This window comes from Streptomyces sp. SID12501 (assembly GCF_010550245.1).
Lineage (GTDB): Bacteria > Actinomycetota > Actinomycetes > Streptomycetales > Streptomycetaceae > Streptomyces.
Genome location: NZ_JAAGLU010000042.1, coordinates 56355 through 96912, shown reverse-complemented (window position 1 = coordinate 96912; position 40558 = coordinate 56355). Strand labels below are relative to the sequence as shown.

Genomic DNA, 40558 nt, shown 5'->3' with positions numbered 1-40558 from the left:
CGCGGGGCTCCGGGCGGCCATGTTCCTTAAGCCATTTCATCGGCTCAACCATGACAGCCATACCCGGAGCCCCTGAGCCCCACCGATCTTACGAATGACCAGTTCGAACCCACCAAGAAGGTAGGACACCCATGAGGTCAAGCACTCTCGCCAAGAGAAGGGCCGTGGTGGCCGCGGCCGCCGTTCTGCCGCTCGTGCTGAGCGCGTGCAGCGCCGGTTCTCTCGGCTCGTCCAGCGAGGACGGGTCCGCGACATCGATCAAGCTGCTCGTCGACAACGCGCCCGACAACCTTCAGTCCGCCCAGCAGCTGGCCAAGGCCTTCGAGGCGAAGAACCCGAAGATCAAGGTGAGCGTGGAGACGCGTCCCGGCGGGACAGAGGGCGACAACCTCATCAAGACACGGCTGCAGACGGACAGCATGGACGACCTCTTCGTCTACAACGTGGGTTCCCTGTTCCAGCAGATCGACCCGACGAAGACGCTTACACCGATCACGAACGACCCGTACGTCAAGAATCTCGACGAGTCCTTCGTCCCGCAGGTCACGGTCGGCGGCCAGACCTACGGCGTCCCCTTGGGCTCGGCTCTCGGCGGCGGCGTCCTCTACAACAAGAAGGTCTACGACAGGCTCGGCCTGACGGTGCCCAAGACCTGGGCGGACTTCATCACCAACAGCGAGAAGATCAAGACCGCCGGCATCACCCCGGTCATCCAGACCTACCAGGACACCTGGACCTCCCAGCTCCTCGTCCTGGGCGACTTCCACAACGTGGCGGCGGCGGAACCGGGCTTCGTCAAGGACTACACGGAGAACAAGGCGAAGTACGCCTCCGACCCGAACGCGGTGAAGGGCTTCCAGCACCTCCAGCAGATCCACGACCTGAAACTGCAGAACTCGGACTACGCGTCGGCCACCCTCGTCAAGGGCCTCCAGATGCTGGCCACCGGCAAGGGCGCCCAGTACCCGATGCTCTCCACCGTCATCAGCGGGATCAAGACAAGCAACCCGGACCAGCTCAACGACATCGGCTTCTTCGCGCTGCCGGGTGACGACGCCGCCACCAACGGCCTGACGGCGTGGTTCCCGAACGCCCTCTACGTCCCCAAGACCACCACGGGAGACAAGCTCGCCGCGGTCAGGAAGCTCCTCGCATTCGCCGCGAGCCCGGCCGGCTGCACGGCCCAGGCGAAGGCGTCGACGCCGACCGGGCCCTACCTGGTCAAGGGCTGCACCCTGCCGACGGACGTGCCGACGATCACCAAGGACGTCGCCGCGTACTTCACCGACGGCGCCCAGAGCCCGGCACTGGAGTTCCTGTCCCCGGTGAAGGGCCCGAGCCTCGACCAGATCAGCGTCCAGGTCGGCTCCGGCATCACCGACGCGAAGACGGGCGCGACCCAGTACGACAAGGACACGAAGAAGCAGGCTCAGCAACTCGGCCTGTCGGGCTGGTAGAAACGCACGTCAGTGCCTCCCCGCCTTCGCAGAGCGGTGCGGGGAGGCACCCGAGAGAGGTCGAACGATGACCACAGTTGCACCGACCCCGCCGAAGACGACCGAGCGGACACCAACGCCGGTCCGGGCGCGCCGGTCCCCCGGAACGCACAGTTCCTATCCCACCTGGTTCTACCTGCCCGCGGCGGCCGTCTATGGAGCGTTGTTCCTGGTCCCCACCCTCGCGTCGTTCTACTTCAGCCTGACCAGATGGACGATCTTCAAGTCGACCTTCATCGGCCTGGCCAACTACACCGAGTTCTTCCAGGAGCCCGCGCTCGTCAAGGGCTTCGTCAACACGTTCCTCTACGCCGTCGTCACCTCGGGCCTCACGGTCGTCCTCGGCCTCTTCCTCGGGATCCTGCTGACCAGCCAGATCCGCGCCCGGGGCTATCTGCGCTCGGCGGTGTTCTTCCCCGTACTGGTCAGCACCGTGGGCGTCGGCATCACCTTCACCGCCTTCATGGACCCCTCCACCGGCGCGATCAACAAGGCCCTGTCGGCGATCGGCATCGACGGTCCGGGATGGCTGACCGAGCCGTCGCTCGCGCTGTTCTCGGTGGCCCTCGTCGACGTGTGGAAGGGCGTCGGCCTGGCGACCGTCATCTACATCGCCGGCATCGTGTCCATCCCGCAGGACTACTACGAGGCGGCGAGACTCGACGGCGCGAACGCCTGGCAGCTGCTGCGCAACGTCGTCCTGCCCCTGAGCTGGCCGGCGACCTCCACCGTCATCATCCTGTCGCTCATCGGCGGCCTGCGCTCCTTCGATCTCATCTGGGCGATGACACGCGGCGGACCGGGCTTCAGCTCCGACGTGGTCGCCTCCGTCATCTACAAGCAGTACCAGGCGGGCTTCTACGGCCTGTCGACCGCCGGGAACGTCATCCTCTTCCTCGTCGTGACGGCGGTCGTCGTCCCGCTGTCCCGCTTCCTGGCCCGCAAGGAGGTGCAGCGATGAGGAACTCCACCCGTACCTGGCTGGGCGCGCTGTCGGTCATCGTCAGCATCGTCGTCTTCGTCGTCCCGTTCGCGTTCATCGTGCTGACGGCCGTCAAGGATCCGCAGCAGGCCGCTCAGCTCGACTTCTCCTGGCCACGGCACTTCCGGCTGGTCGACAACCTGGTCGAGGTGGTGCAGGCGCGGGACTACATCCTCGTCATCGCGTTCGTCAACAGCGTCATCCTGACCGTCGCCAGTGTGACGGCGATGGTCGTCCTCGGCGCGATGGTCGCCTTCGTGCTGCAGCGCCGGGTCACCCGGTGGACGGGCCTGATCAACTTCCTGGTCCTGTCCGGGCTGATCATCCCCCCGGCGGTCGTGCCGACGATCTGGGTCCTGCAGAAGGCCGGGCTGTTCGGCACGCTCCCCGGACTGATCCTGGTGGAGATCGCCTTCGGCCTCTCCTTCTCCATCCTCCTCTTCCGCGCCTTCATCGCCACCATCCCGCGCGAACTCGACGAGGCCGCGATCATCGACGGCGCCTCCCCGCTCCGGCTCTTCTTCCGGGTCGTCCTCCCGATGCTCCGCTCGGTCGTCGTGACCGTGATCGTGGTCCAGTCGGTGGCCGTCTTCAACGACTTCACCAACCCGCTGTACTTCCTGCCGGGCGAGCAGAACGCCACCGTCCAGCTGACCCTGTTCAACTTCCAGAGCCAGTACAGCACCAGCTACAACCTGCTCTTCATGGACATCCTGCTCATCACGATCCCGCCGCTGATCATGTTCCTGTTCTTCAACCGGCAGATCGTCGCGGGCATGACCGCGGGAGCCGTCAAGGGCTGAGCCCTGCCCGTACCAGCACCACCATCAACACCTCACCGATACAAGGGAGTTTCGTGTGACCAGCCCACATACCGAAGGCATCCTCCTGCGGATACACAGACGCCGTCGTCGTCCCGTCCTAGCCGCTCTGCTCGCCGCCACCCTGGCCGTTCTCGGTCTGGTCGCGACCGGCCGGGCGCAGGCGCTCAGCGGTGACGTCCGCATGCACGACCCGTCAGTCATCAAGGTCGGCAGCTGCTACTACGGATTCTCCACGGGGTTCGAGAACGACTCGCTCAATCCCAGCGGGTCCATCACCGAGCGCAGGACGTGCGACGCCACGGCGGCGACCGGCTGGGCCAAGATCGGCAATGTCTGGGAGTCGACGCCGTCCTGGATCACCGCCAAGTTGGGTGCGACGCCGCCGAACATCTGGGCGCCCGACATCAAGTACTTCAACGGCAAGTACCACCTGTACTACGCAGGTTCACGCTGGGGCACCTCGTACGCGGTGATGGGTCTCGCCACCGCCACCAGCATCGAGGGCCCCTGGACCGACCAGGGCATGGTCACCGACGTCAACTACCCCATCGACCCCAACGTCGACTGGGGATCCGACGGCCGGCTGTACGTCTCCTGGGGCTCCTGGACCGGATCCGGCACCTATATGCACGTCCTGGACGAGTCGACCGGCAAGCTGTCCACGAGCGACAACAACCTCTGGCACATCTCCGTCGACATCGAGAACCCGACGATCATCCTCAACGGCGGCTACTACTACCTCTTCGGTTCGAAGGGCCTCTGCTGCAGCGGAACCAACAGCACCTATTACACGGTCGTCGGACGGTCCACCAGCATCACCGGCCCCTACCTCGACCAGAGCGGCACGAACATGGCGTCCGGCGGCGGAACGCCGGTGCTCGCGGGCGCGTATCCCAAGGTGGCGGCCGGGGGCGCGGACGCCTTTGACGACGGCACGTCGAAGTTCCTCGCCTACCACTACTACGACGGCGACAACAACGGCCGGGAGTCCCTCGACATCCGCCAGGTCACCTTCGCCGGTGGCTGGCCCGTCCTCGCCGCCCCGCTGGGCTCCGCCAACAACCGCCTCCTGAACCGCAACAGCGCCAAGTGCGCGGACGTCTGGTTCGCGAGCAGCGCCGACGGGGCAGCCATCAACTCCGGGAACTGCAACGGCGGGACCAACCAGCAGTGGGTGCTGACCCCTTCCGGTTCGAACTACCGCCTGGTCAACGTCAACAGCGGCAAGTGCCTCGAAATCCCCGGTGGCTCCACTGCCGACGGTGCGACGGCCGACCAGTGGACCTGCGACGGCGGCACGCACCAGCTCTGGCGCAGAACGTCGGTGATCGGCGCCTATGTCACCTTCACCAACGTCAACAGCGGGCTGTGCCTGCAGGTCACCGGAGGGTCGACCGCCAACGGGGCCGCCCTGAACCAGTCGAGCTGCAACACCGGCACGAACCAGCAGTGGCTCGTGGTCTGATGCCGCGAACGTGTCTGTGGTGCCGGCCGGCACCACAGACACGTCCCCCGTGCTGTCAGCACAAGCCCATCAGCGCAGCCGGGCACTCACGCGGTACCGGCCGGACGCCAACCGACAGACATACACCCCTTCGGCGTAGCTGATGAAGCTCACGCCCTCCGCACGCGCCAGTGGCGTACGTCCTTCGCGGACCGCGTCGGCCGACACCGCGGGAAGCCGCAGGGTCGCCTCGCTGTTCGCGGGCACCACCACGTCGTACACGAGGCGCCTGCCGGCGTCCGCCACCTGCCACTCGCTCCTGATCTCCCCGTACGGCGACTCGTACACCCCCGAGACCCGGTTGATCCCGCCCGTGGGATCGATGTGGGGTTGCAGCAGGAAGTGCTTGAACCCGGGGCTCTCCGGATCGCGGGCGATGCCTGCCATGTAGGCGTACATCCACTCCATGATCGCGCCGTAGGCGTAGTGGTTGAAGGAGTTCATGCCGACCGGCCCGAACCCGTCCTCCTTCGAGTACGAGTTCCAGCGCTCCCAGACCGTGGTGGCACCGTTCTTCACCGAGAACAGCCAGGACGGCAGCGCGTCCTGGTGCAGCAGCTTGTACGCCAGGTCGGCGCGGCCCTCGTCGCTGAGGACGGGGGCGAGGACGTTGACCCCGAGGAAGCCGACGGACAGTGTGTTCTCGGCGTACCGGACCCGGATGCTGCCGGGGTGTGCGGCCTTGTAGGCGTCGTCGTTGCCGATGTTGGCGGCGAGATGACCGACGAGCGTGCGGCGCTGGGCCTGCGTCTCGTAGAAGCCGAGCTTGAGGACCCAGAGCAGCGCTGTCTGGCTGTTGTCCTCCGTCTTCTGGTCGGGATCGGAGCCCGGTTCGATCGGAGAGGCGTCGCCGAGACTGGACCTGACCGTGACCGTCCCGCCCGCCGTACTCAGGTACTTGGTGATGAACGCCTGCCTGATGTGTCCGAAGAGCCGGTCGTACGCCTCGCCCTCCGCCGTCCTGCCGATCGCGCGGGCCATCTGTGCCATCAGCCGGGTGCTGTAGCCGTAGTAGACGTCGCTCATCAGCTGGGCGCTGGTCTTCTGCGGCCCGAGCCAGTCGCCGGTGAGGGACCCCTGCCCGGCGTAGGTGTCGCCGGTCTGCTGCTGGATCCAGGTCAAGTAGCGGGTCATCGCGGGCCAGTTGTCCTCGACAACGGTCGCGTCGCCGGTCATCTGCCATACGGTCCACGGCACGATGACACCGGCGTCCGCCCAACCGCTGCCGCCACCCGGGAAGTTGAACCGTCCCGTAGGGGCGACCCCGGTGAACTGTGCCTTGCCCATGCCGTAGATGAGCGCGGAGTCGACGACGGTGTCCTGGAAGTGGCTGAGGAAGACACCGGCGTCCACGTTGTACAGACCGGTCGCGGAGAAGACCTGGGTGTCGCCGGTCCAGCCGAGGCGTTCGTCGCGCTGCGGACAGTCGGTGGGCACCCAGAGGTAGTTGCCGCGCTGGCCCCAACGGATGTTGCTCGCCAGCTGGTTGATATCGGGATCGTCGGTGGTGACGGTGCCGGTCTCACGGATCGCGGACGTGGCGACCTTGCCGGTCAGGCCGGTGATCGTGATCGTGTCCGTCGCGGTGACGGAGACATAGCGGAAGCCGTAGAAGGTCAGGGAGTCCTGGTGGGTCTCGCCGTGCCGGTCACCCTTCAGGACATACGTGCTGGTGGCCTTGGCACTGCGGAGGTTCGCCCGATAGAGGGAGCCCGCCGGACCGTCGGCGCCGGTGCTGTCGTCGTTGAGTATCTCGCCGAACCTGAACTCGGCTTTGGCTCCGGCGGGGCCACGCAGGCTGTAGCAGGCCACGCCGACCATGTTCTGACCGAGGTCGAAGACGACGGTCTCACCCGCGCCGATCGTGACCGGGGCTGAGTCCGCCTTCGCGGGATCGGTCACCGTCCGGGCGGGGTCCACGACGATCCGACCCCGGCCGTTACGACTGCCGTCCTGTCCGGTCACCCCGGTGGCGACGGTGATCGACTGCGGTCGGCGGTCCCAACGGTGCATGAAGCGTGCCGTCTCGCCCGGGTAGGCGATGAGACGCGAGTCCGGGAACCTGTCGTCGAAGGCGACTCGTTCCACGTCCGACCAGGCGGAGTCGTCGAATCCGTGCGCCGTCCAGCCCGGCAGCTCCTTGCGGGCGTCATAGGTCTGGCCGTCGTAGATGTCGTCGGCACGGTAGGGGCCGGTGTCCGTGGCCTTCCAGCCGCCGACCGGTGCGGTGACCACGGTCTGGGACGTACCGTCGGCGTACCGGATCAGCAGCTTGGCCTTGACGGCGAGGGCGTTGCCGTCCGCCGAGTAGTACGTACTGCCCTGGGAGATACGGCCGTTGTACCAGCCGTTGCCCAGGACGACCGCGAGGGTGACGTCCGGCTCCCGCGTCACGAGGTCGGTGACGTCGTACGTCATGTAGTTGACGCGCGCGTCGTAGTTCGTCGAACCCGGCGGCAGCAGTTCGATCGTGGTGCCGCCGTCCTGCTCCACGGTCACCTGCCGCCCGTTCACGTAGGCGTCGTACACGCCGAGGGCCGAGACATAGAGTCGCGCCTCACGAACACGCGGGCGGTTCTTTCCGGGGCCCGCGCTCCTGAGGGCTTCCTCCTTCCGCAGCATCGGCGCGCCGGGCGAGTTGGGGGTCCTGCCCTTCATCCCGATCCACCGGGCGCCCTCCCATCCGCCGACACCGTCGGTGCTCATCAGGCCGGTCTCGAAGAAGGAGGGGGACGCGGTACCCACCAGCCGGTCTTCGGCGTCCCACACGGTGACGGTCCAGTGATAGCGGGTCGAGGCGCGCAGCGACTTGCCCCCGTAGCGGACGGCCACCGAATCGGAGGTACGGACACGGCCGCTGTCCCAGACATCCGCCCGGGCGGACGTCAGCTTCTCCGGGGAACTCGCGACGAGGATCCGGTACGCCCCCTGGCTCCGCCCGCGCGCTGCCGATCGCATACGCCAGCCGAAGCGCGGCCGGGAAGCGTCGACGCCGAGCGGGTGTGCGCGGTGTTCCACGGTCAGTCCGAGCACTGCGCCGCCCTCCTCACCACGGGACGCCTGCGCAGCCGCGCTCGTCCCACCCCCGATGACACCGGCCCCCAGCGACACGGCGCCGGCTGTCACAGCGAGCACGGTGCGACGGCGCACTGCCGTCCTGTCCGCGCGGGCAGGGGACTCCGCGCCGGCCTCGCGGTCGGCGCCGTCCGTACTGCGTGCTTCCTGGCTCACGTCTTCGTCCTTCTTTCGGTTGTACGGGAGTCGGTCAGGGGAGCGCGCACGGTGAACGTGTGCCTCGCCGAGCCGACGGTGTGGGGGGTACGGCCGCCGGTGGGGAGAGTGTCGTCAGGCCCGCGGGATCGGCGATGATGGGTGCCGTGAAGTAGCCGTGGCTCGGCCGGGTGTCCTCCTGGAGGACACCCCGCAGGACGTCGCCGCGCCCGCCCGTCGGCCGACGGCGTGATGTCAGCTTCCGGCCTTGTAGTCGGCGTCCATCTCGGCGAGAAGCTTCCTGGGGGTGGACTGGTCGCTGAAGATCTCCTGGAGACCGCTGAGCATCGTCTGCTGGACCTTGGCGTTGGGCCAGAGCTGGTCCATGAACGGCACGGTCCTGCCGGCCTTGATGTACTCGGACAGCTCGGCCAGCGACGGGTTCGCGACGAAGCCCGTGTCGGACAGGCTGGGCAGGCCGCCCTGCTTCTTGACGAACAGGTTCATGCCCTCGGGGGACATGACGAAGTCCACGAACTTCAGGGCGAGTTCCTCGTTCTTCGCCTTGGCGTTGACGCCGTAGCCTGCACCCGCCGCAGCCGGTATGAGGGTCTTGGACGGATCGTCGGTGGCCGGCAGCGCCCGGAGCGTGAACGTGCCCTTCGGGTTCTTCTGCTCCAGGAGGGCGATCACCCAGTTGCCCTGGATGATGCCGAGCGTCTTGCCGGTGGCGGCGAGGCCCTGGCTGGCCTCGTAGTTGGTCCCCAGGGGGTTCTTCTGGAAGCAGCCCGTCTTCTCCATCGTCACGTACTTGTCCAGGGCCGTGAGCCATGGCGACTTGGCGAAGGTGGCCTGCCCCGCCTGCATCTCCTTGTCGAAGTCACGGTCGTCGCCGTAGACGGTCGTGGCGACCAGTGCGTACTGGACGAGTTGGGTCACCCAGTTGTCCTGGTTGCCCAGCGCGAAGGCGGGCGTTCCCTTGGCCTTCGCCGCCCGGCAGAAGTCGAGCAGCTTCGTCCAGGTGTCCGGCGGGGTGAGGCCGGCGTTCGCCAGGGCCTGCTCGTTGTAGACCGCGCCGATGCCGTTCTGCCCGAAGACCGCGGTGTAGGTCTTCCCCTCGTACTGGGCGACGCTCTTGATCGCCTCGGGCATCCTGGCCGCCCAGGGCCGGTCCGAAAGGTCGCGCAGGTAGCCGGGTCCGGCCAGGACGTAGGTGGCGCCCGGGTTGCCGTTGCCGGGCCAGACCGACATCACGTCGGGTGCGGTGCCCGAGGACAGCTGGGTGCGGATCTGCTGCTGGTACTGGTCGGCGCCGCTGGTGGTGTAGCGGACCTTGACGCCCGGGTTGGCCTTCTCGAACGCCTTGACGACGTCCTCGACCGAGCCCTGGTCGATGGAGGCGAGCGTCAGGGTTTTCGAGCCACCCGAACCGCCTCCGCCGGAGCCTGCCTCGGTGCCGCCACTGCACGCGGCCAGTACAGCCATGGAGGCCGCCGCGGCGATCAGGAGTGGGAGTGTGCGTGTCTTCATGATGTCCTTCTCGGGGAAGAGCCACCGGGCATGAGGGTGAGGATCGGTCGGGCGTCGGGGGTCATCCCTTCAGCCCTCCCGCGAAGCCGTTGATGATGCTGCGCTGCAGCACGAAGTAGACGAGCAGGACGGGCAGGATGCTGATCACCAGCGCGGCGAAGATGAGGTTCCAGTCGGTCACGTACTGGCCGACGAAGCCGGCGATCGCGACCGGCATGGTCTGCCGCGCGCTGCCGCTGAGGTACAGCAGCGGCGTGAAGAAGTCGTTCCACACCGCTACGGAGTTGAGCACCAGGGCAGTGACCGTGATGGGTTTGAGCATCGGCAGGACCACGTACCGGAAGCCCTGCAGCGGTGTGCAGCCGTCGATGAGTGCCGCGTCCTCGAAGTCGCGTGGCAGGGCGCGCAGAAAGCCGACGTAGAGGAAGACGGTGAACGGCACCTGCAGGCCGGAGTAGAAGAGGACCAGCGCCCACGGAGTGCCGAGCAGGCCCAGGTCGCGCATGGTCTGGTACAGCGGCAGCGAGGCGAGTTGGAAGGGCAGGACGAGGCCGAGCAGGAAGCCCAGGTAGGTGCCCCGGGACCAGCGGGCGGTGGCGCGTGCCAGGGGGTACGCCGCGAGCGAGGAGACGGCGAGCACGATCGCGACGCTGCACGCCGTCACCAGCACGCTGTTGGACAACGCCCCGCCGAGCGCGCCCTGTTGCCAGGCCTGGGTGAAGTTGTGCAGCGTGGGCGAGGTGGTCGGGCTGATCGGCGACGTGGTGTCCGACGGCGATCGCACGGCCAGGTTGACCAGGACGTACACCGGGAAGCCCACGACCAGGGCGATGGCGATCATCGTCAGTTCCAGCGCGAACGTGCGTCCGCGGTAGCGGTTCACGACGTGGCCCTCTCGTTGCGGGACAGCACGGCGTACTGTCCGGTCGAGACGACGGCCACGATGATCGTGAGGACGACCGCGAGCGCGATGCTGTAGCCGAACTCCCCCAGCGTGAAGGCGTCTTTGTAGATCAGCGTCGAGAGGGTGTCGGTCGCGTGCCCCGGCCCCCCGCCCGTCAACGCGTACACCTGATCGAAGAGTTTGATCCCGCCGATGATCGACAGCATCAGGTTGACGGTGAGGGCCGGGGCGAGCAGTGGCCGGGTGACCGACCAGAAGCGCCGGACGGGTCCCGCGCCGTCGATGGACGCGGCTTCGTGGACCTCCTTGGGCACGGACTGGAGTCCTGCGAGGAAGATGACCATCGAGTAGCCCGCGAACTGCCAGACGATCACTCCGACGACCGACCACAGGGCGACCGTCGGACTGCCCAGCCAGTCCTGCCGCAGGCTGTCGAGACCGACCGCGCCGAGCAGGCTGTTGACCGCGCCGTCGGGGCCGAGCAGGTTGCGCCAGAGGTAGGCGGTGACGATCGGGGTGATCACGGCCGGGGCGAACAGCAGGACCCTGAGCAGATTGCGGGACTTGATGGCCGAGTTGACCCCCAGGGCGAGCAGCAGGCCCAGCGCGTTCTGGATGACCGTGATCGACACGGCGATCAGCAGCGTGTGCCGGATGGCCTGCGTCGCGTCGGGATCACGGAACAGTTCGGAGAAGTTGTCGAGGCCCACGAAGGAGAAGTGGGGATCCAGGCCGTCCCAGTCGGTGAAGGCGTAGTAGACACCGCGAACGCTCGGCACCAGGACGACGAAGGCGAACAACAGCACCGCGGGCAGAGCGAACCACCAGGGCGGAGTGGTTCGCGCCCGCCCCCGGACACGGGAAACCGGTTCGGCGTCCGGAAGCCGGGCATGGTCCGGAAGCTGCTCGTGCGGGGCCGTGGTCACCGGCACACCTCCCCCTCGCGAATCCATCTTGAATCGATTCAATACGGTTGTCCGGTAGAGGCTGCGGTCAGCGGGACGCACGGAGAGCGGCCGTCGCCGCCGGCCGCGGGACGGTGAGGTCCGACGCCGGGCCGATGGCGCCTCAAGCCCGATGGGTAACGTTACCCATAGGGTGTGGCCAGACCCTAGAGAGCGTCTCGCGTGACGTCAAGATGCCGTGCACGCTGCACGATTGTTACGGCGGCGGCCCCGCGCAGCCGTCACGAGGCGTCCGCCGGGCCACGGGCCCGTCCGTAGACTCGGCGACAGCCGTCCCAGGGAAAAGGAATCGAATGGAGCCGCCAGCACGACGCCGTCGCGTCACGATCGTCGATGTCGCACACCACGCCCAGGTGTCCACCACCGCGGTGTCCAAGGTGCTGCGCAACGCGTACGGCGCCAGCCCCGAGATGCGCGCGAAGGTGCGCCGTGCGATGGACGAACTCGGCTACCGGCCGCACGCGGGAGCCAGAGGCCTCCGCGGGCAGACGTACACCATCGGCGTGATGCTGCCCGACATCCGGAATCCCTTCTTCCCCGACGTGCTCGACGGCATCACCGGCCGGCTGGGGGACACGGAGTACCAGGTGCTTCTGGGCCCCGGCTGCAACGGCGAGAAGGAGGAAGCGCGGGTCACCGAGGCGATGCTGGACCGCGGCATGGACGGCCTCATCCTGGTCGCGCCCGTCTCGCCCCGCGCCCACCTGGAACAGGTCGCCTCCTCCGTGCCGACCGTCGTCGTCGGCCGGCACGGATCGTCTCCGGTGTACGACACGGTGGTCGACGACGACGTCGAGGGCGCATCCCTGGCCGTCGGTCATCTCGCAGGTCTCGGGCATCGCCGTATCGCCCACATCGAGCATCACGAGACCGACCCGACACGCCTCGTGGAAATGCCCAACGCCCGCCGCGCCGACGGATACCGGCAGGCCATGCGGGCGCTCGGGCTCGGGGAGTGGATCGACGTGGTCTCCACCAGCTACACCCAGGAGGGCGGCTACCGGGGCGCACAGGAACTGCTGGCCCGCCCCAGGGTTCCCACGGCCGTATTCGCCGGCGCGGACATCGTGGCCATGGGTGTGCTGGCCGCGATCAGCGAAGCGGGCCTCGCCGTTCCCGGCGACATCTCGGTGGCCGGCTACGACAACACCACCTTCGCCGCGCTCGGCCCGATCTCGCTGACCAGCGTCGACCAGGCGGGCCACGAGATCGGCGGGAACGCCGCCCGCCTGCTCCTGGAACGGCTCGCCGACCGGCAGAAACCCACGGACCAGGTCAGCCTGTCCCCCACCCTGGTGCCGCGCCGGACCACGGACCGGCCACCGGAGTAGCGCGCCGGCCCGAGCCGCACGGGCATTCAACCGTTTGATTGAATGTGGGATTCCACCCGTGGAAAACGTTGCCCATCGATGGATGGCGGCGCAGGATGAAGGCCGCCCGACGCCTCTGCCCATCTCCGAGGTACCGGGCTGCTTCACCACGCCACCCCCCATCAGAGAGGCTTCCTCAGCATGTCCAGCTTCCTCAGCAGACGACATGTCCTCGCTACCGGAGCGGGCGCCGCCCTCGGTGTCGGCGCGGTCGCCGCGAACGCCACCCAGGCCGTCGCCTCCCCCGCCGCATCCCGCGGCACCACCCGGGGCGAGGAGACCAGGACCCTCGACGAGCTCTACCGGACCGCTCTGGCGGAGGGCGGCAAGCTCGTCGTCTACGCCGGCGGCGACACCCCCACCCAGCAGGACGGCACCAAGGCGGCTTTCAAGGCCCGCTTCCCGGACATCGACCTGACGCTGATCGTCGACTACAGCAAGTACCACGACGTCCGTGTCGACAACCAGTTCGCCACCGACACCCTCGTGCCGGACGTCGTGCAGTTCCAGACCCTTCAGGACTTCGACCGCTGGAAGGGGCAGGGCCGCCTGCTGCACTACAAGCCCGCCGGGTTCTCGAAGGTCTACGACAGGTTCAAGGACCCGCAGGGCGCGTGGGTGGCCACCGGCGCGATCGCCTTCAGCTTCATGTACGACACGGCGGCGGTCGGTTCGAAGACGCCGCTCACCCCGCGCGACCTGGTCGACCCGAAGTGGAAGGGCAAGATCGCCTCCGCCTTCCCGCACGACGACGACGCGGTGCTGTACCTCTTCACGCTGTACGCGCGGAAGTACGGCTGGGACTGGGTGGCGAGGTTCGCCGCCCAGGACGTGCGGTTCGCACGCGGCAGCAACTCCCCGGGCGAGGCCGTCTTCGGCGGGCAGAAGGTCATCGGTGTCGGCACCGCGGGGTCCGCGGTCAGCACTTCTCCCGTGACGTTCGCCATCGGCGCCGGGCATCCGTTCATGGCCTGGGGCCAGCGCATGGCCGTCCTCAAACAGGCGAAGAACTCCACGGCCGCCAAGCTGTTCCTCAACTGGCAGCTGTCGAAGGAGATGCAGAACGGCTCCTTCAACGGCTGGTCCGTCCGCACCGACGTCACTCCCCCGGCAGGTCTGAAGCCGATCTGGGAGTACCCCGACGCCCACGTGGACGGATTCCCCCGCTTCATGTCCGACCGCGCCGAGGTGGAGCGCTGGAAGCAGACCTTCGCCCTGTACTTCGGCGAGGTCAAGGGCGACCCGACGCCCGGTGTGCTCGGGCTGCATCCGGGGGCGTAGGGGTGGCGTGAGCGGGAGCGTCGGCCGATGCCGCGACAGCGGCCACGGGTGGACCGGCGCCCCGCTCTCCCGGGGGATCCGGCGCCCGCCTGCTCGGGGCAGCGTGCCCCGGCGATCCGGCACAGCATCTTACGAACCCCTTACGCCCCCGATTTCTCCCCCGATCCGGGGATCGTCACGTGCCTACGATCGCACCGTGCCGACCCTCCGAAAGATCGCCCTCGCCACCGCCGCGCCCCTTGCGCTCGCCACCGCGGGTATCGCACACCCTCACGGTCTCTCCAGGTCGACAGCGGCGGACTGGATACAGCTGCACGTTGTCCTGTTGCCGATTTTCCCACTGCTGACGATCGGCCTCATCATCCCCCTGTGGCACCGACCACGCCGCGACCTGGCGGGCGTCGCCACGGTGCTGGCCTGGGTGGGTGCCTTCGTCTACGCGGCCTTCTACACGGGCCTCGACGCGGTGGCCGGCATCGCGGCCGGAACCGCGGTCGAACACTCCGCCGAGACAGAGAGCCTGGGGGTGATCAAACACCCGCTCTACGACATGGGTGAGGCACTCGGGCAGGTCGGCGCGTACGCCCTCATCGTTGCCGTTCTGGCCACCGCCGTCGCGCTCTTCCCGAAGCACGGCGCACGGGTCGTCCCCGGCACGGTGGTACTCCTCGCGGCCGGCTGGTCATTCACGGACAGTCACATCTTCTGGCCCCGCGGAGTGTGGACGATGCTCGGATTCGCGCTGGGCTTCGCTCTGCTCATCCGGGGAACGGGCAGGACCGCACCCGCCGGCCGGTCTGCCCCACGTTCGTTCCTTCGCACCTGATCCCACGCACCGGTGGCCGACCGTGTCACGCGCCGGGCAGTCTCCCGCGTCGACTCCGGGTGCGTCTGCGGCCGACCTGAGCAGCCGGACAGTACTTTCCACAGCTGGCGGGTCCTCGGTCAGGCCTCGGCCAGGGGAAGAGTCACCTCGAAGCGACAGCCGCCGGGCACATTGCGTACGGCGGCCTGGCCGCGGTGTGCCTCGACGATGCCTCGGACGATGGCGAGACCGAGACCGGCACCGGCCGGAGGGGTGCGGGCGTGCGTGCCGCGCCAGCCGGTGTCGAAGACACGCGGCAGGTCCTCGTCCGGGATGCCACCGCAACCGTCGGTGACGGACACGACGACACCGTCGGGGGAACGCTCGGCGGCGACGGCGACCGTACCGTCCGAGGGTGTCCGGCGGATCGCGTTGACCAGCAGGTTGCTCAACACCCTGCTCATCTCCTTGCCGTCGACCTCGACCGGCACCGGTTCGATGCGATCGCCGATCAGCCACACACCGTGCTCCCGGGCGAGCGCGTCCGCTCCCGCGAGGGCGTCGCCGACAAGGTCGTACATGGAGATGCGCGAAGGAGACAGGGCGAGCGCCCCGGCGTGGATGCGGGAGAGCTCGAACAGGTCCCCCACCATGTCGTTGAGACGCTCGACCTCCGTGCGCATCTGGCGGAGGTAGCGCTCGGGTTCGGCGGCGACGCCGTCCTCCAGTGCCTCGGACATGGCGCGCAGCCCGGCGAGTGGGGTGCGCAGGTCGTGCGAGATCCACGCGACCAGTTCGCGTCTCGATGTCTCCAGGGCGCGCTCACGGTCGCGGGATGTGGCGAGCTTCGCACTGGTACTGGCCAACTCCCGGCTCAGGGCGGCGAGTTCGGCGGTGGACGACCCGTCGGGAGCCGCGAAATGGCCGCCGTCGCCGAAGGAGCGGGCAGCCGCGGTGAGCGCGTTGCTGCCGGCGACGACCCAGCGGCCGAGCAGCAGTGCGACGGCCAGGGAGACGACTGCCGCCATCGCGACGACCATGGTGACGACGGTCAGATCGTGCGTGGACAGGAACATGGCCCTCGCCACGGCCAGCGTGCCCGCGAGCATGGCCGTCACGGCCACGGCCGCGACCACGGCGAGGGAGGTGGTCAGCGAGCGTCGCCGGATCAACCACAGGACACCGGCCCCGAGCAGCCCGGCCGCGACGGCGCCGAGAAAGGCGAACAGGGCGATCAGCAGAAGGTCGCGGGTGGTCACACCGCCTCCTCGAACGGAGTGGCATCGAAGCGGTAGCCCACTCCCCATACCGTCTGGATGAGCTGCGGGCTGGCCGGGTCGTCCTCCACCTTGCCGCGCAGTCGACGGACATGGACGGTGACGGTGGACAGGTCGCCGAAGTCCCAGCCCCACACCTCACGCATCAGTTCTTCGCGGCTGTAGGCGCGGCCGTGGTTGCGCAGGAGGAAGACGAGGAGATCGAACTCACGCAGCGTGAGACTGAGTTCGACGCCGTTCTTGGTGGCGCGGCGGGCGGCCGGGTCGACGGTGATGCCTGCCCCGTGCACCGGGTGGGTCGCCGCGGTGGGCCGCGACCGGCGCAGTACCGACTCGACGCGCAGCACCAGCTCACGGGGGCTGAAGGGCTTCGTGACGTAGTCGTCGGCGCCCACTTCGAGGCCCAGGATCCGGTCGCCCTCGTCGCCGCGGGCGGTGAGCATGATGACCGGCACGGGTCCACGGGCCCGGATCCGGCGGCACACCTCCAGGCCGTCCATGCCGGGAAGCATCAGGTCGAGCACCACCAGGTCCGGTCGGTTCGCGGCGGCCCGCACAAGTGCGGAGGGCCCGTCACCGGCTCGTTCCACGTCGTACCCGGCTCGGTCGAGATAGCCGGAGACGACCTCGGCGACCGTTGGGTCGTCATCCACGACGAGGACGCGCATCGCGCCTCCCCGCCCACGGGGAGCAAGCTCGGAACCTGCGGATTCATGCGGCTGCTGCATGCACCCCAGCTTCCCACCAGCCTCACTTCGGTGCGGCGCGGCCGGCCCGACGTCCGCGTTTCGTAAGAACCTGGCACCGCTGTCCGTCCGTGGCGGCTCGAAGGGGAGCCCTGCCTTCGGTCGTCACCACCCCGTCAGCAGCAGGTGGTTGAGGAGCAGGGCGAGAGCGGCCTGCGCGGTGAGCCAGGCGCGGGGCCGGGTCAGGAACGCGCAGGCCGGGAGGAGCCACAGGGCGAACGGCAGCCAGATGCGCTCTGTCTCCGCCTTGCTCATGCCCGAGAGGTCGGCGGTGAGCAGGGCGAGCAGCGCGGCGAACACGAGCAGGGCGAGCCGGGATTCCGGGGCGTCGGCGATCGTGCGCAGGCGACCGCGGAAGCCCTCGCGGACCGGAGCCGCGCCGGCCCGCCGCAGGCCTGCGACCGTCGCCGGACCCACCACCAGAACCGTGCACGCGAGGTTCGCCCACACCCAGTAGCCGTACGGGCGGACACCGCCGGCTCCCTGGTAGTAGCGCGTGACGAGCAGGTGGTACGCCTCCCACCAGTTGAAACCGGCGAACGTGAACGCGGCCGGGACGACCACGAGTCCGGCGAGGGCGTACGCGAGTGGGCGCAGCCGTCGGGAGCCGAGCAGCACGACGACGCCGACGATCACCGCGAACAGTGTCAGCCCGTAGGAGAGATACGCGGTGAGCCCGAAGAGGAGCCCGGAGGCCAGGCCCGACGACCGTGGCCGGTGTCCGGTGACCGCGAGGGCGAGGGCGAGGAAGGCGACGGCCCAGGCGGCGACCGCCGCGAAGTACCCGTCCGCCGAGGTGCCCATCCACACGGCCGCCGGGGCCAGGACCAGGAAGGGCGCGGCCCGGCGGGCGAGCGCCTCCCCGCACAGCGCGCGCACGGTGACGAGGACCGCCACCGCCGCTGTCGCCCCGACGGTGATGCACCAGACGCCCGCCCAGGCCCCGCCGCCCAGCCCGATCCGGTCGAGGAGGACGAACGTGAGGGTGGCCCCGGGAGGATGCCCGGCGACGTGCGGGGGCCAGGCGTCGGGTGAGTGGAACAGGATGTGGTGGGTGAAGTCGCGCAGGACGGCGGGGATGTCGTGGAAGCGGTTGACGGGGTCGATGACCTGGAGGTACTCGTACCTGGTCGTCAGCCGCCGGACGATGCCGCGCTGCCATCCGTCGACCATGGCAAGCGAGAACGTCCACGCCGTGGCGGTGCCGCAAGCGGTGACCAGCAGTGCGCGCCAGGGCAGCCGGGCGGCAAGGAGCGGCCCGTACGCGACGACGGTGACGGCGACGACGATCGCGGCGGGGGTGCCGGGACCGACGTGCGGCTCCCAGTAACCGTACAGGGGTGGCCAACTGACATGAAGGGTTCCATGACGGTGCTCGATGGCGGTGCCGATCACAGCGGCCGTCGTGACGAGCAGCGCTGCGGTCAGGACCGCGGACAGGTCGCGGAGATGATCGCGGTTCACACCGGCACGCTAGGCCGGGGAGGGCCGGACAGGGTTCCGGCGAGCCAGGACGTCAGCGTTTCGTCATGAGTTGCGGGCCCTGCCCCCGGCCCGTCCCGGCCTACGGTCGGACCATGCCCGACCAACTCCTCCCCACCTCCCCCGGTTTCTGGCGCAGTCCGCTGCGCGGCCCATGGTTCACGTCCGTGCTCGGCATCGTGCTGCTCGGCGGGATCACGGTGCTCTTCGTGACGGGCCTGGTGTCGTACGCCGCCTACAACCCGGGCCTGTCGCCGGTGAACGACAAGACCCCGGACAAGGGTCTGCTGGGTTTCTACCTCTTCGCCTGGCCGACCGACCCGCCCTGGCTCTACCGGCTCACCCAGGGCGTCCACGTCACCCTCGGCATCGCTCTGATCCCCGTACTGCTGGCGAAGCTGTGGTCGGTCCTGCCCCGGCTGTTCGCCCTCCCGCCCGTGCGGTCGCTCGCACACGCGCTGGAGCGGATCTCGCTGCTTCTGCTGGTCGGGGGCGCGCTGTTCGAGTTGACCACAGGCGTGCTGAACGTCCAGCTCGACTACCTCTTCCCCGGCTCCTTCTATCCGTTGCACTTCTACGGGGCCTGGGTGTTCTTCGCGGCGTTCGTGACGCACGCGGTGCTGCGAGTGCCGGCGGCGCTGCGCAATCTGCGCCATCTGCGCGAGGAGGAGAGCGAACTCGTCTCCCCGACCCCGGCCCCGCCCACCTTCTCCCGTCGCGGCGCCCTCGGATTCGTCGGCGGCGGCTCCCTGCTCCTACTGGTCACGACGGCGGGCCGGAGCTTCGACGGACCACTGCGGGAAACCGCTCTGCTCGCGCCGCACGGTGGCCCCGAGCCGGGTTCGGGCACCGGCGGCTTCCAGATCAACAAGACGGCGGCGTCGCGTGGGATCAGTATTACGGAGACGAGTGACGAGGCATGGCGGCTGGTCGTCGAGGGGCACGGACGGACAGTCCGGCTGAGTCGGCCAGAACTGTTGCAACTCCCTTTGCACAGCGCCGCGTTGCCCATCGCCTGCGTGGAGGGCTGGTCGACCTCCGACCAGTCGTGGCGGGGCGTACGCCTACGGGATCTGGCGGCGCTCGTCGGCTACGAGAGCGACGCGCCGCCCGACGTACTGGTGGAGTCGCTCCAGCGGCACGGGGCGTTCCGGCGGGCCGCCCTGCGCGACAACCAGGTGCGCGACCCGCGTTCCCTGCTGGCTCTCTACGTCAACGGCGCGCCCCTGACCCCGGACCACGGCTACCCGGCGCGGATCATCGTCCCCGCGGCGCCCGGGGTGCTCAACACCAAGTGGGTGGCACGGATGACGTTCGGAGACCTGTGATGCGACGACCTGTGATGCGACGGCTTCCGGTGCGCCTGTACGTGGGGAGTCCCTTCCAACTCCTGCTTCTGGCCTGTTCGTTCGCGCTCGCCGGGTATGCGGGCGTGCGACTGTTCGCGGACGACTGGTTCTCGGTCGCGTTGTGGTTCGTGGGCGCGGCGCTGGTGCACGACCTGGTGCTGGTGCCTCTGTACGCAGGCGTGGACCGGGTCGTCACCCGGGCTCTGGGCGTGCTCGGCCGCCGGGAGTGGACCGTCTTCGTACGCGTCCCGGCGGCGTTCTCCGGCCTTCTGCTGCTGATCTGGTTTCCGCTGATCAGCGGGCAGGTGGCGGACCGCTACCGGTCTGCCACCACCCTGTCCGGCGACGGGTTCCTGTCCCGCTGGCTGCTGATCACGGCGGTGCTGTTCGGCGGCTCGGCGGTGGCCCTCGTGCTGCGGTCGGCGCGGTTGCGCAGGGCGACGAAGGACCGGCCGCCGGTCGTCCACTGACCCGCTGGGCGCCAGCCGGCGTGCGTCGCGGTCCGGAGCAGCGCCGGGGTGCCGAGGCGGGCCCAGGGGAAGGGCGGGCCGACGGACCCGCAAGCGTCGGCGGTGATGCGGACGACGTTGACGGTTACGCGTTCGTCGACCTCACTGTCGGGGACGGTCTCGGTGATCAGGAGGCCGCCCTGACGGAGGAGTTGGGACATCCGCCGCAGGAGGGCGCTCGGGTCGCCGCCGATGCCGATGTTGCCGTCGATGAGAAGGACGGTGTCCCAGCGCCCTTCGGCGGGGAGCGGTTCGAAGACCGAGCGTTGCAGCGCCTGGCCGCCGAGCCGCACGGTGCGGGCGACGGCAGCTTCGCTGACGTCGATGCCGAGCGCGGGCAGGCCCCGGGACGCGAGTTCGGCGACGAGCCGCCCAGGCCCGCATCCCACATCGAGTACGGCCCCTTCACAGTGCTCCAGGACGTTCATGTCCGCCGCGTCGGCCCTGGCGCACCAGCGTTCCACTTCCAGCGGCAGCAGCCATCCGTCGGCGCGACGGAGGAAGAGCGGCCCGCCACCGGTGGCCAGGGCCTCGGAGTACGGGTCGGCGGCCCAGGGGAGCGGAATGCCGGGGGACGCGACGGACGCGGGACGGTCCGAGCCGATCGTCCTCGGCGACGTGATCTCGTGCGCGGTGCTCATCGACCGGCGACCGCTCCGAGACGCCCCAGCTCAGCGGCGAACCGGCTTCCGGGGGCCGAGGCGGCGACGGCCTCCGCGTCGCGGGCGGTGTCCACGTCCCGGAGGCACGGCAGCACACGCACGCGCAGACCCGCCATGACGAGCCGCTCATGCTGCACGGCACCTGTCGTGGGCGTCGACATCGGCACACCGCGCAGCAGTTCGGGGTCGGGCCGGGCCAGACCCAACGCCCAGAAACCGCCGTCCTCGGCCGGGCCGAAATATGCGTCGCAGTCGGCGAAGTCCACGCTGAGCAGTGTCGGCGTCACCTGGGGGGTGTCCATGCCGATGAGCAGCGCGGGCCCGTCGCAGCCGGCGAAGGCGGCGGCCAGCCGCTCGTCCAGACCTCCCGCGCACTGCGGGACGACGTCGAAGCCGGGCGGCAGCCAGGGACCCGGAGCGCCGTCGAGCACCAGCACACGACGCCGGGCGGGGGTGGCCGCCACCGTCCGCAGGGTGTCCACGAGCGCCGCCTCGGCGAGCGCGGCCGCTTCCCGGGGCGTGAACGGCGGGGTGAGCCGGGTCTTGACCCGGCCCGGCCGCGGTTCCTTGGCGATGACGAGAAGGGTGGTCACTGAGCGGTTCCTCCTGGGAGTACGGGGAGTGGGACGGCGGCATTCCCGCCCCCCGGCGGCGGTGGTTCGGACAGGACCCGGCCCATGTCCCGTACCGCCTGCCAGGTGCCACGCCAGGTACCGGTGACCTTGGAGTCACCGGTGCGCGGCAGGTACGGCACGTCGTGCTCGACGACGCGCCAGCCGGAGTCGGCGGCGCGGACGACCATCTGCAGTGGGTAACCGCTGCGGCGGTCCGTGAGCGCCAGGTCGAGCAGTTGTTGGCGGCGGCCGGCGCGGAGCGGGCCGAGGTCGTGCAGGCGCAGCCCCGTGCGACGACGCAGCATCCGTGCCAGCACGAGGTTGCCGATCCGGGCGTGCGCGGGCCAGGCGCCTCGGCCCTGCGGTCGGCGCCGCCCGAGCACGAGGTCGGCCGCACCCTCGCTCACCTCGCGCACGAAGGGCTCGAGCAGGGACGGGTCGAGTGACGCGTCGCAGTCGCAGAAGCACACGATGTCCGCGGTGGCCGCCGCCAGCCCGGCATGGCAGGCGGCGCCGAAGCCGCGCCGGGTCTCGTGCACGACGGTCGCGCCGAGGGCACGGGCCAACTCCGGCGAGCCGTCCGTGGATCCGTTGTCCACCACCAGCGCGCGCCAGGTGGGCGGGATGCGGGCGAGCACCCAGGGCAGGGCCTCAACCTCGTTCAGACAGGGGAGGACAACGTCGACAGGCGCCGCGGCCGTCACCGCTTCTCGCTCTGATGCTGATGCTGATGCTGATTCAGGAGAGGTCATCACGACTTTCACCCTACGAAGACAAAAGGGAGACAGCGGACTCGCGCTCCTTACGAAACGCGGACGTCGATTCGGGAGCAGGGCACGCGGGAGGGCGGCGACTACTCTCCACGCAACTTCGCCTTCGCGAATTCCCGCACACCCTCCGCGAACCCGACCTCGGCCTTCCAGTCCAGCTCGGCCCGCAGGCGGGACGAGTCCGCCGTGATGTGGCGTACGTCCCCCAGGCGGTACTCCCCGGTCACCACGGGCTCGGGCCCGCCGTACGCGGAGGCCAGCGTCTGCGCCATCTCCCCCACCGTGTGGGGCTCCCCGCTGCCGGTGTTGTACGCGACCAGCGCCCCGGCCCGGGCCTCGGCCTCCAGCGCTGCCACGTTGGCCGCGGCCACGTCCCGCACATGCACGAAGTCCCGCCGCTGCCCGCCGTCCTCGAAGACGCGCGGGGTCTCGCCCCGGGCGAGCGCAGACCGGAAGAAGGACGCGACCCCGGCGTACGGGGTGTCGCGGGGCATGCCCGGCCCGTACACGTTGTGGTACCGCAGCGACACCGCGGCGCCGCCCGTCGACCGGGCCCACGCCGCCGCCAGATGCTCCTGGGCCAGCTTGGTCGTCGCGTACACGTTGCGGGGGTCGACCGGAGCGTCCTCGCCGACCGTTCCCGGTGTCAGGCCTTCGCCGCACCGTGAGCACCGTGGTTCGAACCGTCCCGCGTCCAGATCGGCCACGGTCCGGGGGCCGGGTCGTACCGCACCATGCCGCTCGCAGGTGTACGAGCCCTCGCCGTACACGACCATCGACCCGGCCAGCACGAGGTGCCGCACCCCCGCGTCGGCCATGGCGGAGAGCAGCACGGCCGTGCCGAGGTCGTTGTGCGACACGTACTCGGCCGCGTCACCGAAGTCCTTCCCGAGTCCCACCATCGCGGCCTGATGGCAGACTGCGTCCACACCCGGCAGTACGGCGGCGACCGCCCCGGCGTCCCGCACGTCCGGGCCGTCACGCAGGTCGAACACGACCGCCTCGTGCCCCCGCGCGGTCAGCGCCTCGACGACATGACTCCCGATGAACCCGGCTCCGCCGGTGACCAGTACTCGCATGACCGGAACGCTAGGAGCAGGGACGCACCGCACGGCAGCCCCACGCCCATTGCGTCACAGCTCCGTAAGACCTCGGCAGATACGACAGCCCCCGGCACCGCGCCCCGAGGCACCTCGGTCCGAACCCTCGTCTCACGCCCGCTTCTTCGCCTTGCCGACCGCCCTGACCCTGCGGTCGAACTCCCGGTTGAGCAGCGGCAGCAGCACACTGCCGAACCGCGCCAGCGCTCGCGTGCCCGTGTCCGGGCAGATCACGAAGCGCCGTCGGTCGATGCCGGCGACGATCGCCGCCGCGACCTTCTCCGCGGTCAGCGGTTTGATCGTCCCGCCGACCGCCCGGTTCTCCGCCGGCTTCCACCGGTTCTCCTCGGCGAGCTGCGGGGTGTCCACGTCCGGCGGGAAGACCACGCCGACATGGACTCCGCACGGTGCGAGCTCCGCCCGAACCGACTCCATCAGTCCGCGTACGGCGAACTTGGCCGGCCCGTACGCGCTGTAACCGAAGATCCCGATCAGACCGGCCGCCGACGACACCGCGACCACACTGCCCCGCCCGCGCTCCACCATGCCGGGTACCACGGCCCGCAGGGCGTACAGCGTGCCGAAGTAGTCGACCTCGATCATCTCCCGGAAGACCTCGTCCGCCAGCTCCAGGAAGTGCCCCGGCCGAGCGAGCCCCGCCGACGTGACCAGGATGTCGCAGGGCTGCCCCTGCTCCTCCTCCAGCTCCCTGATCGCCCGGGTCAGGGCCGTCTGATCAGCCACGTCGGCCGTCCTCGCGGCGGCCGACAGCTCGTTCGCCGCCGCCTCCAGACGCTCTCGTCCCCGCGCGATCAGCGATATCCGGGCGCCCCGCTCCGCGAGCAGCCGGGCCGTGGCCAGGCCGATACCGCTCGACCCGCCGGTCACGATCACATGGGCCGAACCGATGTGCAGGGGACGTGCGCTTGTCGGGGTCATGCTCGGGAGAGTATCGACCGCTCACCACACCCCCGACGCGCGCGTGACCTTCGCTGTCTCAAGGTCGATACTTCCGTGAGTAGTGCACCAGATGTCACACGTCCTACGGGCGCCCATCTGTCAGTCTCACCAGGAGGTACCCATGAAGATGTTGATCAACGTTCCGGAGACCGTGGTCGCGGACGCGCTGCGGGGCATGGCAGCCGCCCATCCCGAGCTGACCGTCGACGTGGAGAACCGGGTGATCGTACGGCGGGACGCGCCCGTTGCCGGGAAAGTGGCCCTCGTCTCCGGTGGCGGGTCGGGGCACGAGCCGCTGCACGGCGGGTTCGTGGGGCCGGGGATGCTGTCGGCGGCCTGCCCGGGTGAGGTGTTCACGTCTCCCGTGCCCGACCAGATGGTGCGGGCCGCGGCTGCCGTGGACAGCGGGGCGGGTGTCCTGTTCGTGGTGAAGAACTACACCGGCGACGTCCTCAACTTCGACATGGCGGCCGAACTCGCCGAGGACGAGGGCATCCAGGTCGCGAGGGTCCTCGTCAACGACGACGTCGCCGTCACCGACAGCCTCTACACGGCCGGGCGGCGCGGCACGGGCGGCACCCTGTTCGTGGAGAAGATCGCCGGTGCCGCGGCGGACGAGGGGCGCCCGTTGGAGGAGGTGCGTTCCATCGCCCAGCGGGTCAACGACAGCTCCCGCAGCTTCGGCGTCGCACTCGGCGCCTGCACCACCCCGGCGAAGGGCAGCCCCACCTTCGATCTGCCGCCGGGCGAGCTGGAGTTGGGCGTCGGCATCCACGGCGAACCGGGCCGGGAGCGGCGGGCGATGATGACCTCGGGCGAGATCGCCGACTTCGCCGTGGAAGCCGTGCTGGAGGATCTCGACCCGCGCAATCCCGTGCTGCTCCTGGTCAACGGGATGGGCGCGACGCCGCTGCTGGAGCTGTACGGGTTCAACGCCGAGGTGCACCGGGTGCTGGCCGCGCGCGGTGTCGCCGTGGCCCGCACGCTCGTCGGCAACTACGTCACCTCGCTCGACATGGCCGGCGCCTCGGTGACCCTGTGTGAGATCGACGAGGAACTGCTGCGCCTGTGGGACGCGCCGGTGCGTACGGCGGGTCTGCGCTGGGGCATGTGAACCCCGCCGGACGCGCGGGGCGGTCATCGCCCGGGCGGCCGGACCACCCTCCGGGAGAGACAGCGACCAACGTACCTACCACGCAAGGAGATCCAGTGCTCGACGCCGACTTCTTCCGCCGCTGGATGACGGCGACGGCCGAGTCCGTCGGCCGCGAGGCCGAGCGGCTCACCGATCTGGACTCGCCGATCGGCGACGCCGACCACGGCAGCAATCTGCGACGCGGCTTCGACGCCGTGGCCGACATCGTGGCTGAGAAGGTGCCGGACACTCCCGGTGCCGTCCTCGTTCTCGCCGGAAGCCGGCTCATCTCGACGGTCGGCGGAGCCTCGGGCCCCCTGTACGGAACGTTGCTGCGCCGTACGGGCAAGGCTCTCGGCGAGGCGCCCGAGGTGAGCGCGGAGCAGTTCACGGACGCGCTGCGCGTCGGGGTGGACGCGGTGATGGCGCTCGGCGGGGCGACACCCGGCGACAAGACGATGATCGACGCTCTCGTACCCGCGGTGGACGCCCTCGGTGAATCGTTCGCCGCCGCACGCACGGCCGCCGAACAGGGTGCCCTCGCGACCACGCCCCTGCAGGCCCGGAAGGGCAGAGCGAGTTACCTCGGCGAGCGCAGCATCGGTCACCAGGACCCGGGGGCCACCTCGGCGGCCCTGTTGATCGCGACTCTCGCGGAGACCGCCGGTGAGTGACGCGGCCGTCCTGAGCGGCGAGAAGGGCGAGCGACTGGTCGGGATCGTACTGGTGTCGCACAGTGCGGCGGTGGCCGCGGCGGTGGCGGACCTGGCCCGGGGGCTCGTCGGCCGCGGGGTTACCGTTCCCGTCGCCGCGGCGGGCGGCACCGAGTCCGGCGGGCTGGGCACGAGCGCCGACTTGATCACCGCGGCGGCCCGTTCCGTGGACCGGGGTGCCGGGGTCGCCGTTCTGACGGACCTGGGCAGCGCGGTTCTCACGGTGAAGGCGCTCCTGGCGGAGGGCGACGAACTCCCGGACGGCACCCGCCTGGTGGACGCCCCGTTCGTCGAGGGCGCGGTGGCCGCGGTCGTCACGGCGTCGACGGGAGCCGATCTCGCGGCGGTCGAGGCGGCGGCTGCGGAGGCGTACACGTACCGCAAGGTGTGAGCGAGCGGGGGAGGAAGCGGCGGGAGCGGTCCACGGACCGGCCCGCCGCCCCTCCCCCGGAACGGCTCGTCCGGAACGGGTCGGCTCAGTCGCCGGCTACGGTCCCGCCACTCTCGGTGCCCTCAGAGCCCTCACTGCTCTCGGTGCTCTCGGTGCTCTCGGTGCTCTCGACTGTCGGTCCGACGAACTGTTTCGCCAGCCGCTCCCCCGTCTCCACCGCCGCCGCGTGGTTCTCGATCGGCGACACCCTGGAGTTCTTGAAGACGATGTACGTGACGCCGGAGGCTGTTCCGCCGCCGTGCGGGTCGGGGTTGATGCCCAGCGCCGCGGCGGTGGCGTACGACGCCTCGCCGATGATGTCCTGCGGACCGGTGTCGCCGACGACCGCGTACTGCACGCGGTCCTTGTAGACGACGGCGGCGACCGAGCCGCCCCGGATGCCGTGGTCGCGGTAGTTCCAGATGCTGCTGGCCATCGGGACGACGATGAACGGCAGTCGTTCGGGGTCCAGATAGCGGCCGTCGGACTGCTGGAAGGCGGTGGTGTCGGCGAAGTACGGGTCGGTGCGCCCGTTGCACCGCGGACCGGGCCGGCCGTCGCAGTCGATGTCCATGTCGGCCTTCCAGAAGACGGCGTCCTCGGTGCCGCAGACGGGGATGTCCGCGCGGGTTCCGGCGTCGCTGCGGTAGTGACCGTTGGACACGGGAGCGCAGTCACGCACCTTGGCCAGCAGGTCGGAGGCCCGGACGCCGCCCTCGTACCGCACCGGCTCGTTCGAGTGGACGGCGGCGGGCAGCGTGGTCGGGGCGAGCAGGGCGGCGCTGGCCACGGCGAGCGTCAGCGTCTGGACACGCACGATAGGGGCCTCTCCTGGGGGATCTGACGGACACTCGGTCCAATCTGGTGCCGGTCCGATCACGCGGCCACCGTTAGGGGGCCGTACGGTGCACGCCCCGAACTCCCGACAGGGGCCGGGCGCCTGAGCCCGTGTCGGCTCAGGCGCCCACGCGCCCCGGCACCGCCCCGCGGCTCCGCACCCCTCTTGATGCACACGCCCCACCGGGTCCATATTGGTCCGGACCAATACAGCGCAGGAGGACCGGAGGGGGGAGCAGCTGTGCGACGCGTCGCCCGGTACGTCACGTCCGTCTGCGGTGCGCTGCTGCTCACCGTCTCCTGCGCCTGGGGCGGGGACGGGAGCGGCACGGACGGCCGCCTCCCGCCCGCTCCGGCCGGGGTCACGGCCGCCGCGGGCAGCGCGACGAGCGTGCACGTGATGTGGAACCGGGCGCCGGACGGGCCCGAGGTCGCCGCGTACGAGGTGTATCGCGGCAAGGCGAAGGTGAAGGAGGTGCCCGGCTCGGAGCACATGGTGGACGTCGTCGGCCTGACCCCGTCCACCGCGTACGTCTTCACCGTGCGGGCGCGGAACGCCGACGGACGCCACGGGCCGCGCAGCGAGGACGTCCGGGCGACGACCCCCGCCGCGTCCGCCGCGGACGCCACCGCCCCCACCCGCCCCGGCCGCACACGGGGCACGCCCACCGGCAGCCGGTCGGTCCAGCTGTCCTGGGGCGCGTCGACGGACGAGCGGGGAGTGGTCTCGTACGACGTCTACCAGGGCGGGTCGAGAATCCACACCGTCAGCGGGGACCGGACGACGGCCGTGGTCACCGGGCTGCGGCCGGGCACCCGTTACACCTTCACCGTCCGCGCCCGCGACGCAGCCGACAACGTCTCCCCCGCCGGCGCCCCCGTACGGCTCACCACCGCACCCGGCACCGACGACGGCCGCGCCACCGCCCCCACCGGTTTCCGTGCGGCGACCCACCGCACGGACGGGGCGTACTACCTCGACCTGTCCTGGATTCCGCCGCGTGCGGACGGAGTGATCACGGAGTACGGGATCCAGCTCGACGGGCGTCCGGCCACGTCCCTCGTGTGGGGCGGGCCCGCTCCGCGCGAACGGGCGTCGTACAGCTTCTACGTGGGGCGTGACACGGGGGTCGCGTACCGGGTGCGGATCAGGGCACGGCTGCCGGACGGGACATGGGGCGGGTTCTCGGCGGAGCGGACCGCGGTGACGGCGCCGTAGGGCGCAGGACGACGACGCCGGGCCGGGGCCCGGATCACCTTGACAGCCCATCAGCGGTCCGCCGTACGAACGAATCCGTCACCTGCCCGGTGGCCGTCCAGGTGCGGGCCGGGCCGGGAGCACTTTGGCTGGCCCCGAGGCAGCACGGGCGATCCCCGACCCTCGGCGGCGCATGGGACGTACCGCCAACCGTGCCGCCGAAGGGCAGTCGACATGCGAATCGTTCCTCTCCTCCTCCGATCCGGCCCGGCCGTGGCAGCCGCCGTGCTCACACTCGCCCTGACCGCCCCGACAGCTTCGGCGGCCGGGATCTCCGTGAGCACGAGCGGCTCCACGGTCTCGGTGACCACCAGTGCGTGCCCCACCAGCAGCGGCAGCGGCTACGGCAGCGCCTCGCTCCTCAACAGCAGCCAGCGGTCCTTCGCCGACGGGCGTGTGGTCACGCTCTCGGGGACGAGCACCAGCCAGTCCGCCGTCTGGTCCAACGCCGGCACCGGCACGTACACCGTCACCGTGCGGTGCGCGAACGGCGACACCGCCGGTTCCCAGGCCGTCATCGTCAGCACCGCCTCGACGCCCACCATCTCCGCCACGGCCTCCCCCACCCGGGGCGTCATGGGCGGTCTCGGGGGCGCCGCCGAGGACTACGGCACCGTCACCTTCGCGGCGGGCGGCGCGCTGGTCGCGTGCGGGCTCGTGGCGACGGCCTGGGTACTGCGCCGGCGTTCGAAGCCCTACCGGCTCTGAGCCGGGACCACCCAACGGCCGGTGGCCGTCCGTGCGAGCACCCTCGCGCGGACGGCCACCGGCCGCCCTGCGCCTAGGGCCGGACTCCGATCACCACGTTCGCGTACAGCTCCTCGGACACCGCGAGCCGTGTGACCAGGCCGCCGGCCTGGAAGGCCTCGACCGCCGTCGGCGCCTGGCGTTCGCTCGTCTCGACCAGGAGGCAGCCGCCGGGGGCCAGCCACTCCGGCGCCCCGGCGGCGACCCGGCGCAGCACGTCGAGGCCGTCGCCGCCGCCGTCCAGGGCGACCAGGGGTTCGTGGTCGCGCGCTTCCGGGGGCAGCAGGCCGACCTCCTCGGTGGGTACGTAGGGCACGTTGGCGGCGAGGATGCCGATCCGGCCTCGCAGGCCGGTGGGCAGGGCGTCGAACAGGTCGCCCTCGTGGGCCTGGCCGCCGTACGCGGCGACATTGCGGTGGGCACAGCGCACGGCCACGGGGTCGATGTCGGCGGCGTGCAGTTCGACTCCGGTGAGTACGGCGGCCAGCGCGGCGCCGACCGCGCCCGAGCCGCAGCACAGATCCACGACGACGGACGCGTCCGGGGCCTGGGCGAGGGCCTCGGCCACCAGGAACTCGGTACGTCGGCGCGGCACGAAGACTCCGGGCTCGACGGCGATGCGCAGGCCGCTGAACTCGGCCCAACCGAGGACGTGTTCGAGCGGCAGGCCCGAGGCGCGGCGGGCGACCATCGCGGCCACCTCCGCCGGATCGCGGGCGGTGGACAGCAGCAACCGTGCCTCCTCCTCGGCGAAGACACAGCCGGCCGCGCGCAGGACGGCGGCGACGGAGGCCGGGGAGGAGTCGAACGAGGAAGAACCCGAAGAAGCGGAAGGGCTGGAAGAACTGGGGGGCATGGAGCCAAGAGCCTTTCGGAAGCCGAAGGGCGCTCTCACGGTCGACTAAGCGGGCCCGGCAGTGTCCGCGTCCAAAGGGGCGCGGGGAACTGCGCGACCAGCCACGACCCCGCCGCAGCGAACCGACAACCTCTCGCGGTACCTCCCGCGGAGCGACTCGCTGCCTTGAGGTGAGAGCACCCGAGCTGACACAGCGGTAATGGGTCTCACCTCCCAGGTGATGTCCGGCTGGGGCGTTCCACAGCCGGACGGCAACAGTACCCGAACAGTTCGGCCCGGGCGCCCCGACTCCGGTCGTTCCGGCTACGGCACCGCCAACTCCCGCTCGTCGCCCAGGCGTTCGGGCACGCGGGCTGCCAGGAAAACGGTCTTGCGGCGCAGCCGGAAGCCGAGGGACTCGTAGAGCCGGATGGCGTGGATGTTCCGGGCGGCGGTGTGCAGGAAGGGTGTCTCGCCGCGTTCCCGGATGCCGTGGCCGACGGCGCGGATCAGCCGGGTCGCCAGGCCCTGGCCTCGGACCGCGGGGTCGGTGCAGACCGCGCTGATCTCGGTCCAGCCTGGCGGGTGCAGCCGCTCTCCTGCCATGGCGACGAGGGCGCCGTCCCGGCGGATGCCCAGATAGGTGCCCAACTCGACGGTGCGGGGCAGGAACGGGCCGGGCTGGGTCCGTTCGATGAGGTCGAGCATCTCGGGCACGTCCGCGGGGCCGAGGCGGACCGACTCCGGGTCCGGCGCGACGACGAGGCCGTCGTCCACCAACTGCACGCCCTCGAGCTCGAACGTGATCTCCCAGCCCTCCGGGACCCGTCCCGCGAAGCCCGCCAGGGGCACCTCGGCGCCGGGGCCCGCGAGCACGGCGACGTCGGCCCAGTCGTCGGCGCCGGGATCGTCGGGCAGTGCCAGCCACGGCGACACGTCGACGGGGTAGCGCAGCACCCTGCCGCGCCGCTCGGCGAAATGCGCGTGCGGGCCGGTCAGCGCGGCCAGGGCGGGGTTGTCGAGGACGTGTGGCGTGCCGGCGTTCATCGGGCGACCTCGATCACGATCTTGCCGCGCGCGTGGCCCTCCTCGACCGTGCGCAGCGCCTCGCCGGCCCTGTCGAGCGGGAAGGTACGGGTCACGTGCGGAGTCAGATCGCCGCGTACGACGAGGTCCGCGACCGCTTCGAGGACGGAGGCGTCGCGGGCGCGGACGACCCGGGCACCGCCGAGCCGCTCCACGACGTCCGCGGGCGCGCCCGCCGTGATCAGCTTCGTACGGTCGGTCAGCAGGGTCGCCGCCTCGGCGAGCACCTCGCCGCCGACCAGGTCGTAGACGCCGTCGACACCGTCGGGGGCCGCCGCCCGCACCCTTGCCGCGAAGTCGGGGCCGGACGGGACATGGACCGCGCCCAGCGACTCGACGAAGTCCTTCTTGCCGTCACTCGCGACCCCGACGACGCGCAGGCCCCGGGTCCGGGCGATCTGGAGGATCGCGGCGCCGACTCCGCCGCCCGCGCCGGTGACCACCAGGGTCGCGCCCTCCGGCAGGGCGAGCTGGTCGACGCCGTCGTACGCGGTGGCCGCCGCGACGGGCAGGGCCGCCGCGTCCGTGAAGGACAACGAGGCGGGCTTGGGCGCGGTCACCGTGACGGGCAGCAGCGCGTACTCGGCGTAGCCGCCCGCGACCGGGTTGCCGAAGACCGCGTCCCCGACGGCGAAGCCGGTGACGTCCTCGCCGATCTCCGCGACCACACCGGCCACCTCGTTGCCGAAGACCCCGGGCAGCTCGCGTGCCGAGCCGCCCGCGCGGGCGTAACCGGTGCGCTGCTTCCAGTCGACGGGGTTCACACCGGCCGCGCGCACCGCCACGAGCAGCTGTCCGGGACCGGGGCGCGGCCGGTCCACATCGACGAACGCCTCGGTCTCCGGACCACCGAACCGTGTGAAGACGTACGCCTTGGGCATCTGATCCCGCTTTCCTTCGCTCGCGCCGGACCGGCCGGAACGCCGGTCACCACAACCCGCACTCAACGGCAAGCCCGATCACGGGAGGGCTATTCCCGGGGTTGCGAAGACTTGGGGAGAGTTCATACGCCCGCAATGATCACCGCGGGCCCGGGGTCAGGGGCATGCGCGGCGACCCCGTACGGTGGTACGCGTACCCACTGACCAGGCCTGACCGTGAGGCGCCCACCCTATGAACGTCACCCGAGGCTTCACCGGACGCCCGCGCGTCCACAACGCCGGGTTGCCGCCCGGCCAGTACGACGCGGGCGACGACTGGCCCGTCCTGTCCGCCGAGGTCACCCCCGATCTGACACCCGCGGACTGGTCCTTCCGGATCGACGGCCTGGTGGCCGAGTCACGCGCGTGGGACTGGGCCGAGGCCCACGCGCTGCCCGCGTCGGCGTACGAGGGTGACATCCACTGTGTGACGAGCTGGTCGAAGTTCGGGGTGCGGTTCGGGGGTGTGTCCCTGGACGCGTTCCTCGAAGCGGCGCGGCCCGACACGTCGGCCACCCACGCCGTCGCCTACTCGCACACCGGCTACACCACGAACCTCCCGCTGGCCGACCTGACCGGCGGCCGGGCCTGGATCGCCTGGGAGTACGAGGGGCGGCCACTGGCCGCCGAGCACGGCGGTCCGGCGCGGCTGCTGGTGCCGCACCTGTACTTCTGGAAGAGCGCCAAGTGGATCGCCGGCCTGCGGCTCCTCGACCACGACGAGCCGGGGTTCTGGGAGCAGAACGGCTATCACGCGCGCGGGAACCCGTGGGAGGAGCAGAGGTACTCCGGTGACTAGGACCGCCTCCGAAGCCGCGCCGAACGGCACCTTCGTGCCCCCGACCCGGTTCGCCGTGCCCGGTCGCATCGCCGTCAGCAACCGCGAGGCGGCACGCTGGCAGACGGCCACACTCACCGAGGTCCGGCGGGAGACGCCTCACGCGTCCACCTTCCGGTTCGCGGTGCCCGGCTGGGCGGGTCATCTGCCGGGCCAGCACCTGATGCTGCGGCTGCGGGCGGACGACGGTTACACGGCCCAGCGGCACTACTCGATCGCCTCGCCCCCGGAAGACGCCGGGCACGTCGAACTGACCCTGGACCATGTCGAGGGCGGCGAGGTCTCCGGCTGGTTCCACACGCTGGCCAAGCCCGGCGACGAGGTGGAGGTGCGCGGTCCGCTCAGCGGTTTCTTCGCGTGGCCGGGCGACCGGCCCGCGCTGCTGATCGGCGCCGGTTCCGGGGTCGTACCGCTGATGTCGATGATCCGGCACCACCGCGCGCGCGGTCTGACCGTGCCGCTGCGGCTGCTGGTGTCGGCGCGCGGCCCGGAGGAGCTGATCTACGCGCGGGAGTACGGGGCCGAGACCACGCCCGTCTTCACCCGCCGGGCGCCCGACGGTGTGCCGGTCGGGCGGCTGGCGGCCTCCCAGGTGGCGCCGCTGCTGGCCGCCGGGCAGCCGCCGGGCGGGTGGGAGGCGTACGTGTGCGGCTCCAACGCGTTCGCCGAGCACGCCTCGCGGCTGCTGGTGGCGGCGGGCCAGCCCGTGCACCGGATCCGGATCGAACGCTTCGGCTGACGACGCTCAGGGCACTGGGAGCACAGCCCGCGGTGGTGCGCCGGGCCCACGGGGGCGCGGGCGGGTCTTGCGCGCCGACCCTCGTGCGCGGCTCCCGCCCGGTCGGTGTCGCGCGCGACGATGTGCGGGTGGGGGTTCGAGGGCGAACGCGGGTGTACGGCTGGCGCTGGCGACGCAATCCGCTGCGCCGCCGGTCGGACGTGCTGGAGGCGTGGGCGGTGCTCGCCGTCGCCGTGCTGCTGTGCGTCGGCGCGCCTCTGGCCGGAGTGGTCACGGCCCGGTGGGCGTACGACGAGGCGCGGGCGACGGTCGCCGTTCAGCGTAGCGAGCGTCATCGCGTCCATGCGGTGGCCGTCGGCGGAGCGGGAGCGCCCTCGGCGCCGGTCGGCAGACAGCACCTGTACCGGGTCCGGGTGCGGTGGACGGAGCCGGGGCCGGGGGCGCGTACGGCGACGGCACACGTGCCGCCCGGTACCCGGCGCGGTGACACCGTCGACCTGTGGCTCGACGCGCACGGGCGGCCCGTCGCGCCGCCGCCCAGCGATGTCGCGGTCCGACAGCACACGGTGGCGGTGGGCATCTGTGCCGCGGGCCTGGCCGTCGGGGTCGTCCTCCTCGTCCGAACCGCCTTACACCGTACGGTCGTTCAGCGCCGGCTCGTGGAGTGGGAACGCGCGTGGGCGCGTACGGAGCCGGAATGGACGGGCCGGCGGGCGTGACGGGCGGACGCACGTGACGGGCAGGCCCTACACCATTTCCTGCATCCGGCGCGCGATCCGGCGGTGGTCGGTGAGCGCGTCCCGCAGGCCGGGCAGGACGGGTCCGCCCCGGTCGACCAGGACTCGTCCGGCGACGACCGTCGTCCACGCGCGGGCCGGTCCGCAGCGCAGCCACGCCTCCACGGGGTCGCTGAGCGCGCCGGCGAGCGCGACCTCGTGCAGGTCCCACACGACGAGGTCGGCGCAGGCACCGGGCCGCAGATGCCCGATCTCGTCGGCGCGGCCGAGGCAGCGCGCCGAGCCACGGGTGGCGATGTCGAGGGCGTCGCGCGCGGTCATCGCACCGGGTCCGCCCCGGTAGCGCCCGAGGAGCAGGGCGCCACGCGTCTCCATCCAGAGCGAGGCGTGGTCGGTGGAGGCGGAGCCGTCACAGCCGATACCGACGGGCATGCCCAGTTCGCGCATCTCCTTCACGCGCGCGGTGCCGCCGCCGATGAGCATGTTGGAGCTGGGGCAGTGCGCGACGCCGACGCCCGCGGCGGCCAGACGGCTCAGTTCGGCGTCGTTGGGATAGATGCAGTGGGCGACCCAGGTACGGTCGCTCATCCAGCCGGTCTCCTCGAAGTACTCCACGGGCCGGCAGCCGTAGGTCTCCAGGCAGTACGTGTCCTCGTCGTGGTCCTCCGCGAGGTGCGTGTGGAGGCGTACGTCGTACCGCTCGGCGAGTTCGGCGGTGGCCGTCATCAGCTCCTTGGTCACCGAGAAGGGCGAGCAGGGCGCGAGGGCGACCCGGATCAGCGCGCCCGGTTCCGGGTCGTGGTGGGCCTTGATGAGCCGCTCGCTGTCGGCGAGGACTTCGTCGTCTGTCTGCGTGACGCTCCTCGGCGGGAGACCGCCGTCCTCCACGGACCGGGTCATCGAGCCGCGCGTGGCGTGGAAACGGAAGCCGATGTCGCGGGCCGCGCGGATCTCGGCGTCGACGAGTCCGGGGCGCGGATGGACGTAGAGGTGGTCGGAGGAGGTGGTGCAGCCGCCCATGAGGAGTTCGGCCATCCCGACGTACGCGGACACGTACGCCGCCTCCTCGTCGAGCGCCGCCCACAGCGGGTAGAGCGTGGTCAGCCAGTCGAAGAGGGTGCCGCCCACGGCGGGCGCGTAGGAGCGGGTGAGGTTCTGGTAGATGTGGTGGTGCGTGTTGATCAGCCCCGGGGTGACGAGTCGCCCGCCGGCCGACACGGTCGTCAGGGCCTCGGGCTCGGTCCCGGCACGACCCACGGCGGTGACGCGCCCGCCGGCGACGGCCACCCACCCGCCGGGAATCTCACGCGCGCCGTCCACGACAAGCAGCTCGGCGTCTCTGACCAGCAGTTCCACAGCAGTCGGCATGGGCGTCATCGTAGAGGTGCGCCCGTTCTCGCGAGGGCCTCGCCCGCGGCTCGGGGCCTGGCGGGTCGCCGACCCTCCCACGTACGGTGTGATCATCCGCAAGCGCTTGCCACTACCCCACAAAGGCGGTCCGACATGGCCCAGTTCGACCTCCCTCTCGACGAACTCCAGGAGTACCGCAGCGATTCCGCCGAGCCCGAGGACTTCGACGCCTTCTGGTCCAAGACCCTCCAGGAGACCCGGGACCACGACCTGGACGCCCGTTTCGAGCCGGTGGACACGGGACTGACCACGGTCGACGTGTACGACGTGACGTTCGCCGGATTCGGCGGTCACCCGGTGAAGGGCTGGCTGCGGCTGCCCGCCGGGGCCTCGGAACCTCTGCCGTTGGTCGTGGAGTTCATCGGCTACGGCGGCGGGCGCGGTCTGCCGCACGAGAACCTGCTGTGGGCGTCGACCGGCCGCGCCCACTTCGCCATGGACACGCGCGGCCAGGGCAGCGCCTGGGGCGGCGGCGGTGGAACGGCCGACCCGGTGGGCAACGCGCCCTCGTATCCCGGATTCATGACCCGTGGCATCGACGCTCCCGAGAACTACTACTACCGGCGGGTGTACACGGACGCGGTGCGCGCGGTGGAGGCGGCTCGCTCGCATCCCCTGGTCGACCCGGCGCGCACGGTGGCCCTCGGTTCCAGTCAGGGCGGCGGGATCACGCTCGCGGTCGGTGGGCTGGTCCCCGACCTGGTCGCGGTCGCCCCGGACGTGCCGTTCCTGTGCGACTTCCCGCGCGCGGCGACCCTCACGGACCGCCATCCCTACCGCGAGATCGGCAGCTACCTCAAGACCCACCGGGGCCGCACCGCCGACGTGCTGGACACGCTCGCCTACTTCGACGGCGTGCACTTCGCGGCACGCGGCCGGGCCCCGGCGCTCTTCTCGACGGCCCTGGAGGACCAGACCTGCCCGCCGTCCACGGTCTTCGCGGCCTTCAACGCCTGGGCGAACGACGACAAGAAGATCGAGGTCTACGACTTCAACGACCACGAGGGCGGCGGGCCGTTCCAGGAGGCGACGAAGCTGAGCTGGCTGCGCTCGTACGCGTGACGGGTCCGTAGGCAGAACTGGTCGTTTCCGACGCCTTCCGTGCGATCCGACCAGTCGGTATGTTCGTCCGGGCCGGGTCACAGCGTCGTGGCCCGGTGTTCCGGCGGACCACGGAGGGCCCATGTCCGAGCACGTGCCACACGTTCACGGCGACTGCGACGCACGCTTCTCGGCGGTGCGCACGGCATTCGAGGAGAACTTCCGCGACCGCGGCGAGCTCGGCGCGGCGGTGAGTGTCACGGTCGGCGGCGAGACGGTGGTCGACCTGTGGGGCGGCTGGGCCGACGCGGGGCACACGCGCGCGTGGGAGCGCGACACGCTCGTCAACGTGTGGTCGACGACGAAGGGCCCGGTGGCTCTGTGCGCGCACATCCTCGCCGACCGCGGGCTGCTCGACCTCGACGCCCCGGTGGTCGCGTACTGGCCGGAGTTCGCGGCGGCCGGCAAGGAGGGCGTGCTGGTACGGCATCTGCTGTCGCACCGGGCGGGCCTTTCCGGCCTGCGGGAGCCGCACTCGCTCACCGACCTCTACGACTGGGAGTTGACGACCAGCCGACTGGCGGCGACCGAGCCGTGGTGGGAGCCGGGGACGCGGTCCGGCTATCACGCGCTGACGTACGGCTTCCTGGTCGGTGAGGTGGTCCGCCGGGTGTCGGGGCTGCTGCCGGGCGCCTTCCTGGAGCGGGAGGTGACCGGGCCGCTGGGCATCGACTTCACCATCGGGCTGCCGGAGAAGGAGGCCGGGCGGGCCGCCGAGCTGGTGCAGCCGCCGGCCGCCTCGACCAGCGAACAGGCCGCGATCTTCGCCCAGTTGACGCCTACGGCGATCGCCGCCCTGGCCAATCCCCTCGCGGGCCCCGCGGAGGCGAACAGCCCCGAGTGGCGGGCCGCCGAGATACCGGCGGCCAACGGCCACGGCACGGCGCGGGCGATCGCCGCGCTGTACGGGGTCTTCGCCGGCCAGGGCTCCTACGGCGGGCAGCGCGTCCTGTCCGCCGAGGCGGCCGAGCGGGTGCGCGAGGGACAGGGCAGCTGCCGGGACCTGGTGCTCGGCGCGGGTTTCGACCACGAGACGGAGATCGCGCTCGGGCTGTGGCTGAGCGGCACCAACGGCTCGTACGGGCCCAACCCGAGGGCGTACGGCCATGACGGGTTCGGCGGCTCCTGCGGGCTGGCCGACCCGGATGGCGGAGTGTCGATGGGATACGTGATGAACCGTATGGGTCCCCATATCGCCGACGACCCGCGGAAGATGGCGCTGATCGACGCCCTGTACAGCGCACTACGACGGAAGTAAGGATCAGAAGCGGAAAGTGAGTCGTACAGGGTGAGTGGCAGGTGCAGTCAGATGACAGATTCCCCGGAGGCCGTGGGCGCATAGCGTCGGGGTATGACCGGACGGCGCGCGGCAGATCGCGCGTCTGTCCGATTACGTCCTACCTTTCGAGAGGCACACCCCCATGAGTACTTTCACCACCTCCGACGGCACCGAGATCTTCTTCAAGGACTGGGGCACGGGACAGCCGGTGGTGTTCAGCCACGGCTGGCCGCTCAACGCGGACACCTGGGACGGTCAGTCCCGCCTGGTCGCCGAGCACGGCTTCCGGGCCATCGCGCACGACCGGCGCGGGCACGGCCGTTCCGCGCAGCCGTGGCAGGGCAACCACATGGACCAGTACGCGGACGACCTGGCCGAGCTGATCGAGTCGCTCGACCTCGACAACGTTATCCTCGTCGGCCACTCGACCGGCGGCGGCGAGGTGACCCGCTATATCGGCCGGCACGGGACGGGACGCGTCGCCAAGGTCGTGCTGCTGGGCGCGGTGCCGCCGCTGATGCTGAAGACCGACGCCAACCCCGAGGGCACGCCCATCGAGGCCTTCGACGGTATCCGGTCGGGTGTCGAGGCGGACCGCTCGCAGTTCTACTGGGACCTCAGTGAGGCCTTCTTCGGCTTCAACCGGCCGGGCGCGACCCCGTCCGAGGGCATGCGCCGCGCGTTCTGGCTGTGGAGCATGCAGGTCGGGCTCAAGGCGGTCTACGACTGCGTCAAGCAGTTCTCGGAGTCCGACTTCACCGAGGACCTGGGCCGCATCGACGTACCGACGCTGATCGCGCACGGCGCCGACGACCAGATCGTGCCGATCGCCGCGTCGGCGGAGAAGACGGCCCAGCTGGTCAAGGACTCGACGCTGAAGGTCTACCCGGGTGCCCCGCACGGCCTGGTGGGTGAGTTCGAGAAGGCGTTCAACGCCGACCTGCTGGAGTTCATCAAGAGCTGACGGGTTGCCGCTCGGCGGGTGTCCGCGTCGCCACCACCATCCGGCAGCGCGGACTGCCGTCCGGTCCGCGCCCGAACTCGGGCAGGACGTAGGTCTCCACGTCGAAGCCCGCGTGCGTCAACTCCCTTCGTACGTCGGCGAGTCGGAACGCCCGGTAGTACATGACGAACGGCGGCTTCCACACGGCGTTGCGGACCCTCATCACCGCGTCGAAGCCGAGCAGCGCCCAGTAGGCGCGCGTTCCCGGGCGGGCCGGGGCCACGACGGGGAACGCGAAGCGCCCGCCCGGCCGCAGTACGGAGTGGACCTGGGCGAACAGCCCCGGCAACTCGGCCGGCAGGAAGTGCCCGAACGCCCCGAAGCTGACGACCAGATCGAAGGCGGGGGCGGATCCGGGGGCGAAGGGCAGGGCTCTGGCGTCGCCGCGTACCAGGGTGACGCGCGGGCCGCCGGGGCGTTCGCCCGCCCCCGCCCGCTGCCTTGCCACCTCCAGCATGCCCGCGCTGATGTCGATCCCGGTGACACTCCCCCGGCACACCCCTTCCAGCACCGCCAGACCGGCGCCGGTACCGCAGCACAGGTCGAGGCCGTCGTCGAAGGGCCCGAGGGGGCCGAGCGCCGACGCCACCGCGTCGAGGATCGTGTCCGGCGTACGGAACGGGGTGTGGTCGAACTTCGGCGCGAGCAGGTCGTAGCCGTGCTCGACGGACGAAAGCGCCTGCACGGCGAGTTCACGGAGGGTGGGGCCTTCGGGGCTGAACATCGGCCCAGCTTAGGGCGCGTGGGCGGGTCGGCATCTGGGACGCCCGCTCGGGAGGTTCACCCCTTAGGGTGAGTGGATGCGTGCATTTCGTGAGGCAGTAGAGGCCGGGGATCTCGACGCCGTCGAGAAGCTGCTGGCGGAGAACGTCGTGTTCACCAGTCCGGTCGCGTTCCGGCCGTACCCCGGGAAGGCGATCACCGCGGCGATCCTGCGCGGTGTGTCCCGGGTCTTCGAGGACTTCCGGTACGAGCGGGAGATCGGCGCGCCCGACAGCCGCGACCACGCGCTCGTGTTCACCGCGCGGGTCGGCGAGCGCGAGATCCAGGGCTGCGACTTCCTGCACCTCGACGAGGACGGTCTGATCGACGAGCTGACGGTCATGGTCCGGCCGCTGTCGGCCGCGCAGGCCCTGTCGGCGGCCATGGG

General features: G+C 70.6%; 38 protein-coding genes (1 of these 38 running past the window's edge). 20 read left to right on the top strand and 18 right to left on the bottom strand.

Annotated elements, in window-relative coordinates; translation table 11 throughout:
- Positions 1-131 precede the first annotated feature (131 nt).
- The 4 genes from G3I71_RS37860 to G3I71_RS37845 all read left to right on the top strand — a co-directional run bounded on the left by G3I71_RS37860 (position 132) and on the right by G3I71_RS37845 (position 4767).
- Complete coding sequence (locus G3I71_RS37860) at positions 132-1457, top strand: ABC transporter substrate-binding protein (protein ID WP_164322181.1); 1326 nt, start codon at positions 132-134, stop codon at positions 1455-1457.
- 67 nt (positions 1458-1524) lie between these two features.
- Entirely contained in the window at positions 1525-2457 is a 933-nt protein-coding gene (locus G3I71_RS37855; RefSeq protein ID WP_164322179.1) for a carbohydrate ABC transporter permease, read from the top strand.
- Positions 2454-3281 carry a carbohydrate ABC transporter permease gene (locus G3I71_RS37850; RefSeq protein ID WP_164322177.1) on the top strand — a complete coding sequence of 276 codons (828 nt, stop codon included), beginning with the start codon at positions 2454-2456 and terminating at the stop codon, positions 3279-3281. Before G3I71_RS37855 ends, G3I71_RS37850 begins: the two co-directional genes overlap by 4 nt.
- Before the next feature lie 55 nt (positions 3282-3336).
- Positions 3337-4767, top strand: coding sequence for an RICIN domain-containing protein (locus G3I71_RS37845; RefSeq protein WP_164322175.1), 1431 nt, complete (start codon positions 3337-3339; stop codon positions 4765-4767).
- A 69-nt stretch (positions 4768-4836) separates the two neighbouring features.
- On the opposite strand, the gene G3I71_RS37840 is transcribed toward G3I71_RS37845, so the two are convergent.
- The 4 genes from G3I71_RS37840 to G3I71_RS37825 all read right to left on the bottom strand — a co-directional run bounded on the left by G3I71_RS37840 (position 4837) and on the right by G3I71_RS37825 (position 11376).
- The gene (locus G3I71_RS37840; protein WP_164322173.1) at positions 4837-8037 is read right to left on the bottom strand and encodes an alpha-L-rhamnosidase; all 3201 of its coding nucleotides are present in this window, start codon (positions 8035-8037) and stop codon (positions 4837-4839) included.
- A 234-nt stretch (positions 8038-8271) separates the two neighbouring features.
- The gene (locus G3I71_RS37835) at positions 8272-9546 is read right to left on the bottom strand and encodes an ABC transporter substrate-binding protein (RefSeq protein ID WP_164322171.1); all 1275 of its coding nucleotides are present in this window, start codon (positions 9544-9546) and stop codon (positions 8272-8274) included.
- Between the two features lie 61 nt (positions 9547-9607).
- Positions 9608-10429 carry a carbohydrate ABC transporter permease gene (locus G3I71_RS37830; RefSeq protein ID WP_164322169.1) on the bottom strand — a complete coding sequence of 274 codons (822 nt, stop codon included), beginning with the start codon at positions 10427-10429 and terminating at the stop codon, positions 9608-9610.
- The gene (locus G3I71_RS37825; RefSeq protein ID WP_164322167.1) at positions 10426-11376 is read right to left on the bottom strand and encodes a carbohydrate ABC transporter permease; all 951 of its coding nucleotides are present in this window, start codon (positions 11374-11376) and stop codon (positions 10426-10428) included. Before G3I71_RS37825 ends, G3I71_RS37830 begins: the two co-directional genes overlap by 4 nt.
- Positions 11377-11708: 332 nt before the next feature.
- Between G3I71_RS37825 and G3I71_RS37820 the strand changes: the two genes are divergently transcribed.
- The 3 genes from G3I71_RS37820 to G3I71_RS37810 all read left to right on the top strand — a co-directional run bounded on the left by G3I71_RS37820 (position 11709) and on the right by G3I71_RS37810 (position 14892).
- Positions 11709-12746 (top strand): LacI family DNA-binding transcriptional regulator, encoded by a 1038-nt coding sequence (locus G3I71_RS37820; protein ID WP_164322165.1) that lies wholly within the window; start codon positions 11709-11711, stop codon positions 12744-12746.
- Between the two features lie 180 nt (positions 12747-12926).
- Positions 12927-14066, top strand: a complete 1140-nt coding sequence (locus G3I71_RS37815) for an ABC transporter substrate-binding protein (RefSeq protein WP_164322163.1) — start codon at positions 12927-12929, stop codon at positions 14064-14066.
- A gap of 196 nt (positions 14067-14262) precedes the next feature.
- Positions 14263-14892, top strand: a complete 630-nt coding sequence (locus G3I71_RS37810; protein ID WP_203732413.1) for a hypothetical protein — start codon at positions 14263-14265, stop codon at positions 14890-14892.
- 119 nt (positions 14893-15011) lie between these two features.
- Here G3I71_RS37810 and G3I71_RS37805 read toward each other — a convergent pair whose 3' ends face one another.
- From G3I71_RS37805 to G3I71_RS37795, 3 genes are all read right to left on the bottom strand, one after another.
- Entirely contained in the window at positions 15012-16130 is a 1119-nt protein-coding gene (locus G3I71_RS37805) for a HAMP domain-containing sensor histidine kinase (RefSeq protein WP_343243188.1), read from the bottom strand.
- The gene (locus tag G3I71_RS37800) at positions 16127-16816 is read right to left on the bottom strand and encodes a response regulator transcription factor (RefSeq protein ID WP_164322159.1); all 690 of its coding nucleotides are present in this window, start codon (positions 16814-16816) and stop codon (positions 16127-16129) included. Before G3I71_RS37800 ends, G3I71_RS37805 begins: the two co-directional genes overlap by 4 nt.
- Positions 16817-16999: 183 nt before the next feature.
- Positions 17000-18358 carry a hypothetical protein gene (locus G3I71_RS37795; protein ID WP_164322157.1) on the bottom strand — a complete coding sequence of 453 codons (1359 nt, stop codon included), beginning with the start codon at positions 18356-18358 and terminating at the stop codon, positions 17000-17002.
- A 113-nt stretch (positions 18359-18471) separates the two neighbouring features.
- Here G3I71_RS37795 and G3I71_RS37790 point away from each other — a divergent pair, with 113 nt between their 5' ends.
- Positions 18472-19704 carry a molybdopterin-dependent oxidoreductase gene (locus tag G3I71_RS37790; RefSeq protein WP_164322155.1) on the top strand — a complete coding sequence of 411 codons (1233 nt, stop codon included), beginning with the start codon at positions 18472-18474 and terminating at the stop codon, positions 19702-19704.
- A 337-nt stretch (positions 19705-20041) separates the two neighbouring features.
- On the opposite strand, the gene G3I71_RS52800 is transcribed toward G3I71_RS37790, so the two are convergent.
- The 5 genes from G3I71_RS52800 to G3I71_RS37765 all read right to left on the bottom strand — a co-directional run bounded on the left by G3I71_RS52800 (position 20042) and on the right by G3I71_RS37765 (position 24319).
- Positions 20042-20875: a class I SAM-dependent methyltransferase gene (locus G3I71_RS52800; RefSeq protein WP_164322153.1), complete on the bottom strand. Its 834-nt coding sequence runs from the start codon at positions 20873-20875 to the stop codon at positions 20042-20044.
- Complete coding sequence (locus G3I71_RS37780) at positions 20872-21489, bottom strand: DUF2064 domain-containing protein (RefSeq protein ID WP_164322151.1); 618 nt, start codon at positions 21487-21489, stop codon at positions 20872-20874. The genes G3I71_RS52800 and G3I71_RS37780 overlap by 4 nt, the downstream gene beginning before the upstream one ends.
- Positions 21486-22262 carry a glycosyltransferase family 2 protein gene (locus G3I71_RS37775; RefSeq protein WP_164322203.1) on the bottom strand — a complete coding sequence of 259 codons (777 nt, stop codon included), beginning with the start codon at positions 22260-22262 and terminating at the stop codon, positions 21486-21488. Before G3I71_RS37775 ends, G3I71_RS37780 begins: the two co-directional genes overlap by 4 nt.
- Positions 22263-22363: 101 nt before the next feature.
- Positions 22364-23359 carry an NAD(P)-dependent oxidoreductase gene (locus G3I71_RS37770; RefSeq protein ID WP_164322149.1) on the bottom strand — a complete coding sequence of 332 codons (996 nt, stop codon included), beginning with the start codon at positions 23357-23359 and terminating at the stop codon, positions 22364-22366.
- Between the two features lie 132 nt (positions 23360-23491).
- On the bottom strand, positions 23492-24319 hold the full coding sequence (locus tag G3I71_RS37765; protein WP_164322147.1) for an SDR family oxidoreductase: 828 nt from the start codon (positions 24317-24319) through the stop codon (positions 23492-23494).
- Between the two features lie 142 nt (positions 24320-24461).
- On the opposite strand from G3I71_RS37765, the gene dhaK reads away from it, so the two are divergent.
- The 3 genes from dhaK (at position 24462) to G3I71_RS37750 (ending at position 26579) form a co-directional block, all read left to right on the top strand.
- Positions 24462-25454, top strand: a complete 993-nt coding sequence (dhaK, locus tag G3I71_RS37760; protein WP_164322145.1) for a dihydroxyacetone kinase subunit DhaK — start codon at positions 24462-24464, stop codon at positions 25452-25454.
- A gap of 95 nt (positions 25455-25549) precedes the next feature.
- Positions 25550-26149: a dihydroxyacetone kinase subunit DhaL gene (dhaL, locus tag G3I71_RS37755; RefSeq protein ID WP_164322143.1), complete on the top strand. Its 600-nt coding sequence runs from the start codon at positions 25550-25552 to the stop codon at positions 26147-26149.
- Complete coding sequence (locus G3I71_RS37750) at positions 26142-26579, top strand: PTS fructose transporter subunit IIA (RefSeq protein ID WP_343243187.1); 438 nt, start codon at positions 26142-26144, stop codon at positions 26577-26579. The genes dhaL and G3I71_RS37750 overlap by 8 nt, the downstream gene beginning before the upstream one ends.
- Before the next feature lie 85 nt (positions 26580-26664).
- Here the strand turns inward: G3I71_RS37750 and G3I71_RS37745 are convergent, their stop codons facing one another.
- The gene (locus G3I71_RS37745) at positions 26665-27435 is read right to left on the bottom strand and encodes a glycoside hydrolase family 75 protein (RefSeq protein ID WP_164322141.1); all 771 of its coding nucleotides are present in this window, start codon (positions 27433-27435) and stop codon (positions 26665-26667) included.
- A gap of 261 nt (positions 27436-27696) precedes the next feature.
- Here G3I71_RS37745 and G3I71_RS37740 point away from each other — a divergent pair, with 261 nt between their 5' ends.
- Positions 27697-28674 carry a fibronectin type III domain-containing protein gene (locus G3I71_RS37740; protein WP_343243186.1) on the top strand — a complete coding sequence of 326 codons (978 nt, stop codon included), beginning with the start codon at positions 27697-27699 and terminating at the stop codon, positions 28672-28674.
- 213 nt (positions 28675-28887) lie between these two features.
- On the top strand, positions 28888-29421 hold the full coding sequence (locus G3I71_RS37735; RefSeq protein ID WP_164322137.1) for a hypothetical protein: 534 nt from the start codon (positions 28888-28890) through the stop codon (positions 29419-29421).
- Between the two features lie 73 nt (positions 29422-29494).
- Here the strand turns inward: G3I71_RS37735 and G3I71_RS37730 are convergent, their stop codons facing one another.
- The 3 genes from G3I71_RS37730 to G3I71_RS37720 form a co-directional block, all read right to left on the bottom strand.
- Positions 29495-30316: a putative protein N(5)-glutamine methyltransferase gene (locus tag G3I71_RS37730; RefSeq protein WP_164322135.1), complete on the bottom strand. Its 822-nt coding sequence runs from the start codon at positions 30314-30316 to the stop codon at positions 29495-29497.
- 303 nt (positions 30317-30619) lie between these two features.
- Positions 30620-31342 (bottom strand): GNAT family N-acetyltransferase, encoded by a 723-nt coding sequence (locus tag G3I71_RS37725; protein WP_164322133.1) that lies wholly within the window; start codon positions 31340-31342, stop codon positions 30620-30622.
- On the bottom strand, positions 31339-32262 hold the full coding sequence (locus G3I71_RS37720) for an NADP-dependent oxidoreductase (protein ID WP_164322131.1): 924 nt from the start codon (positions 32260-32262) through the stop codon (positions 31339-31341). Before G3I71_RS37720 ends, G3I71_RS37725 begins: the two co-directional genes overlap by 4 nt.
- A gap of 232 nt (positions 32263-32494) precedes the next feature.
- Here G3I71_RS37720 and G3I71_RS37715 point away from each other — a divergent pair, with 232 nt between their 5' ends.
- The 3 genes from G3I71_RS37715 to G3I71_RS37705 all read left to right on the top strand — a co-directional run bounded on the left by G3I71_RS37715 (position 32495) and on the right by G3I71_RS37705 (position 34597).
- Positions 32495-33100, top strand: a complete 606-nt coding sequence (locus G3I71_RS37715) for a sulfite oxidase-like oxidoreductase (RefSeq protein WP_164322129.1) — start codon at positions 32495-32497, stop codon at positions 33098-33100.
- On the top strand, positions 33093-33878 hold the full coding sequence (locus tag G3I71_RS37710) for a ferredoxin reductase (protein ID WP_164322127.1): 786 nt from the start codon (positions 33093-33095) through the stop codon (positions 33876-33878). Before G3I71_RS37715 ends, G3I71_RS37710 begins: the two co-directional genes overlap by 8 nt.
- Positions 33879-34006: 128 nt before the next feature.
- The gene (locus tag G3I71_RS37705; protein WP_343243185.1) at positions 34007-34597 is read left to right on the top strand and encodes a hypothetical protein; all 591 of its coding nucleotides are present in this window, start codon (positions 34007-34009) and stop codon (positions 34595-34597) included.
- 27 nt (positions 34598-34624) lie between these two features.
- Here the strand turns inward: G3I71_RS37705 and G3I71_RS37700 are convergent, their stop codons facing one another.
- Complete coding sequence (locus G3I71_RS37700) at positions 34625-35983, bottom strand: 8-oxoguanine deaminase (protein WP_164322125.1); 1359 nt, start codon at positions 35981-35983, stop codon at positions 34625-34627.
- Between the two features lie 135 nt (positions 35984-36118).
- On the opposite strand from G3I71_RS37700, the gene G3I71_RS37695 reads away from it, so the two are divergent.
- The 3 genes from G3I71_RS37695 (at position 36119) to G3I71_RS37685 (ending at position 39369) form a co-directional block, all read left to right on the top strand.
- Positions 36119-37087 (top strand): acetylxylan esterase, encoded by a 969-nt coding sequence (locus G3I71_RS37695; protein ID WP_164322124.1) that lies wholly within the window; start codon positions 36119-36121, stop codon positions 37085-37087.
- Between the two features lie 121 nt (positions 37088-37208).
- Complete coding sequence (locus G3I71_RS37690; protein ID WP_164322122.1) at positions 37209-38384, top strand: serine hydrolase domain-containing protein; 1176 nt, start codon at positions 37209-37211, stop codon at positions 38382-38384.
- 163 nt (positions 38385-38547) lie between these two features.
- Positions 38548-39369: an alpha/beta fold hydrolase gene (locus G3I71_RS37685; protein ID WP_164322120.1), complete on the top strand. Its 822-nt coding sequence runs from the start codon at positions 38548-38550 to the stop codon at positions 39367-39369.
- Here the strand turns inward: G3I71_RS37685 and G3I71_RS37680 are convergent.
- Positions 39359-40132, bottom strand: coding sequence for a class I SAM-dependent methyltransferase (locus G3I71_RS37680; protein WP_164322118.1), 774 nt, complete (start codon positions 40130-40132; stop codon positions 39359-39361). The two genes, G3I71_RS37685 and G3I71_RS37680, sit on opposite strands and share 11 nt — an antisense overlap.
- A 76-nt stretch (positions 40133-40208) precedes the next feature.
- Between G3I71_RS37680 and G3I71_RS37675 the strand changes: the two genes are divergently transcribed.
- Positions 40209-40558 carry the 5' portion of a nuclear transport factor 2 family protein gene (locus G3I71_RS37675; protein WP_164322116.1) on the top strand. Its footprint extends 52 nt past the window's final position, so the window shows 350 of its 402 coding nt (coding positions 1-350); the start codon lies at positions 40209-40211; its stop codon lies off the right edge, out of view.

What these genes read in the sequence shown, in the direction of transcription:
- G3I71_RS37850 (WP_164322177.1), top strand. Translation starts at nt 2,454, where the DNA reads ATGAGGAACTCCACCCGTACCTGGCTGGGCGCGCTGTCGGTCATCGTC.
- G3I71_RS37685 (WP_164322120.1), top strand. Translation starts at nt 38,548, where the DNA reads ATGAGTACTTTCACCACCTCCGACGGCACCGAGATCTTCTTCAAGGAC.
- G3I71_RS37735 (WP_164322137.1), top strand. Translation starts at nt 28,888, where the DNA reads ATGCGAATCGTTCCTCTCCTCCTCCGATCCGGCCCGGCCGTGGCAGCC.
- G3I71_RS37770 (WP_164322149.1), bottom strand. Translation starts at nt 23,359, where the DNA reads ATGCGAGTACTGGTCACCGGCGGAGCCGGGTTCATCGGGAGTCATGTC.
- G3I71_RS52800 (WP_164322153.1), bottom strand. Translation starts at nt 20,875, where the DNA reads ATGAGCACCGCGCACGAGATCACGTCGCCGAGGACGATCGGCTCGGAC.
- G3I71_RS37720 (WP_164322131.1), bottom strand. Translation starts at nt 32,262, where the DNA reads ATGCCCAAGGCGTACGTCTTCACACGGTTCGGTGGTCCGGAGACCGAG.
- G3I71_RS37820 (WP_164322165.1), top strand. Translation starts at nt 11,709, where the DNA reads ATGGAGCCGCCAGCACGACGCCGTCGCGTCACGATCGTCGATGTCGCA.
- G3I71_RS37725 (WP_164322133.1), bottom strand. Translation starts at nt 31,342, where the DNA reads ATGAACGCCGGCACGCCACACGTCCTCGACAACCCCGCCCTGGCCGCG.
- G3I71_RS37690 (WP_164322122.1), top strand. Translation starts at nt 37,209, where the DNA reads ATGTCCGAGCACGTGCCACACGTTCACGGCGACTGCGACGCACGCTTC.
- G3I71_RS37860 (WP_164322181.1), top strand. Translation starts at nt 132, where the DNA reads ATGAGGTCAAGCACTCTCGCCAAGAGAAGGGCCGTGGTGGCCGCGGCC.
- G3I71_RS37730 (WP_164322135.1), bottom strand. Translation starts at nt 30,316, where the DNA reads ATGCCCCCCAGTTCTTCCAGCCCTTCCGCTTCTTCGGGTTCTTCCTCG.
- G3I71_RS37700 (WP_164322125.1), bottom strand. Translation starts at nt 35,983, where the DNA reads ATGCCGACTGCTGTGGAACTGCTGGTCAGAGACGCCGAGCTGCTTGTC.
- G3I71_RS37815 (WP_164322163.1), top strand. Translation starts at nt 12,927, where the DNA reads ATGTCCAGCTTCCTCAGCAGACGACATGTCCTCGCTACCGGAGCGGGC.
- G3I71_RS37855 (WP_164322179.1), top strand. Translation starts at nt 1,525, where the DNA reads ATGACCACAGTTGCACCGACCCCGCCGAAGACGACCGAGCGGACACCA.
- G3I71_RS37715 (WP_164322129.1), top strand. Translation starts at nt 32,495, where the DNA reads ATGAACGTCACCCGAGGCTTCACCGGACGCCCGCGCGTCCACAACGCC.
- G3I71_RS37695 (WP_164322124.1), top strand. Translation starts at nt 36,119, where the DNA reads ATGGCCCAGTTCGACCTCCCTCTCGACGAACTCCAGGAGTACCGCAGC.
- dhaK (WP_164322145.1), top strand. Translation starts at nt 24,462, where the DNA reads ATGAAGATGTTGATCAACGTTCCGGAGACCGTGGTCGCGGACGCGCTG.
- G3I71_RS37835 (WP_164322171.1), bottom strand. Translation starts at nt 9,546, where the DNA reads ATGAAGACACGCACACTCCCACTCCTGATCGCCGCGGCGGCCTCCATG.
- G3I71_RS37680 (WP_164322118.1), bottom strand. Translation starts at nt 40,132, where the DNA reads ATGTTCAGCCCCGAAGGCCCCACCCTCCGTGAACTCGCCGTGCAGGCG.
- G3I71_RS37800 (WP_164322159.1), bottom strand. Translation starts at nt 16,816, where the DNA reads ATGCGCGTCCTCGTCGTGGATGACGACCCAACGGTCGCCGAGGTCGTC.
- G3I71_RS37790 (WP_164322155.1), top strand. Translation starts at nt 18,472, where the DNA reads ATGCCCGACCAACTCCTCCCCACCTCCCCCGGTTTCTGGCGCAGTCCG.
- G3I71_RS37765 (WP_164322147.1), bottom strand. Translation starts at nt 24,319, where the DNA reads ATGACCCCGACAAGCGCACGTCCCCTGCACATCGGTTCGGCCCATGTG.
- G3I71_RS37775 (WP_164322203.1), bottom strand. Translation starts at nt 22,262, where the DNA reads ATGACCTCTCCTGAATCAGCATCAGCATCAGCATCAGAGCGAGAAGCG.